General features: G+C 59.2%; 43 protein-coding genes (2 of these 43 running past the window's edge). 30 read left to right on the top strand and 13 right to left on the bottom strand.

Annotation, left to right across the window (positions count from 1 at the left end):
• A protein-coding gene (locus tag KQI84_02340; protein ID MCB2153700.1) for a linear amide C-N hydrolase crosses the window boundary here: on the top strand, window positions 1-8 show its 3' end. It extends 1,168 nt beyond the left edge of the window; 8 of the gene's 1,176 nt are visible here — the last part of the coding sequence; its start codon lies beyond the left edge, outside the window; the stop codon is at window positions 6-8.
• A gap of 126 nt (window positions 9-134) precedes the next feature.
• Here the strand turns inward: KQI84_02340 and KQI84_02335 are convergent, their stop codons facing one another.
• Together KQI84_02335 and KQI84_02330 are read right to left on the bottom strand one after the other, a co-directional pair.
• On the bottom strand, window positions 135-2,072 hold the full coding sequence (locus KQI84_02335) for a tail fiber domain-containing protein (GenBank protein MCB2153699.1): 1,938 nt from the start codon (window positions 2,070-2,072) through the stop codon (window positions 135-137).
• 173 nt (window positions 2,073-2,245) lie between these two features.
• Window positions 2,246-3,310 (bottom strand): hemolysin family protein, encoded by a 1,065-nt coding sequence (locus tag KQI84_02330; protein ID MCB2153698.1) that lies wholly within the window; start codon window positions 3,308-3,310, stop codon window positions 2,246-2,248.
• 70 nt (window positions 3,311-3,380) lie between these two features.
• Here KQI84_02330 and KQI84_02325 point away from each other — a divergent pair, with 70 nt between their 5' ends.
• The 3 genes from KQI84_02325 (at window position 3,381) to KQI84_02315 (ending at window position 8,158) form a co-directional block, all read left to right on the top strand.
• Window positions 3,381-4,952 (top strand): hypothetical protein, encoded by a 1,572-nt coding sequence (locus KQI84_02325; protein ID MCB2153697.1) that lies wholly within the window; start codon window positions 3,381-3,383, stop codon window positions 4,950-4,952.
• Window positions 4,953-5,132: 180 nt separating this feature from the next.
• Window positions 5,133-6,878, top strand: a complete 1,746-nt coding sequence (gene pilB / locus KQI84_02320; GenBank protein ID MCB2153696.1) for a type IV-A pilus assembly ATPase PilB — start codon at window positions 5,133-5,135, stop codon at window positions 6,876-6,878.
• Between the two features lie 62 nt (window positions 6,879-6,940).
• On the top strand, window positions 6,941-8,158 hold the full coding sequence (locus KQI84_02315) for a type II secretion system F family protein (GenBank protein MCB2153695.1): 1,218 nt from the start codon (window positions 6,941-6,943) through the stop codon (window positions 8,156-8,158).
• Window positions 8,159-8,236: 78 nt separating this feature from the next.
• On the opposite strand, the gene moaA is transcribed toward KQI84_02315, so the two are convergent.
• Together moaA and KQI84_02305 are read right to left on the bottom strand one after the other, a co-directional pair.
• Window positions 8,237-9,274, bottom strand: a complete 1,038-nt coding sequence (moaA, locus tag KQI84_02310; protein ID MCB2153694.1) for a GTP 3',8-cyclase MoaA — start codon at window positions 9,272-9,274, stop codon at window positions 8,237-8,239.
• 132 nt (window positions 9,275-9,406) lie between these two features.
• A complete protein-coding gene (locus KQI84_02305) occupies window positions 9,407-10,609 on the bottom strand; it encodes an MFS transporter (GenBank protein MCB2153693.1) in 1,203 nt (400 codons plus the stop codon).
• A 306-nt stretch (window positions 10,610-10,915) separates the two neighbouring features.
• Between KQI84_02305 and KQI84_02300 the strand changes: the two genes are divergently transcribed.
• The 14 genes from KQI84_02300 to KQI84_02235 all read left to right on the top strand — a co-directional run bounded on the left by KQI84_02300 (window position 10,916) and on the right by KQI84_02235 (window position 26,203).
• Complete coding sequence (locus tag KQI84_02300) at window positions 10,916-11,698, top strand: cytochrome c family protein (GenBank protein MCB2153692.1); 783 nt, start codon at window positions 10,916-10,918, stop codon at window positions 11,696-11,698.
• Window positions 11,695-15,078, top strand: coding sequence for a 4Fe-4S dicluster domain-containing protein (locus KQI84_02295; GenBank protein ID MCB2153691.1), 3,384 nt, complete (start codon window positions 11,695-11,697; stop codon window positions 15,076-15,078). Before KQI84_02300 ends, KQI84_02295 begins: the two co-directional genes overlap by 4 nt.
• 86 nt (window positions 15,079-15,164) lie before the next feature.
• The gene (gene nrfD, locus KQI84_02290; protein MCB2153690.1) at window positions 15,165-16,580 is read left to right on the top strand and encodes a polysulfide reductase NrfD; all 1,416 of its coding nucleotides are present in this window, start codon (window positions 15,165-15,167) and stop codon (window positions 16,578-16,580) included.
• Between the two features lie 2 nt (window positions 16,581-16,582).
• Entirely contained in the window at window positions 16,583-17,104 is a 522-nt protein-coding gene (locus KQI84_02285) for a DUF3341 domain-containing protein (GenBank protein ID MCB2153689.1), read from the top strand.
• Window positions 17,082-17,732 (top strand): cytochrome c, encoded by a 651-nt coding sequence (locus tag KQI84_02280; GenBank protein MCB2153688.1) that lies wholly within the window; start codon window positions 17,082-17,084, stop codon window positions 17,730-17,732. The genes KQI84_02285 and KQI84_02280 overlap by 23 nt, the downstream gene beginning before the upstream one ends.
• 23 nt (window positions 17,733-17,755) lie before the next feature.
• Window positions 17,756-18,955, top strand: a complete 1,200-nt coding sequence (locus KQI84_02275; protein ID MCB2153687.1) for a hypothetical protein — start codon at window positions 17,756-17,758, stop codon at window positions 18,953-18,955.
• Window positions 18,955-19,911, top strand: a complete 957-nt coding sequence (locus KQI84_02270) for a c-type cytochrome (protein ID MCB2153686.1) — start codon at window positions 18,955-18,957, stop codon at window positions 19,909-19,911. Before KQI84_02275 ends, KQI84_02270 begins: the two co-directional genes overlap by 1 nt.
• A 22-nt stretch (window positions 19,912-19,933) precedes the next feature.
• The gene (gene coxB, locus KQI84_02265) at window positions 19,934-20,698 is read left to right on the top strand and encodes a cytochrome c oxidase subunit II (protein ID MCB2153685.1); all 765 of its coding nucleotides are present in this window, start codon (window positions 19,934-19,936) and stop codon (window positions 20,696-20,698) included.
• Between the two features lie 57 nt (window positions 20,699-20,755).
• Window positions 20,756-22,396: a cytochrome c oxidase subunit I gene (gene ctaD, locus KQI84_02260; protein ID MCB2153684.1), complete on the top strand. Its 1,641-nt coding sequence runs from the start codon at window positions 20,756-20,758 to the stop codon at window positions 22,394-22,396.
• A gap of 1 nt (window position 22,397) precedes the next feature.
• Window positions 22,398-23,582: a COX15/CtaA family protein gene (locus tag KQI84_02255; protein MCB2153683.1), complete on the top strand. Its 1,185-nt coding sequence runs from the start codon at window positions 22,398-22,400 to the stop codon at window positions 23,580-23,582.
• Window positions 23,566-24,447, top strand: a complete 882-nt coding sequence (locus KQI84_02250) for a heme o synthase (GenBank protein MCB2153682.1) — start codon at window positions 23,566-23,568, stop codon at window positions 24,445-24,447. Before KQI84_02255 ends, KQI84_02250 begins: the two co-directional genes overlap by 17 nt.
• A gap of 9 nt (window positions 24,448-24,456) precedes the next feature.
• Window positions 24,457-25,080, top strand: coding sequence for a cytochrome c oxidase assembly protein (locus tag KQI84_02245; GenBank protein ID MCB2153681.1), 624 nt, complete (start codon window positions 24,457-24,459; stop codon window positions 25,078-25,080).
• Window positions 25,077-25,277: a hypothetical protein gene (locus KQI84_02240; protein ID MCB2153680.1), complete on the top strand. Its 201-nt coding sequence runs from the start codon at window positions 25,077-25,079 to the stop codon at window positions 25,275-25,277. Before KQI84_02245 ends, KQI84_02240 begins: the two co-directional genes overlap by 4 nt.
• Window positions 25,278-25,309: 32 nt before the next feature.
• Entirely contained in the window at window positions 25,310-26,203 is an 894-nt protein-coding gene (locus KQI84_02235; protein MCB2153679.1) for a cytochrome c oxidase subunit 3, read from the top strand.
• A gap of 38 nt (window positions 26,204-26,241) precedes the next feature.
• Here KQI84_02235 and KQI84_02230 read toward each other — a convergent pair whose 3' ends face one another.
• Window positions 26,242-27,672, bottom strand: coding sequence for an RtcB family protein (locus KQI84_02230; protein ID MCB2153678.1), 1,431 nt, complete (start codon window positions 27,670-27,672; stop codon window positions 26,242-26,244).
• A 169-nt stretch (window positions 27,673-27,841) separates the two neighbouring features.
• On the opposite strand from KQI84_02230, the gene KQI84_02225 reads away from it, so the two are divergent.
• From KQI84_02225 to KQI84_02210, 4 genes are all read left to right on the top strand, one after another.
• Entirely contained in the window at window positions 27,842-28,909 is a 1,068-nt protein-coding gene (locus KQI84_02225) for an FAD-dependent oxidoreductase (GenBank protein MCB2153677.1), read from the top strand.
• A 105-nt stretch (window positions 28,910-29,014) separates the two neighbouring features.
• Entirely contained in the window at window positions 29,015-30,142 is a 1,128-nt protein-coding gene (gene carA / locus KQI84_02220) for a glutamine-hydrolyzing carbamoyl-phosphate synthase small subunit (protein MCB2153676.1), read from the top strand.
• A gap of 127 nt (window positions 30,143-30,269) precedes the next feature.
• Window positions 30,270-30,821, top strand: a complete 552-nt coding sequence (locus KQI84_02215; GenBank protein MCB2153675.1) for an HAD family hydrolase — start codon at window positions 30,270-30,272, stop codon at window positions 30,819-30,821.
• Between the two features lie 143 nt (window positions 30,822-30,964).
• Window positions 30,965-31,459, top strand: a complete 495-nt coding sequence (locus tag KQI84_02210; protein MCB2153674.1) for an NUDIX domain-containing protein — start codon at window positions 30,965-30,967, stop codon at window positions 31,457-31,459.
• Between the two features lie 40 nt (window positions 31,460-31,499).
• On the opposite strand, the gene KQI84_02205 is transcribed toward KQI84_02210, so the two are convergent.
• From KQI84_02205 to KQI84_02170, 8 genes are all read right to left on the bottom strand, one after another.
• The gene (locus KQI84_02205; GenBank protein ID MCB2153673.1) at window positions 31,500-31,841 is read right to left on the bottom strand and encodes a hypothetical protein; all 342 of its coding nucleotides are present in this window, start codon (window positions 31,839-31,841) and stop codon (window positions 31,500-31,502) included.
• A 603-nt stretch (window positions 31,842-32,444) separates the two neighbouring features.
• Window positions 32,445-33,563, bottom strand: a complete 1,119-nt coding sequence (locus tag KQI84_02200; protein ID MCB2153672.1) for a hypothetical protein — start codon at window positions 33,561-33,563, stop codon at window positions 32,445-32,447.
• A 25-nt stretch (window positions 33,564-33,588) separates the two neighbouring features.
• Window positions 33,589-34,467, bottom strand: coding sequence for a DNA repair protein RadC (radC, locus tag KQI84_02195; protein MCB2153671.1), 879 nt, complete (start codon window positions 34,465-34,467; stop codon window positions 33,589-33,591).
• Window positions 34,468-35,119: 652 nt separating this feature from the next.
• Window positions 35,120-37,354, bottom strand: a complete 2,235-nt coding sequence (locus KQI84_02190) for a hypothetical protein (protein MCB2153670.1) — start codon at window positions 37,352-37,354, stop codon at window positions 35,120-35,122.
• Window positions 37,355-37,485: 131 nt separating this feature from the next.
• Window positions 37,486-37,803 (bottom strand): hypothetical protein, encoded by a 318-nt coding sequence (locus KQI84_02185; protein MCB2153669.1) that lies wholly within the window; start codon window positions 37,801-37,803, stop codon window positions 37,486-37,488.
• On the bottom strand, window positions 37,784-38,455 hold the full coding sequence (locus tag KQI84_02180; GenBank protein ID MCB2153668.1) for a bifunctional precorrin-2 dehydrogenase/sirohydrochlorin ferrochelatase: 672 nt from the start codon (window positions 38,453-38,455) through the stop codon (window positions 37,784-37,786). Before KQI84_02180 ends, KQI84_02185 begins: the two co-directional genes overlap by 20 nt.
• Before the next feature lie 18 nt (window positions 38,456-38,473).
• Window positions 38,474-39,277: a TIGR00266 family protein gene (locus KQI84_02175; protein MCB2153667.1), complete on the bottom strand. Its 804-nt coding sequence runs from the start codon at window positions 39,275-39,277 to the stop codon at window positions 38,474-38,476.
• Window positions 39,278-39,360: 83 nt separating this feature from the next.
• Window positions 39,361-40,590, bottom strand: a complete 1,230-nt coding sequence (locus KQI84_02170; GenBank protein ID MCB2153666.1) for an acetate kinase — start codon at window positions 40,588-40,590, stop codon at window positions 39,361-39,363.
• A gap of 442 nt (window positions 40,591-41,032) precedes the next feature.
• Between KQI84_02170 and KQI84_02165 the strand changes: the two genes are divergently transcribed.
• From KQI84_02165 to KQI84_02130, 8 genes are all read left to right on the top strand, one after another.
• Window positions 41,033-41,671 carry a type II secretion system GspH family protein gene (locus tag KQI84_02165; protein MCB2153665.1) on the top strand — a complete coding sequence of 213 codons (639 nt, stop codon included), beginning with the start codon at window positions 41,033-41,035 and terminating at the stop codon, window positions 41,669-41,671.
• 105 nt (window positions 41,672-41,776) lie between these two features.
• Window positions 41,777-42,637 carry a hypothetical protein gene (locus KQI84_02160; protein MCB2153664.1) on the top strand — a complete coding sequence of 287 codons (861 nt, stop codon included), beginning with the start codon at window positions 41,777-41,779 and terminating at the stop codon, window positions 42,635-42,637.
• 87 nt (window positions 42,638-42,724) lie between these two features.
• A complete protein-coding gene (locus KQI84_02155) occupies window positions 42,725-50,152 on the top strand; it encodes a thrombospondin type 3 repeat-containing protein (protein MCB2153663.1) in 7,428 nt (2,475 codons plus the stop codon).
• Window positions 50,153-50,190: 38 nt separating this feature from the next.
• The gene (locus tag KQI84_02150; GenBank protein ID MCB2153662.1) at window positions 50,191-52,827 is read left to right on the top strand and encodes a S8 family serine peptidase; all 2,637 of its coding nucleotides are present in this window, start codon (window positions 50,191-50,193) and stop codon (window positions 52,825-52,827) included.
• Between the two features lie 119 nt (window positions 52,828-52,946).
• Entirely contained in the window at window positions 52,947-53,708 is a 762-nt protein-coding gene (locus KQI84_02145) for a DNA-protecting protein DprA (GenBank protein MCB2153661.1), read from the top strand.
• A 3-nt stretch (window positions 53,709-53,711) separates the two neighbouring features.
• Window positions 53,712-56,006, top strand: a complete 2,295-nt coding sequence (gene priA, locus KQI84_02140; protein MCB2153660.1) for a primosomal protein N' — start codon at window positions 53,712-53,714, stop codon at window positions 56,004-56,006.
• Between the two features lie 35 nt (window positions 56,007-56,041).
• Entirely contained in the window at window positions 56,042-57,049 is a 1,008-nt protein-coding gene (locus KQI84_02135) for a DUF4230 domain-containing protein (protein ID MCB2153659.1), read from the top strand.
• Window positions 57,039-57,671: the 5' portion of a hypothetical protein gene (locus KQI84_02130; protein ID MCB2153658.1), read on the top strand. The gene runs 630 nt beyond the window's last position; 633 of the gene's 1,263 nt are visible here — the first part of the coding sequence; it begins with the start codon at window positions 57,039-57,041; its stop codon lies off the right edge, out of view. The genes KQI84_02135 and KQI84_02130 overlap by 11 nt, the downstream gene beginning before the upstream one ends.

Raw genomic sequence — 57,671 nt, 5'->3', positions numbered from 1 at the left:
ACGAATAATGTACTGTCCCGATTCCTTCTGCGAGAATCCGCGCCACTGGCGCTGGCGTTATCGAAGCGCGCTCGACTTTGTTCCTCCGGTTCTCAGCCGGTAGTCTTCAGAAATGGGGGCACAGAGCGCTGAGATTACGGCTCCGCAGCATCTTGATTGATTCGTGCTTCCAGTTCTTCGAGTCGACTCTCCAGATCTGAAACCCGGCTGCGCAGCGCTTCGTTTTCCGCTTCCAATTTCGCATTCACCCCCTTGATGGCGGCAAAGGCGACCCCGTCTGCGTCGGTGGTGGAGATCGCCTTGTCGGTATCGCCAAGGCCGAAGGCGGCGTAGAAATCCTCGGCAACAGGACCCAGATGCTCGCCATCGTTGCTGCCGGTGTATTCCCATCGGGTGACGGGAAGGGAGACGAGGCGCTCAAGCACGTCCACCGGGTCAATGGCCACGAAACCTTCTTTCAGTGACCGGCTGGAGGCGTTCGTCCACGTCCCGCCCGCGGTCAAATAGGCACCATTGCCGTTGGTGGAATCGTCGCCGACCTGCAGGGGGCGGTTAGTTTCCAGACGGAAGAGACCGACAGCCTCGGCGCCGGGCTGCAAATACGCGACAGGCTCGGGCGGAGACATGTAGAGACGGAAAAGATAGTCAGTCGATGGTCCTCTGTCAGCCCGTCCATCGGGATAAGGGTTTGTGATGTTCATTCGCCACTTCAGAAGTGAGTCCGCCGTCGTGCGGAGTGTGTAGATGCCCCCCTCGGTGACCGGAACGGGACGGGTGAGTGGAACGGATAACCAAACATCGGCATCAGTTGGACCAGTGTAGGTCGAAGTGTCGAGGAGGTTGCCATTCGTCCCCTCGCCTTCATAGATGCGGAAGGTGAAAGACGCAGTCTCATTCGGAGAGCTGACCCGTGCCTGCAGAGCAGCGATGCTGCCGCCCCGTGGGGCTGTGAAGCTCTGCCAGGCGTTTGTATAAGTAGAGTCCAATCCAGTTTGAATGCTCTCCACGGACGCTTCGAGACGGCAGGCGAATGGGAGCGTGTAATCCCACTCATTGTCCGGATCCGCATCGGCGTCATCGACGCTGATACCACTCAGACCAGTTCCATCGCCGACAAAGGCGTCTGCCGTCACCGTTCCTCCTGCTTCGATGTCGTCGGCGACCCACAGGTCTGCCTCGACGTCTCTCCCGAAGTCGAGTCCAGACGTTGGATCGATGCTTGACAGTTGCGTGTTTCCTTCTGCTCCGACAGCAAGGCTGTCGTAGAACTGGCTGCCGTATCCATCCTCCCCATGCACTACAGAGAACCGATTTGCATCCATTCTGCTCTGCACGCTGAAGAGTTGGTAACTGCCTTCGATGTCGGGATTGTCTTGAGCCTGCACGACAAGCGCCTGGGTTGCCGATGCATTATTGCCAGTCTCGTCCGGGCTGGTGAAGACCTGGTAGTTCCCGATCGCGATGTTTCCATAACTCGCTTCTGGGTTCGTGGTGCTATTCAGGCCGGAGTCGACGCCAACTTGCAGGCCAGTGTTGGCCTGGCTGGAATCGAAATCGCCAGACAGGCTTGGGCCGGCGATCGCAACTCTCTCAAAGCCAAGTGCACTCTGACCGTTCGCGTCGGAGCCCTCGGCGAGAACATCCGCGAGAGTCTGGAGTTCGTTGCTCGGATCCCGATCCAAGTCATCGAGGGCTGTTGAAGCAGCCGCGGCATATGGCACGGGAAGAAGCTGTACACGCGGCGATAGCGTTTCGAACGCGTCGGTCCCTCCATCGCTGTCGACTTCGATCTCCAGCCACAGAGCTGTGCCATCGAATACCGAACCGAAGTCCAACTCCTGGACAATCATCCCATCGGCGGAGTGGGTGTTTTCCCGAGTTAATGGCCCGGCCACTAGCGTACCGGTCGTGTCTTGGTCGTACAGTGAGAACTTCAGGCTGACGGTGCCGTCGACGGGCGTGGCATTGTCGATGAGGCGGCCCTGGTAAGTAAAAGCTGTTCCGGGATCGGCACTCAGTGCTGCCGCCAGGCACAAGAATCCTACAATTGGCAAATAGGCATAGACGCGCATCAAAACTCTCCCTCCACGAGCGAAATATCACTCGATAGATGGATACGGAGATACCATTGATCGATGACAGGCGCAACCAATTGTGCGGAGAGATTCCCAGAACTCCTCGGTTCCTTGGGAAAAGCAAGGTCCGGATACTTGCCGTTTTCGCGTTGGATGTGCTCTGGCTCTTCCTACTTCCGTCGCCCTTCCTGCCGCTTCTTTGCAAGTTCCTTTGCGTAAACCTGCAAGTCTTCGTGCTGATCGTAGGCGTCCATGATTTCAGCGCCCAGGAAGAACTCCAAGACGTCCTCCAATGTAATCAGCCCCTCCATGCCACCGAATTCATCGATGACGATGAAGAGATGATTGTGCGTTTCAAGGAATCGCCGGAGGACTTCGTAGACATCGATATTCTCGGGGATCATCGTGACGTCGCGTTTGAATTCCGCAAGCGTGCGTTGTTCCCAATCCGAATCCTGATGCTCGATGATCTCATCGAAGACATCGCGCCGGCGCACAATCCCGACAATGTTTTCGGGGCTGTCCTGCCAGATAGGGACGCGGCTCTTCGTCCAATTGGTTCGATTGCGAGCGACCTCTCCCAATGTCGTCGCGGCATCGAAGCTCTCGACGACGATCCGCGGCGTCATCAGATCGTGTGCGGTGACGGAATGCAGCAGAAGCGCGTTCTGACTCCAGATCAGTTCGTCTTTGCGTAGGTGCCCGGCCTCTGCGGCCAGTCGCGCCATGGCATGCAGATCGGCGCGCGTCGGGCCGGATTCCTTGTCGCCGAAGCGGGCGGTGAGGATTTTCGTAAGTCCCTGGCTGGTCTTCACGAGCGGCCAGAGCATCCAGATCGTGATCTGAATTGGAAATGCAAAGAGCGGCGCCAGTTTCTCCGCCATTACAACACCAAGGGTCTTCGGGATGATCTCCGTCACGATCAGGATATGGATCGAGAATGAAATCGAGAAGAGCGTCAGTGCGAACGGATACTGAGCGCCGAAGCGCCCTTCGACCAGCGCACCAGCTACCGTGGCGCCAATGGTGTGCGCCAAAGTGTTCAGCGTGAGAATGGCGGCGATCGGTTCATCGATATTCTCGCGCAGCCGCGCCAGGCGCCTTGCTCCACTGGAGCCTGCCTCGCGCAGTGCCTCGATTCGGCTTTGCGGGATCGAATACAGAGCCGCCTCCCACAGCGAACAGAGGAAGCTGACAATCGTCACAAACCCAACGGCGAGAAGAATCCCGAGCATGCGAGGATCAGAAGGGTCGTCCGGGAGTGCGTCAAGACCAGTGCAGACACCCGGCTCACAGGAAAAGGCAATGACAACGGCCGTCTACTCGTTCTACGTTCTTCAAGAGAACTTAGGGAACACAAGGCAGGAGAAGACGATGTTGGTTCGGTTGAAAGTCGCCATACTCATCGCAGTTTTGACGGCAAGTATCGCCTTCGGGCAGACGCTGGAGCCCGTCCGCGTTGTCGCCTTCGGTTCGCCCAGCGTAGACATCGTGAACGAACTGGCTTATTCGCCGACGACCGACGAGTTGTATGTCGGTGGGACGATCAGCGGACCCGTTACTTTGCCCGCGGCCGGTGCCACGACGATCTCCGTCGGGCACGACGGTGACTACGATGCGCTGGTCGGCGTCTTCGATCCGAACAAGTCGGTGTTCTCGGATCACCTGCGGATCGGTGGGATTCTCGACCAGTACCTGAGCATTCTCCTTCCGCGCGACAATGGCGACCTGATGATCGGCGGCGCCTACAAAGAGCTGACCGATTTCGACGCGGACGGCACGGACGGATTCACATCTGCGTCCCTCGAGGCTTCGTTCGATCCATACCTGATGCTGACAAGCAGCACGCTCGAGCAGCGCTGGATCAAGCTGCCGTTCGGAGAGCTTTCCGACTACGCGCACAGCCTTCAGCCGATGCCGGACGGCGGCACATTGTACTCCGGGATGTTCCGCATCAGTCTTACCTGGGAAATCGGCGAGCCGGACGAGACACGGCTGGAATCCTACGACATCCGATTCGACACGGCCGTCGTGCGTTTCGATTCGAACGGCGATATTGTCTGGAGCAAGGTCCTGGGGCGCACCGAGGACGATGCGTACACATTCTCGACTCTGCTGCCGGACAACAGCGTAGTGCTGTGCGGGTTCTTCGAGGAAACGACTCTCGTTCCCGGCGGGACCGCACCGGATGCGGAATTCAGCGCCGCCGGCGATCGCGACATCGTGGCGTGCAGGTTGGACGCCGATGGAAACCTGATCTGGGCGCGTGGATTTGGTGGCCCGGGGCAAGATGAAGCATTCGACGTCCTGGAGCACCAATCCGGCGCGTTGCTGATGGGCGGAGTCTACTCCGACGATGCTGTGTTCGACCTGGCGATGGGGGGGACGCAGACGCTGACTTCGGCCGGCGGCCTGGACTGCTTCATCGCGTCGCTGGACCCCGCGACGGGACTCGTATTCTGGGTCGGAGGGTTCGGGGGGACTGCGGATGATACACTCTACGAGATGGCTGAATACTCAGATGGAGCAATCCTGGGTGGCGGATTCTTCGGAAATGGCGGGGATTTGCCGGGGCTGAACGGTCTGATCACGGGGCGCGGTGGACGCGACGGCTACATCGGTCTATTCTCACCCTACACAGGCGAGTTTTATGCCTTTCAATTGATTGGCGGAGCAGCGCGGGACGAGGTCATCTCAGTCGAGGTGGGCCCGGCCGGACGGATTTATGCCGGCGGCGTCTACTCCGGCAGTTGCTTCTTCGGGAATTCGGCCTCTGCGCCAATCGCCACAAGTTCCGGGGTCGAAGACGCCTATGTCCTTGAATTGCAGGCGGATCTGCCCGCCGATGCCTGGGGGTCATGGCACGCCTACTGGTAGCCGAAAGCGGGCCTAAGAGCGTGACTTCCGCGCCACAAACCCCTGTCGCGTTTCAGGTTGACTTACTCGGGAGCCGAGCCGAGACTCGGATGAATCAAAGGATTGGGTTGAGAGCTGGTCTGGTGTAGTTGCCCTCGACCACATTTGCTTTGGTGCGAGTCCACCTGGGGGAATGTGCGCATGGCGTCCGCAATGGAGCGCAAACTCGGCGAGATGCTCGTTAAAGACAACGTCATCTCGGCGGAAGACCTGGAAGCCGCGCTTCAGCGGCAAGAGGATTCCGGGGACAGTCTTGGCCGTGTTCTGGTGGAGATGGGCTTCGCGTCGGAGTGGGAAATGGCCGCCGCGCTGGGCAAGCAGCTCAACGTCCCATTTATCACACTATCGCACTATGATATCGACCGCGGCGTGTTGGAGTGCATTCCCTCCAGCATCGTCCGCAAGTACAAGATTGTGCCGGTCGACAAGACCGGCGATACGTTGACGATTGCCCTTTCCGATCCCTCCAACATTTATCTGCTGGACGAACTCCGGATCCTGACCAAGAGCCAGATTATCCCCGTGATTTCCTTCGAGTCGGACATCAACGAGGCGATTTCCCGGTACTACCCCGAGGAAGTCGACGCGGGGAATATCGACGAGGCCCTGAAGGAGATCACCGACGACGATATTCGCGCCGTCCGAGACGATCTCGAGTCCGAGTCCATGGAGATGATGGATGACGACGAGGAACAGGGGGATGACGACGACGATTCGGAAATCAACGACGCGCCCGTTATCCAGCTCGTGAATACGATCGTTACCGAAGCCATCAAGTCGGAAGCCTCCGATATTCACATCGAGCCCTATGAGAAGGTCTTGAGGCTCCGGTACCGCATCGACGGTGTGCTGCACGAAATGTCGCCGCCGCCCAAGAAATTCCAGAACGCGATCATCTCCCGCATCAAGATTCTCTCCGACCTCGACATCGCGGAGAAACGCCTTCCCCAGGACGGGCGTTTCCGCATCAAGATGAAGAACCGCGCGATTGACTTCCGTGTTTCGACCTGCCCGATGATTCACGGAGAGAAGGTCGTTATTCGTATTCTCGACCAGGGCAGCCTGATGCTGAACCTGGCGGATCTCGGCTTCGATCCAGAGGAATTGGACAAGCTCGAGGAAGCCATCCACAAGCCCTGGGGCATGGCACTAATCACTGGCCCGACGGGTTCCGGTAAATCCACGACGCTGTACTCGGCTCTCTCGACCATCAATGATCCGAGAAAAAACATCTCCACGATCGAGGACCCGGTCGAATACAACCTGAAGGGCATCAACCAGGTTGCCGCGAAACAGGACATCGGGCTGACGTTCGCCGCTGGGCTGAAGTCCTTCCTTCGCCAGGACCCCGACATCATCATGATTGGTGAGATTCGTGACCTGGAGACGGGCGAGATTGCCATTAAGGCCGCTCTCACGGGTCACTTGGTGCTTTCCACGATCCATACGAACGACGCTCCGAGTACCCCCCAGCGTATGATCAACATGGGCGTCGAACCCTTCCTCGTCAGCGCGTCTCTCGTGCTGATCGAGGCGCAGCGCCTCGTGCGCCGCGTATGCAAGAACTGCAAGGAAGAGTACAAGCCGGAAGCGGATATCGTGGCAGCCCTCGGGATCGACGATGAGGATGTCATGTTCGCCAAGGGCCGGGGATGCGACACATGTCGCGGGATTGGAACAAAGGGACGTGTCGGCCTCTATGAGATTATGTCCGTAGACGATGATCTGCGCGATGCAATCACATCGGAATTGCCGACCAACAAGTTGAAGAAACTCGCCGTCGAACACGGCATGCGGACACTTCGCATGGCCGGCGTCCGCAAGGCCATCCAGGGCACTGCTCCCATCGAGGAAGTCCTTGCGGCCACGATGGCGGACGAGGATTGAGGTAACAGTACCTCCGGCAGTGCATGACGAGACGCCTTAACAATTGAGGAGTTTGCTTAGCGATGCCGATTTATCAGTATGTTGCGCGAGCATCCGACGGTCGAACCGTCAGCGGAACCGCAGAAGCCAGCGACCAGAATACCGTCGTTCGGATGCTGCGCGAAAAGGGGCTGATGCCCACTCAGATCAAGGTGGGTGCTGCGGCTGCAGCGCGGACCAAGAAGCGGAAAGGCAAACGCGGGCGGACGAAGCTGGACGACCTCGTTGTGCTTTCCCAGCAGATGGCCGTTATGATCCGCGCCGGTCTGCCGCTGATCGAGGTGCTCGATATTCTTGCCGAACAGACCGAGCGCATCTCGCTCGCGAACGTCGTCCGCCAGGTCGAGCGGGACGTTGAAGCCGGCGAGTCCCTGACCGAGGCCATGGTCAAACACGCCAACATCTTCAATATGTTCTTCCTCTCCATGATCCGAGCCGGTGAGGCCTCCGGTATGCTCGACTCGATCCTGGAGCAGGTGGCGGTTTACCTGGAACGTACGGCCAGCCTGCAGCGCAAGATCAAGACTGCTATTATGTACCCGGCCACCGTGTCGATCGTCGCGACCGGTATTACGATCTTCCTGTTGGTAAAGGTCGTCCCCGTGTTCGCCAACATCTTCTCCGACCTGGGCGGTCAGCTTCCGTTACCCACCCGAATAACCGTGGCCCTTTCGAACTTAATTAAGGACAAGTGGTGGTTGATCATCATTCTGCTGATCGGCCTGTGGATATTCGTCTGGCAGTACGGCAAGACGAAGTCCGGCCGATACAACCTCGACTCGCTGAAACTCAAGATACCCATCTTCGGTCCGCTTCTGTTGAAATCGGCGGTCGCGAAGTTCACTCGAACTCTCGGTACGCTGATCCGATCCGGTGTGAACATTTTGTATGCGCTGGACATCGTGGCCAAGACGGCCGGCAATGCGAAGATCGAGCGAGCCGTCTACAAGACGAGAGCCAGCATCCAGAGCGGTGAATCGCTCACGAAGCCTCTCGTCGAAGCGGACGTGTTCCCGCCGATGGTGACTCGTATGATCGACGTCGGCGAGCGCACCGGTGCGCTGGAAAGCATGCTGACGAAGATCGCCGACTTCTACGAGGACCAGGTCAGCACGGCGGTCGCCGGACTGACATCCCTGATCGAGCCCTTGCTGATCATCTTCCTCGGTGTCGTCGTCGGTTTCATCGTCATCTCGATGTTCCTGCCGATGTTCAAGATGATCGACCTGATCTCGCACTGAGATCGCCGACAAACGAAACAAACATGGCGCCGTCCGATTGGGCGGCGCCTCTTCATTTGGTGGACTGTCAGGGGGAAGTCAGCCGCCGATCGCCTGCATACTGCGGCCGACGTTGCCGTTCAGAGCCTCGATCGCATCGTAGCGTTCGGCACGCTTCAGGAACTGATACCGCATTGCCGCCGCAACGGCTCCGCGATCGCGACGATGGATCAGCGGCACAAGGTCGATTTCTTCGGGCATCAGGAGGCAGGGCTTGAGGGCACCATCGCTCGTCAGGCGGAGCTTGTTACACTTCAGACATTTGGTGTTCGACATCTGCGAGATGAATCCCAGCCGCGCACGCGTCCCTTCGACGCGATACGTTGTGGCTGGTCCGTAGCCGGATCGATTGCCGGCTGCGGGTCCGTCGCCTTCCGGAGTCAGCACAAATCCGAGCCCGCGCAAGTGCGCTTTCAGATCCTCGACGCTGATGAAGTTGTGGTGGAAGAAATCCTTCTCGTCGAAGATCGGCATCAGCTCGATGAAGCGAACCTCCAGGCCGCTTTCATCCGAGAATCGGACGAAACGATCCATCTCCTTGAAGACAATATCCTTCATGGCTACGGAGTTGATCTTTACCTGTCGGAAGAGGCCTCGGGCCGTTTCAATTCCCCGCAAGACACGCTTAAGCGAACCGCCGCGTGTGAGTTCACGGAATCGATCCGAATCGAACGTATCCAGTGACACGTTCACGCGATCGAGACCCGCATCGGCCAGGTCTTCACCCAGGCGGTCCAGCATCACGCCATTGGTTGTCATGGCGATGTCGACGAGATCCTCGTTTCGGCGAATCCCGCGGATCCAATCCACGATTCCCGGCCGCAGCAAGGGCTCTCCGCCAGTGATACGGATGGCCTCTGCGCCCAGGTCGTTCACCGAGACATCGACCAGGAAATCGAGATCTTCCCAGCTCAGCTTGTGCTTGTGCGTCAAAGCACAGCCCTGGACCGGGTTGCAGTACGTACACGAGAGATTGCAGAGGTCCGTGACGCTGACACGCACGTATCGAAACTGCCGGCCATACTGGTCGACAACTCGGGGAACGACGATGGGATTCAGGTCTGTGAGGGCTGCCATGAGGTGCGGGCCAAGCGGTGGATTCGAGCGTTATGTTCCGCCAGACATAACGTTAGCAGAATCCATGTCAGCGGCTCGCTGTCAACGATGGAAATCCGGGATCGCAAATGCCGAAGACGGGCCAACGGGAGCCTAGATCGCTGGCTCTCCAGCAGTTGCGGCCGGCGTGGGCTTCAGCTTCAGCGCTGCCAGCAAGAGACACCCACCGGCCAGACAAGTAGCAGCGACGGTGAAAGGCACCCAATGAGCCACCCGAACGAACAGGACGCTGCCGATTACGAAGCCGGCCGAGCGCCCGATTCCCATCAGTGCCTGGTTCATTCCCAGGATCGTTCCCTGGTCCCCTGAACTGCCGGTTCGCGAAAGCAGGCCGGTAATCGACGGCGTGGCAAGACCGCCACCCAATCCGATCAGAATGGATGAGATCCAAAAGCCTCCCAAGCCTGGGCCGGCTGCCATCCAGACGTACCCCGCGGCGACGAGCATCAGGCCTCCGATTGCGACGGCGCGTTCGCCGATGCGCTTGACCAGCGGGCGGATCAAGCCACCTTGCGCGATCGCTCCGACCAGACCCAGCACGGCAAACACCTTTCCGACAGCCATGACATCGTAGTCGAACCACTCGCCGGCGGCCAGAGGCATCGCCGTAAAGAACTCGCTGTAGCCGAGCGTGGCGATGACGCTGGCGCCGAGCAAACCGGCGACGGCCGATTGGCCCAGGACGCTTCGCCAGACCTCGCCGGAGAGGATGGGGATTCGAATCCGGGCGTGCTCCTCGCGGCGGGGAAGAGTCTCCGGGAGGGCGAAGATGATCAGAAGCAAAGCGATTCCCTGCAACCCCGCCATGATGTAGCCGAGCGCGTGGAAACTCCAGTATTTCGCAATCAAGGCTCCACCCAGCGGGCCGATCGTGAAACCGACGCTAAAGACGGCCCCGAGCAGACCCATCCCGGCCGCGCGTTTGTCTTCGGGCGTGGCGTCGGCCACAACCGCATGGGCAAGCGCCGCCTGAGAGGAGAGAAGTCCGATCGCAAGTCGGCCGGCGAGAACGATTCCGACATGACGGCCAATGCCCCACATGAGAGACCCGAGGATCGTTCCGATGGTTCCGATCACCAGGACGGGTCTGCGTCCCCAGCGATCGGAGAGGCTCGCCCAGAGCGGGGTAGAGATTGCTTTCGGCCCGGATGTCGCCGCCCAAAGCAGTCCCAGCATGAGCGCCGTGCCGCCGAGGAAGTCCGAATACTCCTCGATGGTACTGACGGTTGCGCCCAGGCAGAGGATTTCCAGGAAGACGATGAGACTGATGACAATCAGAACGCGTTTTGTGGGCATAGTTGACCGATTGGTACAAATTCGTCGGGCGATCCAGGCGGATGCAATTCTTCGGCCTGCTGTTAAATCACTGTCGGTACGGCGCTTGCATCCAGGCGTGCGTTGTGCGTGGAATGGTCGAGATACACCCATACGCCACCTTGTGATTTTTTTCACGAAAGTGGACTTGAGCTGTCCACTTTCGGGTGTCCGGAGCGGTCTCGTTGGGGAGGTTGAGCAGGCTTCCTCGCGTGACGTTGCCTCCGGGCTGCAGAGTGTTGAAAAAAGGGGCTTTGCCTCTCTTCTCTTGAACGGAGTTCTGACCGAATGAAAGCCATGACCCAGGCGATCCTGGCCCGTTGGAGGATCCTGTTCCTCGTGCTGGTCCTGGCCATCGCGGGAGCAATTCAGGCACTGACCCTTCGCAACAACAAGGGCTATGAGCCCACACAGCCGATCGCTTTCAGCCACAAGCTGCATGCCGGCAAGTTGGGCATGGACTGTCTGTATTGCCATTCGAATGCCGATAAATCCGCGCACGCCACAATTCCGGCGGTGGACGCCTGCATGGGTTGCCACTCGGTCGTCCGCACCGATCGTCCCGAAATCCAGAAACTGACCAAGTACTTCGAAGACGGCAAGCCGGTCCCCTGGGATCGGATCCACCGAGTTCCCGATCACGTCCACTTCTCTCACAAGGCTCACGTCGCGGCCGGCGTCGCTTGCCAGACTTGCCACGGCCCTGTGGAGACGATGGAAACCCTTCGCCAATTCGCTCCGCTCAACATGGGCTGGTGCGTTTCCTGTCACCGCAACGATGACTACCTTCGAACCGGCGCCAAGCAGGATGCATGGGAAGCCGAGGGACTTGAGATCGCCGGAGAAGAAACGGAATTCAAGAGTCTGAAGTCCAACATGTGGGATGGCCGCGAGTTGGATCAGTTGGCTTCCAAGGCCAAGACGGATGAGGAGGCAGCGGCGGAACTGAAGACGCAGATTCTCGCGGCTCTCGGTTACGACAGCCTCGCCCCGCAGGCAGGCCCCGGCGCGATCGACCATGTGAAGGCCTTCCAGAACGCTTCGATCGACTGCAACACGTGCCACCAATGAGCGAATTCGAACCCGAGCAGGAGACGTTGATGGGCGAAAATACGAAACCGCCGGCCATGTGGTCCACCCTCGATGAGTACGAGGGCGATCCGGACGTACTGGCCCGGAAGGGCGGCGGCGATTGGAACACAAAGCCGAAAGGTTTTGCTGATCGGCTGGAGAATCTGAGTGTGCCGGAGTGGAATCTTCGCCGACGCGACTTCCTGAAGCTCAGTGGATTCGCCGCAGTGCTGGCGGCGGTCGGCTGCGGCGAACGTCCGGCCCAGAAGATTCTCCCTTACGTCACTGCTCCCGAAGAAATCACGCCCGGCGTCGCGAACTACTACGCCTCGACCTGCAAGGGCTGTGAAGCCGGGTGCGGTCTGCTGGTCAAGACCCGTGAGGCACGCCCGATCAAGCTCGAAGGCAACCCCGAACACCCCCTCAACAAGGGAGCGCTTTGCTCGCGCGGCCAGGTCCAGGTTGTTGGGCTCTACGATCCCGATCGTTTGCGCCACCCGATTGCCGTTGTTTCTGCCTCGCCCGATTCGAAGGGCGATACTAAGGCCGATTGGGACAAGAGCTATGATCGCGTCGCGAAGGCCTTGCGTGCCGCGGGTAGAAAAGCAGTGCTGCTGACCGGAACGATCCACGGACCGGCGCGACGTGCTCTTCTGGACGATTTTAAGAAGTCGTTCCCCAGCCTTCGTCACGTAACGTACGACGCGTTCGCGGACGAGGCTCGTCGCGAGGCCGCTGTGCTGGCGTATGGCCAGCCGGTCGTGCCGCGGTATCACTTCGACAAGTCTGAAGTCACTGTGCTTCTCGGCGCGGACCCGATGTCGGAGAGCCATTCACCTGTCGAGCACATGGCCGGCATCGGGGCCTCCCGCCGAGTGACCGGCGAGGACGGCCACAAGAGGATGGGTCGCCTGTATGCGTTCGAGCCTGTGATGTCGATGAGCGGCATGAATGCCGACTATCGCTTCTCGGTACGGCCCCAACACTTCGCTTCGCTGGCATTGGCCATTGCAGCGCAACTTGCCGCCGATGGGCACACGGAGATTTCCGGCCTGTCCTTCGGGAATGTGAAGCCGAGCGTGTTGGAGAAGGCCGTCGGCCTTCCCTCCGGCACCGTGAAGCGCGTGGCCGACGACCTTTGGGCGGCCCGCGGCAAGAGCCTCGTTTACGCCGGCGGCATGATGAGCAGCACCGAATCGCTCACCGATCTGCACCTGACGGTCAATTTGCTGAATTCGATGCTCGGCAATGAAGGTCACACGGTCGATGCGTCCCGTCCCAGCAACCAGTCGCAGGGTTCCACGAAAGAGATGACCCAACTCGTCGCCGACATGAAGAATGGCGACGTGGATGTACTTCTGATCGAAGGCACGAACCCGGCGCACACGTTGCCCGTGGCTGCGGGCTTCGATGACGCGATGAAGCGCGTCGGCCTGAAGGTTTCCTTCGGAACTCACAAGGATGAAACGGGCGCACTGTGCGATCTGATTCTGCCCGGGCTCCACTTCCTGGAAGGATGGGGCGATGCGGAGCCGTACGAAGGACTTCTCAGCATCCAGCAGCCCACGATTCGTCCGATCTGGGAGAATCGTTCGTTTGAAGACTCGCTCATCGCACTGGCTTCACGCCAGGATGGGCGCCGTTTCCTGAAGCCCATCACCGAAGAGGAGTCGGAAACGCAGACCCTCTCCTGGTACGAGTATCTGATGCGGCACTGGGAGACCGAGGTGTTTGCAAAAGGCAAGTACCCCGGCTCGTTCGAAGACTTCTGGTTCGCAACGCTTCGGCGCGGCGTTCTGGAGACGCAGCCGAAGACCAAGTCCACGGGTCGTCGTTTCCAGGCAGATGCCGCCTATCGCGTGCTGCGTCGCGCAGAGGCGAAGTCGGCCACGGGTTACACGCTGGCCGTATTCACATCGGCGAATACGTACGACGGTCGGGATCAGAACAATCCCTTCCTCCTCGAACTTCCCGATCCTGTTGCGAAGGTCAGTTGGGACAACTTCGTTGCCGTGGCTCCGCAAACGGCTCGTAAGATGAAGCTGAAAGACGGCGATATCGTTCGTTTGAAGGCAAACAACGCAATCGTCGAAGGTCCGGTTCGCATTCACCCCGGCGCTCATCCGGAAGTGCTTTCCATCGGCGGTGGATGGGGACGCACTCACGCCGGCGCAGTCGGAAGCAACGAGGGCTTCAATGCCTTCCGCCTCGGTTCCGTTGGCGACTTCGGCGCGGCCTACTCCGGCGCTTCAGTGACGATCGAGAAGACCGGCGATCGCATCAAGCTCGCGGATGTCCAGGGCCACAACTACATGGAAGATCGGCCCATCGTTCAGGAGACGAACCTCGAGTACCTGAACAAGGACCCGAAGGCCCCGCAGCCGCCGCATCACGTTCCCGAATGGGAGCCTGGCCAGCCGCTGCATGACATCTGGAAAGCCGATCACAAGTACAAGCAACACAAGTGGGTTATGTCGATCGACCTGAACTCCTGCACGGGATGCAACGCGTGCATGGTCGCCTGCCAGATGGAGAACAACGTTCCCATCGTCGGCAAGCGCGAGATTCTCGTCGGCCGCGAGATGCACTGGATTCGTATCGACCGCTACTACAAGGGAGATCCGGACAATCCGGAAGTCGTGAAGCAGCCGATGCTCTGCCAGCATTGCGACAACGCGCCCTGCGAAACCGTCTGTCCGGTGCTTGCCACGGTGCATAGCCATGAAGGGCTCAACCAGCAGGTTTACAATCGCTGCGTCGGCACGCGTTACTGCGCAAACAACTGCCCGTACAAGGTCCGGCGCTTCAATTTCTACGAGTACTCGAAGTTCCGCAAGGGGCCGCACAACCCGGATCAGAAGGTTCCCGAGACGCCTCTCGAGTTGCACCTGAATCCGGATATCACCGTACGCACCAAGGGCATTATGGAGAAGTGCTCCTTCTGTTCGCAGCGCATTCGCACGGCAAAGGAAGAAGCTCGCGAGAAGGGTCGCGACATCCCCCCCGGTTCGCTCCTGACGGCATGTCAGCAGACGTGCCCCACCAAGGCGATTACATTCGGCGATGCACTGAACCCGGATCACGAAGTGAATCAGGTGCGCGACGAAAATGGCGGCAAGCGCGGCTATGGCGTTCTCCACGACTTCAATGTTCAGCCAAACATCATGTACCTGGCCAGTGTGCGCAATCGCGAGCCACGCGAATACGATGTGCAGCAGGCGGCCGGCCATCACGGCGGCGGTCATGGTGAGGAACACGGTGCCGATCACGGCGAGGACCACGGAGGCGGTCACGAGGAAGCTCCCGCTATCGAGCAGCACGGCGGGGGAGAAGAGCAACACAGCAGCCTGATCGATTCCGCTAGAGGAGTGATCTCTTGAGCCAGTTGGAAACAGCCCCTCGCGAAGAGCCGATCCTGGTCCCCAGCCAGCACGATCACGGCGGCCACGAGCACTCGCACGGCGGCATGACGCCGGATGGCACGGCGCCGCTTGTCGATCCGAAGTACTCCATGCGCGACGTCACAAAGGACGTTCTCGCGCCGATGTTCAAATTCCCGCCGCTTGGGTGGCACCTTGCCTTTGGTTTTGCCCAGATGGTCTTCATGATCGGCCTCATCGTCGTCGTTATTCAGATGCGGCGAGGCCTTGGTATTCTCGGCATCAATAACCCCGTCGGTTGGGGTATCTACATCACCGACTTCGTTTTCTGGGTCGGTATCGGTCACGCCGGAACGCTAATCTCGGCGATTCTGTTCCTGTTCCGCCAGAAGTGGCGTACGGCGATCAACCGTTCCGCCGAAGCCATGACGATTTTTGCGGTCATGTGCGCGGGCCTCTTTCCACTCCTGCACGTCGGCCGTACGTGGAAGGCCTTCTGGCTGATCCCGTATCCGAACGAACGTCTGCTCTGGGTAAACTTCCGGTCACCGCTTGTCTGGGACGTGTTCGCGGTTTCGACTTACGCGACGATTTCGATGCTGTTCTGGTACACGGGATTGATTCCCGATCTGGCGACGGCTCGCGATCAGGCGAAGAACAAAATCCAAAAGGTGCTCTACGGCACGTTCGCGATGGGATGGACGGGTTCGACACGCGACTGGGCGCACTATGAACGCGCCTATGCACAGTTCGCGTGGTTGGCGACGCCGCTGGTGCTCTCGGTGCACTCGGTCGTTTCGTTCGACTTCGCGACCTCGATGATTCCCGGCTGGCACACGACGATTTTCCCACCGTACTTCGTTGCGGGCGCGATCTTCTCCGGTTTCGGCATGGTGATCACGCTGCTGGTCCCGATGCGCAAGCTCCTCAAACTGGAGCACTACATCACAATGAACCACCTGGATATCTGTAACAAGGTCATCCTGACAACCAGTTGCCTCGTCGGGTATGCCTATATCAGCGAGTTCTTCATCGCATGGTATTCGGAAAACCCCTACGAGCAGGCCCAGTTCCTGTACCGAGCCTTTGGAGCCCACGCCTGGGCGTTCTGGATCATGTTCAGCTGCAATGTCTTCATTCCACAGCTCTTCTGGTCGAGGCGAATTCGACGGAGTCTGGTGGCCATGTTCATCATCTCGATTTTCGTAAACGTCGGGATGTGGTTCGAACGTTTCAATATCTTCATCCTTTCGCTCGAGAAGGACTTCCTGCCGGTCAGTTGGGCCTACTTCAAGCCGACGATGTTCGACATCGGCATGACGCTTGGCTCCTTTGGCTTGTTCTTCACGCTCTTCCTGGCCTTCAGCCGCACGTTGCCGACTCTGGCGATGGCCGAGTTGAAGACCGTTCTTCATAAACCGAATGCAGGCGGTGCCGACCGACGCTTCCAGGTTCTGTCCTGGCCGCGACGCACCGAGCCGGGCAACAAGGAGGGCAGTTGATCATGGCAAAGCTGGTCCTTCCCGCAATTGTTGGATTCTTCGACGATCCGGACAGCCTGATGGAGGCGGCGGCCGAGTGCTCTGGCAACGGCTGGCGCAACCTGGATGCCTACACGCCGTACCCGGTGCATGGACTCGAAGAAGTCATGGGCATTCGTCGCTCGTGGATTCCGAAGGTGGCGCTGGGGGCGTTGTTCACTGGCGCAACGCTGGGTTTCCTGCTGCAGTACTGGACCCATTCGATCGATTGGCCGATCAATGTTGGCGGCAAGCCCTACAACGCCTGGCCCGCATACGTGCCTGTGACCTTTGAAAGTGCCGTGCTCGTGGCCGGCCTGACAACCTTTGCGTGTATCTTCATCTCGTGCCGTCTTTTTCCGAATCCCTTTGTGAAGACGCTTTGCGAAGAGATCACCAACGACCGGTTTGCGCTGGTCGTACCAACGAAGAAAATCGCAAACGACGATGAAGTCGTCAAACTCCTGCAGAGAATGGGTGCCGATGAAATTCGGAAACTACATTAATGGGCTGGCGCTGGCCGCGCTTGTGTTGCTGGTCGTCGGTTGCGACGGACGTCGGGAGACCCGCGAGGTTCTCTTCACGCCCGACATGCATTTCTCGCCCGCGATGAAGGCGCAGGAAGCGGATCCCTTCTCGCCGACCGGCAGTTCCATGCGGATGCCGCCGGAAGGCACTGTGCCCCAGGGCTTCGAGCCCTACACGATCACTGACGCAGAGGCCGATGAACTTGCTTCGAAGTTGCAGAATCCGCTGCCGCGCACATGGGAAGTCATGAAGGCCGGCGAGAAGTACTTCAACATCTACTGCACGCCCTGCCACGGCGAAACGGGCGACGGCATGGGCACCGTGATTACGGCCCAGGCCGGCATGCCAATGCCGCCGTCGCTGTTCAGCGATAAGCTCGTCGACGAGTGGACCGATGGCCGCATCTTCCACGTGATTACGCGCGGACAGGGCAACATGCCTCCGTACGCGTCGCGACTCTCTGCGGATCGCCGATGGGCAGTGATTCACTATGTGCGGGCTCTGCAGCGTGCGGCCCATCCGACGGAAGAAGATCTGGCCCAGGCGGAAGCCCTTGAACCGAAAGAGCCGGCGGGCGGCACCGAGCCGGCCGCGGCAGCTCACTGAGTAAGGATACAGCGAAACGACCCATGCAAGCACACAGTCGCTACATCGCACACGTTGAAGATCCGGGCCCGGTCGGGTTGCCGGCAGGGCTTCGTATGGGGCTCCTGGTGGTTTCGATTCTTGGTGCGCTCGGATGGCTGGCTTCGGCCGCCTCGAACGCGTCGCAGGCCTGGCAGGCGCTTCTTCTCAATTACCTTTTCTTCCTGATGCTTGGCCTCGGCGGGATTGTCTTCACGGCGATTCAATACGTTGCCAGCGCCCGCTGGTCCGTGGCGGTCCGTCGCATCGCGGAGGGAATGTCAGTCTTCGTTCCGGTCGCCTTCGCGTTCTTCCTGATCATCGTACTGTTCGGTTGGGGCGACTTGTACGGCGGCATGCGCGAGGGCGTTCACCTCAGCGCCGCCAAGGCCGTTTACATCAGCCAAGGTGGCGTGATCGTGAAGGGACTGCTCTTCTTCGCCGCTTGGTGCGTGTTCATTTATGTGATTATGAAGAACTCGCTGACGCAGGACAAGAATCGCGATGCAGAGCTCTCCCAGAAGAACATCCGCCTCTCGATCCTCTTCCTGATCGTCTTCGCAGCCTCATTCTCGCTGCACGTCGTTGATCTGCTGATGGCGCTGGAGCCGAAGTGGTTCTCGACCATGTTCGGTGTCTACTGCTTCGCTGGCCTGTTCCTGTCGACCATGTGCGTGATTACGCTGATCACGTTGGCCATGCGTCGGCGCGATACGGTCCGAGGCGCGATCCAATCCCGCCAGCTCTACGACCTTGGCACCTGGATCATGGCGTTCTCCTGTTTCATGGTCTACATCGGCTTTTCGCAGTACATGCTGATCTGGTACGCAAACCTGCCGGAAGAAACCTTCTACATGATCGCCCGCACGCAGAACGGCTGGGAGTTCGTGACGATTCTCCTGCCGCTGCTGAAGTGGATCATCCCTTTCCTCGTTCTGATGCCCCAGCCCTTCCGCGGCAATCCGGTCGTGCTGACGCTCGTCTGCATTGCTGTCCTGGTGGGCCAGTGGATCGACATCTACTGGATGATCTACCCGGTGTTCTCGCGTGAGTCGCCCGTGATTCCGGGCGTCGCCGAGATCGGAGCCTTCCTGGCGATCCTGGGCGTATTCGGCTGGAGCATCGACTGGTTCTATCGCCGCCACTCGGTGCTGCCGATTGGCGATCCGAATCTCGTCTCCAGCGTCAATGGGAGTTACCTGTAATGGCTCACGGAAACGGCAAGCCTGAGAAAACAAATCCCTTTGCCTATTGGCCGGTTCTGCTGATCGGCGTCTTCCTGGTCGCTTACATCTTTGTCTCCGGTCTGATGCGTGGCAGCTACTCCGCCAAGACGACGGACCTCGTCAAAGAAGCCGAGCCGGTGGAGAAGGAAGCCGTCAACGTTCAGGCGTTGGCCGAGCCGACAAAGGAACTGATCGCAATCGGTCGCCAGAAGTTCCAGGTCAACTGCGCCTCCTGCCACGGCGCCGAAGGTCTCGGCGATGGCGACAAGGGCAAGAGCCTGAACCCGCCGCCACGGAACTTCCATGATGCCGACGGTTGGACGAACGGCAAGTCGGTTCTGGATATGTGGCACACGCTCGAGAAGGGCGTACCCGGTACGTCGATGTCCTCATACCAGCTTCTTCCCGCCGAAGATCGGATGGCGATGATCCACTACGTCTCTCAGTGGGTGCCCGATCAGCCGGAGATGACCCCTGAGATGATCGCCGAGCTCCCTGGTGGGAACTCCGGTGGAGGCGGCGGCACGATCCAGCCCGTCCAGACGGCCGACTCCGGGAATCGCATTCCGATTGAACTGGCCATGCGCCAGCTCGTCCAGCCCCCGGCACCTCGCGTCGAGAGCGTCTCAGCGCACGCCGCTGAGAGCAAATCCGCCGGTGCCGAGATTTTTGCAGCAAATTGCGCTTCATGCCATGGAGTGCATGGAGAAGGCGGCAAAGCTGTCGAAGTTCTCACCACCGCGCCGTTTGTTCGCCTGGATGCCCCCGCAATTGCCGGATCAGACGCCTCCTGGACTGAAAATGCGCAGGAATTCGAGGAAATCGTGACGAATGCCGAGCCCGGGAACGTCTGGCACGGTTTCGGTACTCTTTCCGACGAGGATATCGAAATGTTGCACGATTTTTGCCGAAAGATGACTGACGGGAGCTGGTGAGGAGCTTATGAAGAACCGATCCGTGAAAATCTTGTTGGCCGTGGCGCTCATGGCGCTGGCCGGGGGAGCCTACGCCGAGATCAGCGGCGACAATCCCCCGATCACGAACTGGATGACGAATCCGGCCACACCGCTTGCCCGAGAGATCCGCGGCAACGCGCTCTACATCCTCGGGATGACGCTCCCGTATCTCCTGCTTCCGCAGATTCTGTTGGTCTACGCGATCGTGAAGTTCCGCGCTCGCCCGGGCCGGCAGCCGGCGACTTTCCACGACAATGTGAAGCTGGAGGTCTTCTGGACGGTCGTCCCGGCGCTGACGCTCGTGGCGCTGGCGATTCCCTCGTATAAAGTTATCAAGAACATCGAGAATCCGCCCCCTGCTGATCTTCGGATTGAGATCATCGGCCACCAATTCTTCTGGGAGTACCGATATCCCGAGTATGGCGTCGTGATCTCCGACGAGCCGCTGTACGTCCCGGCCGGCAAGAACATTACCGCAGACGTGACCAGCGTGGACGTGAACCACGCGTGGTGGGTCCCGGCTTTTGGCGTGAAGATCGACGCCGTTCCGGGGCGCCTGACCCAGCTCTGGTTCCACATCGATGAGCCGGGCTGGTACGAAGGCCAGTGTGCTGAGCTTTGCGGGTCGTTGCACTCGCAGATGCTGATCGATGTTGAGGCCGTTTCCGAGAAAGAGTTCAACTTCTGGTTGGGTGAGAAGATGAAGGAACTGGAAATCCCGGCGGACGATGAGGCCGAGGAGGCTGAAGTCGCATCCGCCGAGTGAGTGCAGGAGTTACTGAGGAGTTCAAGAGGGTGAGATGAGCAAGGAGCCAGTGCGCGAATGAGCGTAACGATCGATTCACCGCAACAAAACGAAGAGCGCAAACCGACTCGTCATTTCCCCGATGAGCCGCAGCTTCCCGTCACGCGGCCGACCGGGATCCTGAACGTCCTTGGTTCCACGGATCACAAAGTGATCGGCATGATGTATCTGATTCTCGCTCTGGCTTCCGCCTTCATCGGTGGGTCCTTTGCCGGGGCGATTCGCGCGCAGCTCTCCGCCGCGAATCTTGAACTCCTCAAGCCAGAGCTCTTCAATCAGCTCATCACGATGCACGGCTCCGTGATGATCTTCTTCGTGATCATTCCGGCTCTGGCCGGTTTTGGCAATTACCTGGTTCCAATTATGATCGGCGCCCGCGATATGGCTTTCCCGCGACTGAATGCGTTCAGTTTCTGGGTTCTGATTCCTGCGGCTGTTTTGATGTTCACCAGCTTCGCCGTCGACGGCGGAGCCAACGCCGCGGGCTGGACGGCCTATCCGCCGCTCTCGCTGAAGGAATACTCCGGCACGGCCGGCGTCGACATGTGGATCCTCGGCGTGCACCTGGCAGGTCTTTCGTCCATCACCGGTGCGATCAACTTCATCGTGACGATCCTGAACATGCGCGCCCCCGGCATGAACATGATGAAGATGCCACTGTTCTGCTGGGCCTGGCTGGTAAACGCGTGGCTGATCCTGGTCGGTACGCCGGTTCTCTCCGGTGCTGTGACCATGGTTCTGACCGATCGCGCTTTCGGAACGGGATTCTTCAAGCCCGGTCTTGAGGGCGATCCCGTTCTCTACCAGCACCTCTTCTGGTTCTATTCGCACCCCGCCGTGTACATCATGGTTCTGCCCGGCTTCGGCATTATCAGCCATGTGCTGGCGAGTTTCTCTCGCAAGCAGATCTTTGGCTACACCGGCATGGTCTGGGCGCTTGGCGCGATCGGGATCATCGGTTTCCTGGTCTGGGGACATCACATGTTCACGGCCGGCATCTCTCCCGAGATCCGTTTGTACTTCTCCTTCATGACGATGCTGATCGCGTTACCCACAGGCGTGAAGATCTGGTCCTGGCTGGCGACTATCTGGGGCGGAACCATCCGGTTCACGACCGCGATGAAGTTCGCCCTCGGGTTCATCAGTCTCTTCGTGATTGGCGGTATCAGCGGTGTCTTCCTCGCCAACGTTCCGTTCGACGTTCAGGTGCACGACACCTACTTCGTCGTCGCGCACTTCCATTACGTCCTGGTCGGCGGAGCCACGATGGCCCTGTTCGCCGGGTCGTACTTCTGGTTCCCGAAGATGAGCGGTCGCATGCTGAGTGAGAAACTCGGCACGGCCATCTTCTGGCTGTTCTTCTTCGGCATGAACATCACGTTCCTGCCTCTTCACCTGGTTGGTTTGCAGGGCATGGCACGCCGCATCTGGCAGTACCGCCCCGAATTCGAGACGATCAACATGATCTCCTCCATGGGCTACTTGCTGATGCTGGCGGCGGGCATGCTTTTCCTATATTCCATCTTCGAAGCGCTGCGCCGGCCGCGCGACTGCTCGAACGATCCCTGGAACATCAACGACATTCAGAAGTCGCTGGTGTGGGATATCGAGAGTCCGCCGCCTCCGTATAACTTCGCGAAGATTCCCGAGGTACACTGAAGTGACAAACGAAGCACCCCTCAACAGCACCAAATCTCAGGCCTCTCCCGATGGAGGGGCCTCAGGCGTTCCCTCGAAAGCGGAGCGGCGCCTGACCTATGCTTTGTGGGGGCTTCTTGCCTTGCTCTTCCTGTTGGTCCTGGCCGGCGGCACCGTTCGCCTGACCGGCTCCGGACTGTCCATCCCCGAATGGCCGATTATCTACTACGGTGAGAACAAGACGGACGGCAGCGTCTTACCGCCGCATAGCGACGCTGCCTGGCAGACCGCCTACGAGACGTACCATCACGAGGTCATTCACAAGCACCGCCCCGGGGAATGGATCTCCATGGGGCAGTTCAAGCGTGAGTTCTGGACCGAGTACACGCATCGCGCCATCGCCGCGTTCTTTGGATTCCTGTTCCTGGGCACGTTGATCTGGACGTTTACCAATCCAACGCTGCGCCATCGAGTGGGTGGTTTGTTCATCGGGGCGATTGTCGTGCTGATCCTCCAGATCATTCTCGGCGGGACCGTCGTGAGGACGCACACGCCGGCGCTAATGGTGGCGTTCCACCTCAGCACGGCATTTGTCTTTGTGGCCTTGATCCTTTGGGCACAGCTTCGTCTGCACTTGGCGCCGGGGGAGAAGAAACCCGCCGTGGCGCCACGACTGACCAAACTGGCGTGGATCGTCCTTGCACTTGCCTTCCTGCAGATATTCTCCGGCGGCATCGTTGCGAAGACTCATGCCGGAAAGCACTACAACACGTGGCCTATGATGGGTGAGCAGCTTGTGCCGGTGCACGCACTGTGGGACACGGAATTCGATCAACCCATCCGAAATCTCACCGAGAACATCGTCCTCATTCAGTTTTTCCACCGCTGGTTCGCATTCCTGGTGCTTATCGGTGTGGCTGTGCTCGTAACGAAGTCGCTTGGCCAGCCGCTGACTAGAAGCGGCCGATGGGTCACCAGGGCTCTCGCGACGGTCACCGTACTGCAGATCTTGATCGGAATCTTCACTTTGTTGGAGGCCGTTCCCTATAGGCTCGGCATCCTTCATTTAGGGACCGGACTGGTACTCTTCCTGCTCCTTGTAGTCATGGTCTTCGAAATTCGGCACAACCACGCCATTCTGGCGTTTGAAACGGAGAAGGCTCAGGAGACCGGGAAGGCAGGAGTAAACATTGAGCAGCCTGCGTGATTATCTGAAGCTGACCAAGCCCACGATTGTGCTCTTGGTTCTGATCACCGGCGCGACGGGTCTGGTGATGGAGGGTTCCCTCGTCTCTCAGCCCATCCCGTTCCTGATCGTCATGGTGGCGTTGTTCGCAACAGCGGGCTGCGCCAACGCCTTGAACCAGTACTTCGAGCGCGAGATCGACGCGCAGATGCCGCGGACCGCAAAGAAGCGCCCGCTGCCATCGGGACGACTGAAACCCGGCCAGGCGCTGGCCTTCGCCGTTGGCATTGGCATCCTGGGCGTGGCGCTCTTCGCGATTTTCTTCAACTGGCTCAGCGCCGCCCTCGCCCTGGCGACGATCCTTTTCTACGGCCTCTTCTACACGCTCTACCTCAAGCCTCGCACGCACTTGAACATCGTTATCGGCGGAGCCGCCGGAGCCATGGGGCCCGTGATTGCATGGGCCGCCGCGACGGATGGACTGCACCTGACACCCTGGCTTCTGTTCCTCGTGATCTTCTTCTGGACACCGCCGCATTTCTGGGCGCTGGCCTATTGCCTGAAGGAAGAGTACACTAAGGTCCAGTACCCAATGTTGCCGAACGTGAAAGGCGACACGGAGACTCTTCGTCAAATCTTCATCTACACCGTTCTGATGATTGGGATCACGCTGCTGCTGTGGTTCAGCGGCGTTGGTTTGCTCTACATCGGCGCAGCGATTGTACTCGGCGGCTTCTTCCTGTGGAAGGCAGTCCGGGTGATGCGCCGCCGCGAGCGTCGCGAAGCCTGGGGCCTGTTCGGCTACTCGATCGTCTATCTGCTGCTGCTGTTTGTGGTCATGATGGTCGATGCCGCGTGGACCGTTCGCCCGTGGATGAATCAGTAGGAGACTGCGATGAGCGTTCATGACAGATCAGAAGAGCGCGTCGAATCCTACAACTGGGATGAGGCCGAAGCGCGCGCTGAACGCATGCGTTCGATGAGCAATGGCAAGATGTTGCTCATTCTGGCCGTACTGGGCATTGGAATGTTCGGATTCGCCTTCGCGAATATCCCGCTGTTCGGATTGGTTTGCGAGAAACTGGGATTCTCGCAGAACCCCAACTCGGCGGCCGTCGGAATGGAAGAAGGCACCTCGGACCGCGACGTTCAAGTGCTCTTCATGGGGAATGTGATGGGGACGTTGCCAGTGACTTTCCGCCCGGACAGCCGAACCATGAAGGTCCAACTGGGCGAGCAGAGTCTGAACGATTATTACTTCACCAACATGGCGGACCGCACGGTATACTTCCGCCCGGTTCACAGCATTCGACCTACCGAGGCCGCGGTGAAGTTCAGCCTGAGCAAGTGCTTCTGCTTCGACGATCAGAAGCTGGAACCGCGGCAGCGAGTTTCGCTGCCGGTAGTCTTCAAGCTTTCGACTGAACTGCCGGAGGACGTCGACACAGTGACGCTGAATTACACGCTCTTCGAGATCGACGAGAAGGACTACAACCCCGGCGGGGGGAGTAAAGAATGACTTACCTGGAGGGAGAAAAGGGAAACGCGCCGGAGCAGGATCGGCGCACGGCGGAAATCGAGGAGCGCCAGCGCAGGCGCAACCGGATCTTCTTGATCGGTCTTGTTGTGCTCGTGCTGGTCCTGGCGATTTCTTCTTACTGGCTGATGAACAACTATTACGATCCCTACCTTGCGTCGCGCTCGCGCGTACATTGAGCAGGGACGGAGCAAACACGATCCAGGACTGAATGATGACGATTGATACCGCACATGCCCCGGTTATCGGCGATGTTCCGAAGAATGAGAAGCTGACCCCGAGCGAACTGCATCACGTCGAGGCTCACCACGACGTGCCACCGGAAGCGCACTCGCCGGCTCCCAGCTACTGGCCGATCTTCCTGGCTCTTGCGATGGGACTCCTGCCGGGCAGTGCCGTCCTTTTCCTGTGGGGCGGTCCGGGAACGCAGATGATCGCCTGGGCGATGTTGATCGGCGGTCTGGCGTTGGCGGGCGTCCCGCTGATGGGATGGTGCCACGCCGTGATTCGCGACAAGTGGCACGGTCACTTCATCCAGGAGGCGCAGTTCGCCGATCTGGCAACGGGTACGCTGCTCTTCTTCATTTCGGAGCTCGCGATCTTCGGGTCCATCTTCGCCTACTATTTCACCTATCGCCTCCAGGTCGCCAAGGAATGGCCGCTCCCTGGGACGCCTGACATCAAGCACCACCTTGCGTTGCCCGCGATCGCGACTTTGATCCTGATGACCAGTTCCATCACGGCAGAGTTCGCGCACAAGTCCCTCATCCGCGGACGCCGCGGCCTCTCGAAGAGTTGGTTCCTCCTCACCCTCGGCCTGGGCGTTGTCTTCCTTGGCATGCAAGGCTACGAGTGGGGCTGGATGATCAACTTCGACGGCTTCACCGTCTCGACGAACACCTTTGGCACGATCTTCTACATCCTGACCGGCTTCCACGCGATGCACGTTATGGTCGGCATCGTGATGCTGTTGCTCGTCTATGCGCGGCTGGAGATGGGACACTACTCGAAGAAACGCCACTTCTCCATCAACGCGGCGTCGTGGTACTGGCACCTCGTCGACGTCGTGTGGGTGTTCCTGTTCTTCACTGTTTATTTGATCTGATTTCCGGGGACTGCAGGTGAGACGAAAGCGCGTCTCGCCTAATCCTCCGCCTTGCCGCCCTTTGCCATCAGGACGATCCTCGGCTGGAACTTCGCCACGATCTCCACGAGATCCTTCTGTGCAGCCATGACTTCGTCGATCGACTTGTAGGCCTGTGGCGATTCGTCGATCCCTGCAGCCATCAGCTCCACTCCCCGATCGGCGAGGTATCGCCGCATGTCCGCGCCGCTGATGCTGTTCTTCGCGGCCTTCCGACTCATCCGACGCCCAGCACCATGCGCGGCCGAATTCAGGCTCTTCGCGTTTCCGCGACCCCGCACTACATAGCCCGCATCCGCCATCGATCCCGGAATCACGCCCAGCACACCCGCGCCCGCCGGCGTCGCGCCCTTTCGATGCACGACCAGCGATTCGCCGCGATGTTCCTCAAGCCACGCGAAGTTGTGGTGGTTTTCGATCTGCACGATAGGCTTCAGCCCCGCGGCCTGCAGCACGAACCGATGGATCAGGTCGTGATTTGCCGACGCGTACTTGCCGGCCAACTCCATGCACTTCCAGTACTCTTCGCCCGCAGGCGAACGCAGCGCCAGCCACGCCAGGTGCTTCGCTTCCTTTGGCAGCGGGCACTTCTCCATCGCGATCCGCGTGTAGTTGCGTGCGATCTCTGCTCCGAACCCGCGCGAACCGGAGTGCGACAGCAGCGCCAGGTAACGCCCGGCCTCAAGACCCAGATCGGAATGGTCGAGGCTCAATTCGCCCCACTCGACGAAGTGATTGCCCGAGCCGGATGTGCCGAGTTGCTCCCACGCCTTGTCCTTCATCGCGCGAATGAATGGCGGAACGTTCTTCCAATCATCTTCATCCATCACCGCATGGTTGCGCCGGTCATCCCGACGGAACGCAGCGCCGATTCCGAAACGCGTTTCCGCAGAGAGTGCCCGCTTCAGCTTTTCGCGCCAGCCACCGATGCGATCGGACGAAACATCCACGACCGATAGCTTCATGCGGCACGCAATGTCCACCCCGACGGCGTATGGAATTACAGCGCCACGCGTCGCAAGGACTCCGCCGATCGGCAGACCATAGCCCACATGCCCGTCCGGCATCTGCGCGCCGGCCACAGCGACGGGCAAACGGCACGCCCGGTTCATCTGCTGCAACGTCTGGTCGTCCAGCCCACTGCGTCCCCAATAAGCACACGGCACCGGATCGACAAGTTGATGCCCGCCCGCGAGCGCCGCCGATTCCTCCGCCTCTTCCGCCATTTGCAGAAAGATGTCCGCCAACTCGCCGTAGATCGGATCGCCCTGCCACGATTGCGGATCGCTGCGCACGGACTGCAGCGCCGTCAGGATGCGGCTCTTCGGAAAGCCCTCCTGCTTCGCCGCCCCCGCCGCCTTCAGCGCCGCACTGAACGCCGGTCCGGGCTCCCAACCCAGTCGTTTGATATCTTTGCCCTTTACTGCCATTTCACTTACCGAATGCTGGAATCTTTGTCCTGTTTGGGACGGCAGGGACAGTAGTCGAAGTGGAATCCGTTTGTCACGAAGGAATCGCGCCCCCGACACGAATGGGCTTTTCCATTGAAGCCCGTCGGGCCCGCGGGCAAGGAGTTGGCCGGTTGATCGGAGGAGCATCGTGACGTCGAAACCCATTGCGATTATTGGCGCCGGCATTGCCGGACTGGCGGCGGCTGTGGAGTTGGGCCGCGCGGGTCTGCGCGCCCTCATGATCGATCGCGATCGCGTGCCCGGCGGGCGCATGACGAGTTACAGGGGCGACGGTTGGACGGTCGATACCGGCTGTCCGTTCTTTCGGCTCAGCGACCACACGCTGCTTCAGATCATCCGACGTATTGGCATGGGGACGGAGACGTTGGCGCTGCAGGATGCCGTCGGTCGCTTGACCGCGGAGGGCAAGATCGAGCGCTCTGCAGAGGGCTTCGGCGGGAACCGCGTCGCACTGCGGGACGGCATGATCAGCCTCTTCCGCCGCTGGGAGCGCGAAGTCCCGTTCATCGGCGGCGTCGACGTCGGAGCCATTCGCTGGTCCACGTCGAGCCACGCGTTCTTGCTCCGCGACGTGCGCACCGGGCGCGTCGTGCGCGAGCCAAAGACCTTCGAGCGACTGGAAGCGGGCGGCGTTGTTCTGGCCGTGCCCGGGCCCGAAGCGCGCCGCATTTCCGAAAACAGTCGCGTGTTGGCGCCGCTGGCTCCGTATCTCGAACATGTCCGATACATGCGCGCGCTGTCGGCGATCTTCCGCATTCCGCGCATCGATCCAGGGTTCTACGCGTTAGCGGGGGAGGAAGGCGCCCCGTTGGCCTGGATGGCGTTCGAGGAGCGCAAAGTCGGCGGCCGTACCATGGGCGATTCCTCCGTTCTGCTCGCGCGCCCCGGCCAGAAACTGCTCGAAGATGTTTTTGCAGCGAGCGACACCGACGCTTTGGAGCGCATCTACGCCACCTGCCGCCGGATTCTTCCCGATCTTGCCGCGCAGCCGTTGGAGAGCATCTTGGTGCGCTGGAATCACGCCGTGCCCGTGAAGGATGCCGACGTTCGTATTGGTCGCGGCGGCATTCCGACGGAGCCCCTTGGGCTGCCGATTGCCCTGGCGGGCGACTTCACAGCCGGTCCGCGCGCTGAATTCGCCGCCCAGTCCGGCGTAGCCGCCGCGCGGGAAATCCTTCGCCGGCTGAAGGCCTGACGCCTCTCCCACGGTTTTTCCTGTCATCCCCGCTCCTCTCCTTGCCTGACCGCAGGCGGATTCCCACAATCCGCCCGACTTGACGAATGGGGGTACGACCGCATCGTGATTGCACGCCAGCCCGCACTTCTCGTCCTCGAGGATGGAACCGTCTTCAACGCCCGCAGCGTCACCGGCGACATCGACGCCTGCGCCGAGTTCGTCTTCAACACCGCCATGACCGGCTACCAGGAAATCCTGACCGATCCGTCGTACTACGGTCAGGCGGTTGTGATGACCTATCCGTTGATCGGCAACACGGGCGTGAACCGCGAGGACATCGAGAGCTCGGCCGCACGGCCGTGGGTATCGGGATTCGTGATGCGCGAACTCACCCCGCTGGCGTCCAACTGGCGCATGAACCAATCGCTGGACGCGTACCTCCGGGAAGCCGGCATTCCCGCCATTGACGGAGTCGATACGCGGGCACTCGTCTTTCATCTGCGCGAGCATGGTGCGCTGCGCGGATGCATTTCCACGACGTGCAAGGACACCGAAGAGCTGCAGCGCCGCGCGCAGGCACATCCCTCGATCGATGGCACGGACCTGACGCAATTGGTCACGCGTTCCGCGGTGGCCGAGTACGAACCGGAGCCCGACGATGCTAATCGCGACCGTCCTGTTCGACACGTTGCAGCGATCGACTTCGGCATGAAGGAGAACATCCGCCGAATGCTGCAGCGCCAGAATTTCAAGGTCACAGTGCTACCCGCGACGGCGACGGCCGCGGATGTGATGGCGACGAAGCCCGACGGCTTGTTCGTTTCAAACGGTCCCGGCGATCCGGCCGCCGTGACGGGCGGAATCGCCACCGTGCGTGAGCTCGCCGTGGAGCAGAAGCTCCCTACCTTCGGCATCTGCCTCGGTCACCAGATTCTCGGTCTCGCGCTCGGAGGACGCAGCGAACGGCTGCGCTTCGGCCATCACGGCGCGAATCATCCCGTGAAAGACATGCGAACCGGCGCGATCGAGATCACTTCGCAGAACCACAACTACGTTGTCGATCCAAAGAGCCTCGACGAAAGCGACATCGAGATCACGCACGTGAACCTGAATGACGATTCGCTCGAAGGCTTCGCACACCGCCGTCTGCCGATCTTCGCGATCCAGTACCACCCCGAAGCCGCCCCCGGCCCGCACGACAGTTGGTATTTGTTCGAGCGCTTCCGGGAGAAGCTAGTGGCTAGTGGCTAGTGGCAAGTGGCGAGTGGCGGGTGGCGAGTGGCGAGTAGTACGTAGCACAAGGAATCTTCTCCCTCCTGATTGACGCTCTGCCTTTCGGCGTGGCTTACTCCTCGCGATTCTCGACGGAGGTTGCGCCATGACGCCCGAAGAAGCCCGCCAGTTGATGCACGAATGGACCGAAAGCGAAGCCCTTCGCGTTCACATGGAGAGCGTCGCCGCCTGCATGGCTGCCTACGCCAATCGCATGAACCCCGAGGAGCGCGATCGCTGGATCGTCTGCGGACTGCTGCACGATTTCGACTACGAAAAACACCCGACCGCCGCGGAACATCCCTTCGTCGGCGTCAAGCACCTCGAATCGATCGGGATGGATCGCGAAACGCTCGATGCCATCCTGGGGCATGCAGAATACACCGGTGTGCAGCGCGAATCGCTGATGGCCCAGTCGCTTTACGCCGTCGATGAACTCGCCGGCTTCATCGTGGCCTGCTGCAAAGTCCGCCCCGACGGCATCGAATCGCTCGCGCCAAAGAGCGTGAAGAAGAAGCTGAAGGACAAGAGCTTCGCCGCTGCCGTCGACCGCGCCTCGATCCAGCACGGCGCCGAAGCCCTCGGCGTCGACATCACCGAACACATCCAGACCTGCATCGACGCCATGCGCGCCGAGAAGGAACGACTAGGCCTCTAGCCCGGGAGCGCCGGCGTCTCGCCGGCACTGCTTCCCTATAAGCCGATTGGATTTGCAGATGAAGGAAGTTGTGGTGACGCATTTGATTATGAGGCCTAGTAAGGGCCTGTCGTTGGTATGCAATTGAAAGGCAGGGTGCAAGAGTGGAACAGGTTGACTTGACCTTCAAAACAGGAAAAGGAAATCTCAATATTAGGGTTGGAGCAATTATAATTGATGACGGCAAGTTGCTCATGGTTAAGGATACTTCACCATACTTCTATTCTGTTGGTGGACGAGTCAGGATAAATGAAACATCGGAAGAGGCAGTAGTTAGAGAGGTTCTTGAAGAGACAGGTCTCGAACTGGAGATTGATAGGCTTGGGTTTATCCATGAGAATCTCTTCAAGGAAGATCTTACTGAAGAACAATTTCATGAGATTACCTTCTTCTACTACATGAAAAACAGAGGTGATGTGAAACCCAAATTCACATCATTTGCGGAAGCAGGAGTGGAAGTTAGTCTGCATTGGATTCCTCTGGAAGAAGTCTCAGGTACATACTTGTATCCGGAATTCTTCAAAACCATGCTGGATTCCAAATCCGACAAAATCGAGCATGTTATAACAAAACAAGTAGCAGCGCATCCATTTGAATAGCTGATGCTGGAATGCCCCAGGGGAAGCAGTTGTCTCTCACTCAGCCATCTCCCGTCCGCACCTCAGCCACGCCGCCCTCGTCGTCGAGCGCCACAAAGATGAAGTAGGACAGACTCCCCATCAATGCCTCGTCTTCGTCCTTCGGGCGCATGGCGAAGATCAGTACTCCATCTTCCTCCGAGACTTCGCTGAAGACCGCAACTTGATTGCGGGCAACCTCCTTGGTCATGCCAACACGGATCCTCTCTGCCTGAGCAAGAAACTCAGCAGGTGGAATCGGAAACGCTGCCTGGTGCGTATGGCGCACCCATAAGAATGCGATCGCAAAGAGGAGCGAGAGGAGGAGCACGGCCACTGCAATGCGGAGTCTTGTCCGTCTCATTTACGTTTCTCCAGATTCGTGCGGTTGCGTCTTAGTTAACTTGCAGAGTTGGCGGAAGATCGAAGACAACGTGTCCCATCGAAATGCAGCAATCAAGAGCCCGATCCAGATAAGTACAAAGATGCTCCAGAAGTGCCAGGCGGGTGCATCCGGGATCGACAAGAAAACCTCTGGGATCGTTAATGTAAACTCTCCTCCCGGAATCCCTCGGACCTGCAGTAGGAAAGGCAGAAACAAGGTATAGCCGGCCGCACTGATCAGAATGGCAGCACTCTCCCATGCTCGACGGTGAAGAGTATCCTGAAGGAGGAGCGCCAGCAGAGCCACCATCTCGATGACTATGAAGATGACGGTGGCAGGAAAGCGAACTTGGCCGTCAGGGTAAGAGAGTCTTGAACTCCCAAATGGATTGCCAGGCCCCAGGCTGAGCAATAGACGAGGGCAGCAAAGAACGAGAGCGAAGTCAGCAAGTGAAGCGCCTTGCGCTTTGCAGTCTTGATTCCTAAGCGATCTGTCATCTGCTCAGGCTCCTGTGCGGAAGTTCACACCACGGTGAATGTACTTCGCTGGAAGACTACCTATTCATCCTCCTGGCTCTTGCGCTCATCGTGGGGCCGACTCTCGTTCTTCTGGTGCAGGCCGCCACAGATCAAGAAGTGGCTCAAGAGTGGGCGTCGTACAACCATCCTTCATTGGCGTAGTATGCAGAAGAAGGATGAAGGGCGCATTGCCCGACTGCTCCGCAATGCCGGTGTTCAGGATGGCCGTACGTTCTTCGATAGGCTCCTCGAAGCGATCGATGATCCATGTTATTCCGGCGTGCGAGTACTTTCCGATTATTCCTTCCGGGGCATCTGCCTCCTCACGATCAAGCATTCCGACACTGAGAAACTGGCAATCATTAGCGAAGCTGATATACCCCTTGGCGCCGCTGAGGCTTACTTGCCACTCGTCTCCTGGCCACTCATACGACCAGCCTTCGGTGACCGAACGGTAGAAGACGCGGCTGCCTTCGACTTCGCGAATGATCTCGTGCGTCCAAATCAATTCAGCGGGCGCATTACCAGGCTCGATAGACTGCAGGAACCTGTCCCACTCGGCACCTGGAAACTGTGGATCGGCGATGCGCTCCATCGACACGAGCGAGGAGAGCACAAGATCACTTTCGTGGCGAAAAGCCATGAAGGCCTGGAAATCGACGTTCAGGTTGCCTGGAGCGGAGAGCATGACCTCGACGCAATCCTCGCCACCCAATGTGCCGAAACGGATGCGCTCAACAGTGTTCTCTTCTACTAACTTCAATTGCCCATCTAATAGTTCAGACGGAGTGTCCTCAGTGTCTGGCTCTACTGAAACAAGGATCGAGACTCTCTTCGCAGGCGAGTCACCGGAAGCTCCCCAATGCAGTGAGCCGGCCATAACGGTTCCGAGTTTGCTATTCGGCGTTTGCGTGTATGGGGCAGAAAATCCCCAGTCCGCGCTGGGACGGCTGAAGGAGATGTCGAACTTCTTGGCGTAGTACTTGTTCCCAGAGATCTTGTGGATCGGAGACTCCAGATCGTCGAATTCCTGCACTGCGACACGGAAATTCCAGTAGATGGGAAGACCCACGCCAAGTGAAAGCACGATGAGCACGATGAGCGAGATGACCGTGATCAGAAGTAGGAAGGACTTCGATGGGCCGCTCCTATTCGGGGGCTCTGCCTGTTGTTTGTTTGTCAATTCCGCCTCCACTGTTTTTGAGAGACTACTCCCGCAACTTTCCTTCGTCTGCGAACGAATAGTACGTTTCTGCTCCGATCACGATGTGGTCGAGAACGCGGACGCCGACGATGTCGCCGGCTTTGACGAGGCGATTCGTGACGGCGAAGTCGTCGCGGCTGGGGGTTGGATCGCCGCTCGGGTGGTTGTGCGCGAATATGACGGCGTGGGCCGTGTCGCGGACGGCTTCGGTGAAGGCTTCGCGTGGGTGTACGAGGCTCTGATTCAATGTCCCCTTCGAGATCGGGACAATGCGCGTGATTTCATTCTTGGTGTTCAGCAGGAGCGCCAGGAACTCCTCCTTCTTCGCGCCGACAAAGCGGGGACGGAGTCGCGCAAACACGTCGGCGGCACTGCGAATCGCGCCGTCTTCTGCGCCGGAGGTTTCGCGCAGACGGCGAGCCAATTCCAGCGCGGCCTTAATCGTAATGGCCTTCACGCGGCCGAGCCCGTGGATGCGCGAGATCTCTGCAATCGACATGGCGGCAAGGCGATCGAGCGTTCCCGCTTCGCGCAGAAGTCGCGCCGCCAAGTCGACGGCGTTCTCGCGACCCGAGCCGGTACGCAGCAAGATCGCCAGCAATTCCGCCTCGCCGAGCGCATCGCCGCCTTCGCGTTCAAACTTCTCGCGCGGACGATCTTCCTTGCGCGTCGTGGCGATCAAATTTCGGGATTCGCCATTCTGGTCCTTGGCGGTATATCGGAAATACGCGCAGTGCGAATTCACGGGACATTGCTGGCAGCGCGGTTTCACGGCGCAAACTTCAGCATCGCGCGCGGCCTCGGGGTCGGCCCCCGTGAATGCACCCAGCACGGTGTTGATTTCAGGAAGGGGCGTTTCGACGGCGCGTGCCAATTCCTCCATCGCCGCCAGCGCACGACTCCGCCCCTCTTTGGTCTGGCGAGTTTGCTCCAGCCATCCCATGCGCATCAGAAAGCGTTGGCGAGCCTGATCCGGAACGGCCATCGGATACCCGACGTGTGCCAACCAGCGATGCGCACGCAGCCCATCCAGCGCTTTCGCGTTGCGCGCCGCGTAAGCCGCGGCGGCTTGTGGCCCGGAGATTCGCGATAGCCATTCGATGGGCGGGTCATTGCGAATCCACTCGAACGTCGCGGCCAGCTTCGCTCGCTGCTTCCCGTCCAATTCCACCATGGGCTCGGGCGATGTTTCGCGAATGGAGGAAGCGTTTTCATCCGGTGGGGGAGGGGCGATTTCACGCACGAGACGTCGAGCTTTGCGGCGCGCCGGGGAACTGTGCGGATCCCAATCCAGGTACGCCATCAGCGCCAGAACTTGCGCCTCAAGCACTTCAATCGACTGCCAGGAGGGGCAGCGCGCTTCATCGATCAGCGGCGCGAGACCCGGCGCGCGGTCCACCGCAAAGGCCTTCAACGTTTCCCAGATGTCGACTTGCTTGTATGGAATCATTATTCCCCTTCCTCTCTTTCTTCTATGAGGAAGAGAGGAAGGGGGAAAGCAGGATTTCGATATTGTGGGCGATTCGGTTCGAGGGCTACCTCAGCAGCCAGCCTCCCAGAGGAGTGCTCGGGCCGGGCTGATCGAGTTCCAGCCGGATGGATTGACTGGGCGCCCCCGAGGCGGCGGTCGTCGCGAAGTGAGCCGATTCAGAGGCGGCCGTCACGGCGATCTTCCCGGAGGCCTGATCATCGACTTTCAGACTGTAAGTTCCAGGCGCCAGATCCGCCACAAGGTGATCCATCGCCGTCGAAGGATTGGCGACTGAGTAGGTCGCCAGCGTGCGGGTTGTTTCATCCGAGGCAAAAACGACGCACCACGAGCCAATTCGAGCGCCACTGTTACCGTTTCCTGTGAGATGTTCGATTGTGTCGAAATCCGTCATTGCCGCCGGGCCCATCTGAATGACGTTCAGATAGTCTACGCTCGCCGAATCAGCAGGACGTACCTCCACCTGCCATTTGCGCTCATCGAGCGCCACCTCCCAGTCCTCGTACACGCCATTCCATTCCGCCGTCTCATCAACGACGCTCAGCGTTGCAATGCTCGGTTCCATCGTCCGGTGCAGAAGACGCTGATTCCCACTGGGGCTCAGTGCCGTGAAGTCCTTACCGTTCACCTGGGGCTGCGTGAGCGTGCGCAGTCGATAGGAACTCCACCCGGCATCCGATGTGCGCAATCGATCGAAGACAACAACATAGTCGCCTGCCCAGAAGAAGTGACGGCGATAGGTCTGGACGCGACTGACGGCCTCCCAGACGTCCGGGTGCTGGTTCCACTGTCCGTCCGCCTGCATTCGTGCATAGGCAAACGGCGTCGCGCCGGACCCGATCAGCGTGCGATCGATCGCAGCCGGTGCCGCTCGATCGCCCCAGGCCGCCGTGCCGTTCGGGCTCGCATTTTGAATCGAGAGGTTGCTGAAGAAGATCCCGGCCTGGTAGGGGAGACCAATGTAAGCGCGCGCATCTTTGGTCAGGTACTCGCCGTCTCGCCACAGCGTGAAGTGCCCATGGTCAGGCGATTGGTGGTCGACCGGCAGATTCCCATCTCCTGCGAACATTCCCCATGTCGCGCTCGTACTCCAATCGGATCGGAAGAAAAGCCAATCCGGCCCGTTGCAGAATTGGATCGGATTCAAATTCAGATCGGTCGGTGATTTCGCGACGACAGCAACTGGATTGGAGAGGAAGAACTCGATGAACGTCGAGTAGTGGTCGCTTGTGATCGTATCGTAGTACCATTGTGCGAGGGAGGCCATGTTCGAATTGCCGGCATCGAGCGAAAGGTACTGCGCAAACGCCGCCAGTTGATACATCCAGGGCAACACAGCAAGCGTTGGCGGGTCCTCCCAATCGCCCGTATGATGGATGAGGTCCATCGGAGGATTCGTCGCATCAACCATTGTGCGAGCCACCCCGGGCCAGAATCCGGCGAGATCAGGTTCCTGCACATTGATGTCGTAGTCGCACGCAGTCTTCATCGTCAGCCAATACTCCGACAAACCAACGGCATCTGTGCCGCTGAAGTACGAGTAGCCGGTTGGGAAATGGCCCCCGCTCGTCTCGCGAACCCAGTCACGAATCGATTGTGGCCCCGCGCCCGGTTCTGCTTCGTCTGCGCCCTGGCCTCGCGACCATAACCACCATGCGCGATCCAGCAGAACCAACGAGGCGCTCGATTCCCCATCCATCGCGCATCCCATCATTAAGTGCACGGCACCCGTCATGATCACATGATCCGTGTCGGCAGCATTTCCGCCGAGGCCGCTCTCATTATCTGTGGCCCAGACATGATCGCTCCACTGAACCATCTTCGATGCGAGCGCATCGCGTGTTTCGGTTGTGAGAAGAGGATCGTCATGCAGCCAATCGTATGTCATGGCGATCGCATGGTATCCACCGTGGGCCGGATCGTTGCCTTCGAGCGGAATGGTTCGCGTTGCCAGCGTGTAGTCGATGGCCTTCTGCCCGTAGGCTGCGTTTCCTGTCAGTTTGTAGATCAGCAGGAGGTGGGGCACGGCGTATTGCGGGCCATTCCACGGCTCCTCCACCATGTAGGTGTCGCAGTCTGCCTGGAAACGCTGCCACTCCGGAGTATCGGCCGTGCGTGCTGCCTGGAGAGTCGCGAGACGCTCTGCGGTCAGCCACAGCCGCGGATGCGGCCCGTCCGGGCGATGGTCACGGGGGAAAGGCTCCGCGGGTGCGCCGGCCAAGGAACCGGCCAGGATCAGGGTGCACAGCACCATGAAGGGACTACTAGGACGAAACCACATCGACCCCCTCCCACTCCGGCCGCTGCGCTCGGGTCGGAGGCAAGTGGCCTATCAGATTATTCCAATGCGCGCATATGGCTGGGAATTTTGGCAGGATGCAAGGGGAATCCCCGTCAATCGCCGCGATAACGTCAATTACCGGAGGATGGGAGCTCGTCTCGCACGGGAGCGGAATCTGATTCCTTGCGAATTTCCTGGAGCATTTTCGCCTGGGCACGGTAGCTGGCGACCGTGGCGTCGTAGCAGTTCGCCGCGGCATCCAGCAGGACTCCGACGATGAAACTCACGATGGCAAGGAGAAGACAGGTCTGAAACATGCCCCACTTGTGGGAAACTGCGAACACGATGGCGACGAAGACAAACAATGCGGCGAAAAAGAGGCCATTCGCCCCATCGGGGCGCCGAATGTGCCGGAATGGATAGTCTCGATCACTCGCGGGAATCTTCACTCTTGTTCTCCTTTGCATGCTCTCGAATGCGTCGAACCGCCTCGGCCTTGGCCTCATCTTCGCCGGCGTTTGCAAGGACTTCGACGAGATCGCTTTCGGCGAGACTGCGCAATAACTCAAACTTCTGCTCGTCGGTCAGTCCTTTTCCGAGCGGACCTTTGAGCTCTTCGCGTGCGGCTGCGATGACGTGCAGCATTTGCTCCGCGCCTTGCGGGAAGCAGCACAACTCCATGCGCTTGCGTTGGAATTTCGAGTAGGCCGGGCACGTACCGTCGGTCGAGATCGTGATCATCAGTTCGCCGCGTCGGATGATTGACGGCACGATGAAGCTGCACAAGTCAGGCACGTCCACAATGTTGCAGAGGATGCCGCGCTTGTCGCATTCGTGTTTGATGCGATGATGAAGGGCGGGATCGTTCGTCGCGGCAAAGACGATCGTTGTATGATCGAGATGATCGAGACGAAATGCGGATTCAATCAGTTCAACGCCGGGAACTTGCGAGGCTTCGTCACAGAAGTCCAGCGCCACCATACGAACGCGCGCACCGTATTCGGCCAGACCGCGCGCTTTACGAACGGCAATCGGCCCGCCACCGACAACCAGGGCGGGCCGATCTTCGATATTCAACATCACGGGGTAGTACTTCGGCATGAGTCCGTCCCCGGTTTCTTACAGGCCGTCACCATCCAGCAGATTGCCAAGGCCGCCGAGGATCGAGCCTTCGCCCTGGCGCCGGCCGCCGGTCTGTGGCGCAGCGCGATAGATGCGGCTGGCCAGACGACTGAACGGCAGCGATTGCAGGTAAACACGGCCAGGGCCCGTCATGTAGGCGTAGACCATTCCTTCGCCTCCGAAGAGCGCCGTCTTGACGTTCTTGACGAACCGAATGTCGTAGGTGACCTGCTCCTGGAATGCGACCAGGCAGCCCGTATCGACGCGAAGTTCTTCGCCCGGCCCCAGGTCCATCCAGTGAATCGTTCCGCCGGCGTGACAGAATGCAAGCCCATCGCCGGAAAGCTTCTGCAGGATGAAACCTTCACCGCCGAACAGACCCGCACCGAATCGCTTGTTGAAGGCCACATTCACATCCACGCCCAGCGCAGAGCACAGGTAGCTGTCCTTCTGGCAGAGCATCGTCCCGTGCTCTTCCAGGTTCAGAGCGATGATCTTTCCGGGATACGGTGCGGCGAACGCGACGGAACTCTTCCCCTGGCCTTCATTCGTGAAGGTCGTCAGGAAAAGGCTTTCGCCAGTGATCATTCGTTTGCCCGCGGACATCAGCTTGCCCATGAAACCGCCGCTGTCGTCGCCGCTGGCCGATCCAAACCGCGTATCCATATCGATTCCAGTGCGCATGAACATCATCGCGCCGGCTTCGGAGACGACGGTTTCGTTGGGATCCAGAATGATCTCCACGAACTGCATATCGTCGCCGATGATCTGATATTCGATTTCGTGTGCTTTCTTCGCCATGAAAGAAATCTCCGTCGTAAGTGGCTCTTGCGTATGTTCTCGCCTTGTACGGGTTCTGCTGGCTTGCGCCAAGCCGAATCGGTCTACAGAACGCCTTCGATAGCCCGGATGGTGTCCCGTGCGATCACAAGTTCCTCATTTGTCGGAATCGCATAGACCGGCGTGCGCGACTTCTCCGAGGAAATCATGCACTCCCGACCGATGCACTCGCCGTTCAACTCATCGTCCAGGAAAATCCCGAGGACATTCAACTGCTCGATGATGCGCTTCCGGATTTCGGGGCTGTTCTCGCCGATCCCGCCGGTGAACGTGATCGCCTGGATCTTCGGTCCGACGACGGGCAGGTACGAGGCGATGTACTTCGCCGCCCGGTAGCAGAACATCTTGATCGCGAGCGACGCGCGCTCGTTGCCCTGATACTCGTGCCGCAGCAGCTCGCGCATGTCGTTGGAAACGCCCGAGACACCAATCAGGCCGCTGTGTTTGTTCAGCAGCGTGTTGACCTCGTGCAGGGCCATTTCCTCGCGGCCCATCATATAGAAGATCGCGCTCGGGTCCAAATCGCCCGTGCGGGTTCCCATCATCAGGCCTTCCAGAGGGGTGAAGCCCATGCTCGTGTCCAGGCTGCGGCCCTCGCTGATCGCCGTGATGCTGCAGCCGTTGCCCAGGTGGCAACTGATGCAATGCACCCCGAACCGCGGAACGTTGTAGATTTTGTGCAGCCGGAAGGCCATGAATCGGTGGCTGGTGCCATGGAAGCCGTAGCGGCGAATGCCGTGCTTGGTGTATTGGCTGTACGGCAGGCCATACATGAACGCGTGTGGGGGCATGGACTGGTGGAATGAGGTGTCGAACACGGCGCAGTGGGGGATCTCCGGCAGCAACTGCTTCGCCATCCGGTAGCCGCGCAGGTTTGCCGGATTATGCAGCGGCGCCAGGTCGATACACTCCTCGATGCCGGCCTCAACCTCATCGTCAACGACCATACTTCGGGCGAAACGTTCCCCGCCGTGGACGACTCGGTGTCCCACGGCGCCAATTTCCGACAGGTCCCCGATGATAGCGTACTCGCTCTTCGTCAGGATCTTCAGGATTTCTTCGATCGCCTGGCGATGATCGGTCAGGTGTCCGCCCTGTCGGATGACCTTGCCGCCCTTTGGCTCGAAGCGCAGCAACGTGTCGCCCAGGCCAATCCGCTCAACCAGCCCGCGGCCGAGGCACTCCTCGCCCCCAGCATCGATTTTCTTCAGAGAAGTATCGATCACCTGGAATTTTACAGATGACGACCCGCAGTTCAGCACAAGAACATTCATTGGAATCCGCTCCTCCCCAGGAGTGTCTTGATCACAGTGCCCAGGTCGATAACTGACCCCGAATCCCGGGGGCTCCCGGACACGTGGAAACATTCCGACAACGGAACTCCCGGCGCAAGCATCATACAAGGCGGACGCCTGTTATCCCGCTCCATTTCGGATGGACGAGCCGTCCAAGTGGTTTTTGGCCCGGATTTCTGTGACAATCGAGGGCAAAATGAACCATGTTCAGACACGGATTATCAGCATCATCCATTGACACCAATTCAGGTCTCAAGGAGGCTTAGAAACCAGGTCGGCAGGGCAGAGACGCCAATTGCACTTGACCTCAACGGTCAGGGGTCAAAGCATCGCCCAACCGAACTACACCAGACACCACGAAAAACGACGCACTGAGGAACAGATGGCTGGAGAACAACTGGGACGGCGGGACTTACGCGAAATGGGTTGGCTTTTGAGGCGGCGGGTTTCCTGGTCTTCGAGACCGGGCAGACGAGGATTTACACTCATTGAACTCCTCATCGTCGTCGCGATTATCTCGATTCTGGCCTCCATCGCTGTTCCGAACTTCCTCGAGGCTCAAACGCGGGCCAAAGTGGCCCGGATCAAGGCGGACTCGCGAAGTCTCGCGACCGCGATCGAATCCTACCGGGTCGACCACAATCAATACCCACCCAGGCAGCGATATCCCTCTGCGGCGAACCAGGCCGGAATCGGCGATGCGAACACCCGCATCGAGGACATGTCACGCTTCACGACGCCCATCTCTTATATCGGGCGGATTCCCAACGACATCTTCGAAAACACCCTTGCGCCCCCTAATAATGTTATCGATTACTGGGACGGGGATATCCTGGAGTCCCTCCCCACGGATACGGAGCCGGCCTGGACGCTGGTTTCGGTAGGGCCGGATAGCACCATGGGGCACCAGGGAAACATGGGCCATCTGCCGACGATGTCCGCGACAGATGCGGCCTTTGGAACATACCGGATGGATTACGACCCGACGAATGGAACGATCAGTCTGGGCAACGTTTACCGTTTCCAGACGCAGCAGCAGGCAAGTGAGGTCTTTAGATAAGGACGTGTCGATGAACCGCCGGAAACGGCGGCATTTCGACTTGCGAAATCACCCTCGGCGAGATCCGTCCCGAAACTGCGATCTCGCCTCGGCAGGAGAAGGCAAGTGACTGAAAAAGAATTGCATGTTCGCGTGCAGAGCGGCCGCCGGCTGGCGGGCGCATTCCTCTGTGTGGCGATGCTGGCTTTGGCTGTCCTCGTCCCCGGTCGCGCTTCGGCCGCCCTCACCGTCCCCTTGACGGTCGAGGAGATGGCAGCGGTCTCCGACCAGGTCGTCCATGCGAAGGTGGCTGACAGCCAGACCGAATGGTATCACGGCAAGCTGATCACTCGTCATCGCCTGACCGTCATCGAGTCCCTGAAAGGCGACAAGAGCGCCAATCAGGAGATGGAACTAGTGACGTTGGGTGGAAAGGGCGAGTTGATCTCGTCGATTTCCCCGGGCATGCCGACGTTGGAGCCGAAGGAAGAGGTCGTTCTCTTCCTCTCCGACCCTCCGACGGAGAAGGAAGCCCGCGCGATCAATCCGAACATCAATATGGAATCGCCCCTCGTGCAGTCGCCACAGATCATTGGTGGCTTGCAGGGCAAATTCAACGTTGTCCGCACCACCAAGACCGAAATGGTCGCTGAGAAAGAGATGACATGGGAAGATGTGCGGATCGTGCGTCATGGCGTTCGCACCGGCTCGAAGGATCAGCCGCCGACGCTGGAGCGCTTCCGGTCGCAACTGACAACGGTCTTGACGAACGCGAAGACGCTCAAGCGTTCGACGCGCTCGATTCCGACCGTCGGAACGTTCGAAGCGGTCAAGGAGCAGAAGGCCTTCGACGCGTTGCGCGCCTTCGATCCTTTCCCGCGTCGTGCCCAGGAAATGCAGAAGAACCTCCCACGCACGGCAGTCCCAACCAAGAAGATCAAAGCCGTCGATGATGAGACCCAGGCCAAGGTCCAGACGGAAGAGTAAACCGTCCACTGGACGGAGGAGAGCGGTACCCGGCGGTGGCATGCCGGCTGTTCTGAACGAGAGAATCAAATAAGGAAGCGGTTTCCGATGCGAGTGTCCCAACTTCGTAAACTTCTGTGGACTTCGTTGTTCTCGACTCTGGCTTCGGCGGTCTTCGCCGGGGCTGTTGTGCATGTTGAGACCTTAGTCCCATTGGACCCCACAGACAGCAGCGACGACACAATTGTGACTCAGCCCCTGCAATGGTCCGAGGACGACTTCCCTGTGCCCCTCTACGTCTACTCGCCCTTCGGCGGGATGGGGGATTTCAGCATTCTGCCTCGCGCTGTGAACACGAATGAGGTCCGAGACCAGGATATCATGAGCGGCCTCCAGCGCGTCATCAGTGGTTGGAATGACGCCTCGCTCTCGAAATTCGAGTTCTCCACCGCTCCGTATCTGTCCACCCAGGCGCCGATCTACGATCCGATCCAGCTTCCATTCGGCCCGCAGGATGTGCGCCTCGATCGCTATAACCTGATCACATTCCAGGATCCGGATATCATCCCGGGCGATGGTGTTTTGTACATTCCTCACGTCTTCTACTTCGGACGTGATTTCGACCCGACGGAAGACGGTCTGAACGCCGCCGATCTCTACATGACCGAGCTTGAGACAGGCGACATTGGCTTGGACCTGAATCGCGACTCCATCATCGACGTTTCGCTGCCGTGGCGCGAGTACCACGCCGGCGAAGTGATCGACTCCGATATTTCAATGAACGGCGCGGAGCCCCTGTGGTTCCAGTATCCGGAAGACGAGGATGACCTCGCCCAGATGGATCCGCCGCTCTCGCCCGAGGATACGCTCGGAACGCTGGACATTGAGTCCGCGTTCGCGCGCGGTGTCGGCGAAATGGTCGGCCTCGGTACTTCGCACCTCTACAATGCAACGATGCGCGAGTTCTACATCGTGCCCGAAGACGACAACGACATTTTCCTGGTCAACCCCTATGAGATGCGCGACCTGGATCTTGATGACGAACTGACAATCGCACAGAATTATCCCGACGGTTATTTCGGTGCTCCCGGCTTCGGTGGTAATCTCTTCAATGGCGCAGCGTTCGACTATTCCCAGGATGACATTTTCGCAGGCGAAACGGAAGCGTCGCTTCCGCAACAGATCATCTTCTTCGGTCGCGAACTGCCCGATGGCGCTGCAATCGATCTCGATACGGTCTACTTCCTGAATGGCCGATTCAACAACGCGACAGAGACGGACGTCGGTCCGATTCAACTGATCGCCCACACCGTTTCGGGTCGCATTCAGGCCCTTGCCTTGGCAGCCGGTGGAGACACTGGCGATCCAGCCATCAATTCGCCGGCGCTGACTCTTCCGCTGAACGGCGAGTACGAGATGCACGGCCTGCCGACTGGCGAGCCGCTCTTCATCTTCATCGGTCCCCAGGAGTTCAGTTGGGACGGCGTTTCAGAAGACTATACAGACGCCCAGTTTACCGGTTTCCCCTATGAGTTCTTCGGTGGCGTCGAGGCCCCGCTTCCGCGTTTTGGCCAGGGCGTCATCGACGAAGACGACGGATTCCTCAACACCATCGGCAATAGCTTCGCATACATTGGGCTCGATGGGGCCCTGGTGGATCTGAATGCGGATGGATTCAACGATGAATTCCGCGCGACGGGCGCCTTCACGGCGGCGGTCATTGACGGACCGCGCTACCTGTCCGCTCCCGCCCGAAACTACGCGGTTATGCGGCTGGAACTGGCAGATGGTCGCGTGCTCGACTTCGATAACCGCTCCGGCGGTTTCGGCGGCAATTATGGCGTGCTGACAATCGACGATACATTCGATACAATCAAGATCCGTTTCGACATCGAGGATCGCCTCGGCAATCTGATTGGCGTTTTGACACAGAACATCGACCTCGTCTCGTATCCGACGATCAGTGGCGCAGAGCGTCGTGGCTTTGAAGTCTCGTGGGAATTCGAGAATCGGCTGGATGAGCCGATCGGTTTCGGAATCGCCCAGTTGTACGACTCGACTGTCGGACTTCTTCCCGCCCAGGATTCGACCAGCATCGCGCGCACGAATCCTGAGCTGTATGTCAATGGCGAGCGCATGACGCACTCGACGCTCTTCACCGGGGCAGATGTCCCGATGTCAGTCGATTGGTACGACAATGCGCAGGGACCGCAGATTCAGTTCTCGATCTTTGGCGATCTTCCGGGTCTGACGACTCCGGATGAGATTCTGACGGTCGATACAGACCGTGCCCGCCTGCGGACCAACAGCCTTTGGACGATGCAGCCCGGGCAGAGTCTGGAAGCGATTCCAGGATTCGCTCAGTTCGCAGTCGACACCGGCTTCATCAGCCGCTGGCTGCCGCGGACCGTGGCGGCTGGAGACACCGCGACCATCGTCAACGGCGGAACCTATATTATGGATCCGGGCATCGCCGATCCGCGCATCATCGACCTGCGCGATCGTGAGAATGGACTGCCCAAGAACGATCCGGCCGAGATTATGGCCGACGATGCGAGCATCGCCTATCCGATCACCCTCGGGGCAGGAGACTTCCTGGCCCCGGTTGACATAATCACGAACACCGGCACGCGCCAGCGCGTGGCTGGCGATGACTACGATCTGGACGGTGTCGTCAACGACATCGACAACTGCCCCTATACTCCGAACGCAGATCAGGCCGATGAAGATCAGGATGGCATCGGCGACGTCTGTGAAGGCGACATTGACGGCGACGGCGTGAACGACGCGCTCGATAATTGCCCCTATGTTCCCAATGAAGAGCAGTCCGATATTGACGGCGACCTGATTGGCGACGTCTGCGATGATGACATCGATGGCGACGGCATCGAGGATTCGCTCGACAATTGCCCGTACTACTACAACCCGGACCAGACCGACCTGGATGGTGACGGTGTTGGCGACATCTGCGAGCAGGATATCGATGGCGACGGCATTCCGAACGAGAACGACAACTGCCCGACGACGCCCAACCCGTCGCAGAGCGACATCGATGCTGATGGCACCGGCGACGCCTGCGATACGGATCGCGATGGCGATGGCATCGACAACGTCGAGGATAATTGCCCCGACGCGATCAACGAAGATCAGGCCGACTCCGATGGCGACGGCATCGGTGATGTCTGCGAGACGCAGCGTTCGGTGCTGCGCGACACGTCCCCGGCATCCGTGGTGACCGAGGATGCGCAGATTCCTGAAGAAGACCTCTTTGTGGAAGGCGCAAGTGCCGGCGATCTGAATGGCGATGGCTACCCGGACCTCGTGCTGGCAGTTTCGGCTCTCGGCGAGAACCCCGGTGCCGGTCTCGCAAATCGCATCTACATCAACGATGCACGCGCAGGTCGCCCCGGATTCTTCGTGGATTCGACCTTCGGCGCCGACGGCATCCTGAACAGCGATGACGATCGCTTGCCTCCCGACCAGCGCGCGACCTCCTATCCACTCCTTTTCGACTATGATCTGGACGGCGATCTGGACATCTATTTCTGTAATCTCGATGGTCCGAATCAGCTCTTCCTGAATGTCGACATCAACGACAAGGACATCAATCCGTTCCCCGATGATGATGAATTCGGCGACGGCTTCTTCCAGGATGTTACGGATTCCGCCCTGCCCGGCATCTTGAATACGAAGGGCAGCGGACTCACTCGGAGTATTCCAGACATCACGACACGCAGCAAGGCCGCCGACGTTGATGGCGATGGCGATTTGGACATCATCGTCAGCAATTACGACGTCGGTCCGGACTTGGATGTAACGCTGCAAGAGGACTTCGCCATCGATGTTGGCGAGACGGCCCCTGTCTATCACGGTCCTTCCGGCCTGGTTAATTCCTTCGTCCCCTTTAGTGAACGAATCCTGATCAATCGCCGAAACGATCTGATTGATCCGACTACCTTGAGGCCCGTTCCCCGAGGGACTCCGGACGCCTTCATTGCGTTCCAGGCCAACCCTGCCTCCTGGGTGGAGCAAGTCTTCCCCCCGAATGCTCCTGTGGGTGAGCAGATCAATGTCAACGGCTTCTGGTTCCGGGACGAGACACTTGGTCAGGACGGCCTCTTCCTGTCCGAAGACGGTTCGCCGGAGACCTTCGATCGTCTGCCGCCACTGCACATGGATCTCCTGGAAGATACTCCAGTACAGACGATCATGCAGGAAGACAATTCAATGACCATGGAGGTCGCCCTCGGCCGTTTCATGAACGCGGGCATGGGCCCGGACTTCTCGACGGCAGACCTCATCCTTCCCCCCAATAGCCTGAACTGGACTGTTGACGGCGATGACAAGGTCTACGTGAACATGGACATCGACGGAGATTTGATACCGGATGGCTACTACGGCGTGATGAACTACGGTATCGATACGATCAGCCTGCCGCGCACCGGCGATCCGTGGGCTCCCATCGGTGCTGGATACGACTTGTTCGGTGTGATTCGTATCGGCACCATTGATGGCACCGATGATGTCTACAATGGCTCAAATCCCCCCGATAACGACGATCTCAATGTCCGAATCACGTCCAGCATGGGAATCGCCGCCGCTGATATCTCGGCCCAGGGTTACGCAACGTTCGTTACCGAATCCGATCAATCGGCGGGAAGTCCGACGAACTTCCGCATGCGGTACTTCCAGGATGCACCGTATTATGCGGGACCCGGGCGCTCTCAGAACAACGGAAACTCGATCGGCGGATCGACTTCGGGGATGTTCAATGACTCCGATATGTGGGCTATCAACGGACCACTGCTGACGATCTCCGCTCCAGTGTCAACGTTTGCGCAAGATTTCCAGCCGTACGGGAGCGATCATCGCTATCGTTCGGTGACTACCTCAGATATTGATCGAAATGGTGCGCCGGATGTTCTGAGTGCTGCCGATGCCAGTTCGACCGCCTACTACGTTGAAACAGATGAACGTGGACGATCGGATGTGTATTTCAACCTCGATTCGTTCGGTGTCTTCGCCACGGGGACCGACGCAGCCGGTTCCTGGCTGCGCGGCGGTCTGTCGGCCATGCGGCCCAATCCGCCGCTGGAAGGCGCCCATGTCTGCGTTCTCGATGCAGATCTCGACGGCGACGATGATGTCTTTGTCTCAGTCGCAGGCGGCCAGTCCCGCCTGTATATTAACGGCATCTATTCGACCGAGCGTCCGCCCGAGCCATTCAGTGCCAACGACTCCCCGATGTACTTCGACCGGACTCGTGAGTTCACGGAGGACATGCTGTCCACTGGTATTGCCCGTCCAGGCTATACTGGTACAGGTGGAGCGGGCGCCACAAACGCAGTGATCTCTGGCGATATCGATCGCGATGGAGATATCGACGTCGCAGTCCTGAATGGTGGTTCCTACACGGACACGGGCGACTACAGCCTCGTGCTGTCGAATCGCGGGAAAGCACCGATTGCCGGAACGGCGACGCTGACTCCCGCTAATACCGCCTATCCGGCGGGCAGGACAATTTCGCCGGGATTCGGGGAATTGACCCCGTTCTTGGATCTCACCGCTCGCCCGACGACCGATGGCAAGTTCATCGACTTCGATAACGATGGAGATCTGGACCTCTTTATCGCGAACTACGGAATCAGGAATCGTCTGTACGCAAACCGTGATGCGGATGCGTCGGATCTGTTTGAAGACGATGCCGTTCTCTCCGGGATTACATTCAATCCCGAATGGGTGAATTCGTTGACCGCCTACGATCTCGATCCGCGCGACAGCACTTTCGATCCGGCAATCGTCGCTGCTGAAGGCCTTGGCGACGGAATCCTCGAGGATCAGACCGCCCGGATTCCGGAACTTGCTCAGGATCAGCACGAATTCGCCTGGGCCGTTGCCGATGGCGACTTCGACAACGATGGAATGATCGATCTGTTCCTCGCCAACGCAGTGGCTGACTTCGGCGTTCCGAATGTCTTGATGCGGAACGATACGGATGGTTCCGGCAAGTTCGTGGATGAATCGTCCCTTCGTCTTCCAAAGGTCCCGCTGCTCGGCACTTCCGCCGACGGCATCCGAAACGACGATTCAAGAGACGCCGCGTTCCTGGATGTGGATGGAGACGGCGATCAGGACATCATCGTGGCGAACCGCCAGGTCAGCTCTCTGACCGGCACATCCGTGAATCCCAACTTCGCGGAATCTTGCCAGTTGCTGATCAACCAGGGCGGCGCTCAGGGTGGCGCTCTGGGTCACTTCCTCGCTGCCTCGACCGATCAATTCCCCTCACTCGAAATCGCGGGCGAGGCCGTGGCTGTGGCGAACTTCGATCCGTTGGAAGGCAGCACCAACCGCGCCGACTGGAGCGACGTTACAGAAGATCTGGATGGCAACGGTATCGTGACCGACACCGAGATCCTGAACTTCAACAACTTCCTCCAGGCACTTGAGGAGCGTCGTGACGAGCTGTTCGGTGGGGCCGAGGTCCCCGTCGCAGACATCGTACAGGGCGTTGATTTCAGCTACGTGCGCCCGGTCACGGTCCTGCAGCGCGATCCGAATGACATTCACACGACAGTCCTGACAAACCGCGCCCCGCGCTATGTCGACATGAATGGAAACGGCCAAGTCGACTTGTCGCTGGATATTGTCATCGCGACATCTTCCGGCATCGATGTTTACCTGGCGAACGATGGTTCCGGTAATTACACGGACATGAGCGAGTTCATCTTCCCGGACCCGGCCTTCAATCCACATACCAGCGTGGTGGCCGGCGACATCGACATGGACGGCTACATGGATCTCATCTTCGCCGCCTCGTTGTCTCGCGGTGAAGAAGACGCACCTGTGGACGTGGCCGTCAGTCGCTCATTCGAGAGCTATCGAGTGTTCGAGATTGTGACCAACGAAGTGCCCCTGGCGTTGACGGTTCAATTCCAGGCCGGCACCCAGCAGTCCACGGGCAACGCCCGCGGCGTCGATCTGCTCGATATCGACGGCGATGGCGACCTGGACCTCTACGTTGGCGAACTCGGGCGCACATTCGGAGTTGGTGCGTTCGGCTCTCTGAACCCGGTCTACGAAAATCGGATGGTTGGTTCAGGATTCAATGCCCCGCGCAGCGTCGGCTACGTTCGTGCTCCTGAAGATCTCCTTCCAGATCAGACGGTTCAGACCAATCTCTCCGTCGCGATGGTCTCGCCGAGCTTTGTCCACGTCGGCGAACGGAAGACGATCCGAGTTCTGGGGACTGGATTCAAGGAGGGCGCACTCGTTACCTTCGGCGACGGTGTTGATCTTCTTGCCAACCCGATCATTCGCACTAGCCAGATCATCGACGTGGATGTTCGCGGTCGCGAGGACGCCGTTCCGGGTCCGCGCTACGTCCGAGTGATGAACATCTCCGGCGAGACCGCAACGACCGCCGATTATGCCTTCTCCGTGCTGCCTGCGGCAGAGGGCGGTGAATCGGAAACAACTCCGCCGAGCACCGATCACACAGGATTGGGCTCTCAGTGGATGCTCTACGAAAACTAAACCTTACAGGATACGACTCGAACAGAAGAGGCGCTCCAATGCATCGAATGTTGACCATAGCCGCTGTAGGCCTTCTGGCTGCCGGCACATCCACCGTCCTGGCGGACTCGATGACTCCCTATGGCGAGTCTCACGTGAACTGCGAAGCCCTGGCTCGGATGAGTCAAATGCCGGCTCATCCCGTCATTACGGATGACTTGTATTATCTGGTCAATCAATTGAATGCCAAAGGCAGTCGTGCGGCTCGGCAGGATTTCGCGCGCCGAGTCCAGCAGGGCGTGCCTCGCGATGTGATTCGTTTGAAGGGGCCGGAACAAAGCGAGATTCAGATCTACGTTCACCTTCGCACAAAGGCCGAACCGATCATCAAAGAACTGGAGAGCATGGGTCTGGAGGTGGAGGCGGTCTCTCCCGGCCGTCCCATCGTCCAGGGATACGCCGACCTGTCCGTGCTTGAGCTTCTTGCGGCGCACCCCGAAGTTCGCCAGATCTCTCTGCCAAACTACGGCACGGCAACCTCCGGTCCCATTGAATCCGAAGGCGATTCCCAGCAGGGCACCGTCTGGATTCGTAATCAGGAAAACGTCAATGGCGACGGCGTGATCGTCGGCGTTGTCTCGAATGGGCTCTACTGGGATGGAGAGGGGGCGGCCTGCGACTCCCTCTTCCACTATGACGACGAGCTTCCTCTCTCCCCGTGGGACAACTGCGGTCAGATCCCCACTAATGGTTGGTACGGCGGCATTCGCATCTTCCCCAATTCCTGGATCAGTCACGAAGTCGATCCCGACTTCAAGGATATGTCGATGAATCCGTTCCCTGAGGGGTCGGCAATCATGGAAGTCATTCATGATGTTGCCCCAGGGGCCACGATGATTTATGCAGATGGACGGACTGACGTCTACCTGGAGCTGGCGCGACTCTTCATGCAATACAACGACGCCGATATCGTCGTCGAGAACATGGTTTATGCCGGTGCGGGGCGCTACGATGGCTCCAGTTGGATCTCCAGATCCGCGACCGATATTGCTCGCAATACGAACACTCCGTTCATCATCAGCGCGGGCGGCTCCATGCTTCCGACGGAGGATACACCGACGGTTCAGGCCGATCGGTTGCCGATGGTTGTAACCGGTCTGTTCAATCCTGATCCGCGTGACAATCGGCAGAAAGTCCATTCGTGGAATCTTGAGATTGCAGAAGACCGCGACGAGGGCCTGAGCATTCGTTCTTCGTGTTTGAACGAGGAGTATGGCGAGTGCGGCCGCTTTGGTCCCATCATCGCCACGTTGGTGTGGGATGATTTCTGGAGCGACACGGCACCTCGGGCGGATGACGACCTCGATCTCTATCTGGTTCCTCGCGACTCTCTGAACATTGGCGAAGCAGTCGCCTCTTCCCGTCGTTTGCAGAATGGCGACGGCGCCAATCCGGTCGAGCGTCTGGTTTTCGAAGCAGTCGACGATACGCCCTACGCTCTTGTGATTCTCCGCAAGAACTCCCATAGTAACGCACGGACTTTCTTCACGCTCGTGATCGAATCGGGCATGGTAGAAGAACCGGCCTACCTGACGCATGGCGTGGCCTTGAACAATGCCGATGCGCTTCCTCCAGTTATCACGGTTGGGCACATCAATCAGGATGAGAAGCTCGGTCTTGGCATCATGCCGTCCCCCGATGGCCCCGGGCCGCTTCTGGAGAGCACTGGCAGATTCCTCACCTGGTTCAGCGGCCAGCGCTTCCTGGATATCGTGGGTTACAGCAGCGTCAGCACCGCATCCTCCGATTACTATACGCCGAATTATCGAGCGTTCGTTGGCCCCTCGGCCGCCGTTTCGCATATCGCCGGCTTCGCGGCACTCCTGCGCCAGCGCTATCCCGAGATGCCTCCGCAGCAGATGCGCCACATCTTCATGGATACCAGTGGCGTTGGGATTGGCGGAGTGACGGTCTTCCCGATGTCTGTTGATATCACTCCAGATGCCTACTTCAACCAGGACGGATCCGAGAAGTTCGAGAATGCTCCAACGTTCCTGAAGCCTGAACCGATCAACATCTACGCAAACCTGAGCGACGAATTGATCAGCGCCTACTCAAGCGTCCCGTCCGAGCGCAATGTACCTCTGGCCGAGCAGTCCGAGTCTGGTCTACTCACCACCGCTTGGACCTCCGGGCCGGGCGAGCCGCTCCTCGATCTGCAAGTGCCTGAGTTCCGCGTCAGCGAGATGGGCCTGGAATTGAAGCCTTCCGCCGGCAAGAGCTGGGGCTACTGGTACAGCCCGCTCCTGGAGGTGCAGACCGAATTTGAGGATCAGCCCCGCACGACCCTTCGGACGGACCGTCTGTATGTGGCCGAGGTTCGTGTCGGTACGGACGAGACCGATCCGACGGCCGTCCCCGACTTCCGTCTGCGTCTGACCACCGACACTGGCGAAGAGTCCGCCTCGCTCGTCGTGGCCGGCCTTTCTCCGGATTCCGAGCAGGCTCCGACGACGATTGGCGGAAAGACCTATCGACTCTACTATCGTCCCTCCAATGATGCGGTCGCCCAGCAGGGCGTACACCTTGCCTTCGAGGTCCTGAACATCGATCCGAGCGACAACCAGGATGCAACGATTGTGCTCCGTGATGTGAAGTTCAGCGAACTCTACACAGACGGGATCGGCGTGGAGTAACCCTCCCGCCGCCACTGCGAAGTTCAGAAAGGGCCCGCCGAACGCGGGCCTTTTCCTTTGAGCTTCACCGCTATCTTGACCAGGATTCGTCCGAGCAGCCACCCGGAGAGTAGCCCCTGATGGAAGTCTACATTGCCGACCAGGATACGCTTTCGTCGGACCAGTGGCGACTTCTGGCAGAGGCCCAATCCTCGGCCGGTCTCAAGGGGACTCTGTTCGCCGCCGGCAATCCGAAGCTGCTGACGCAGCCGCTTGTCGGGATTGCCGGCAGTCGGAGTGCGGAAGGCTGGGCTCTGACTGCTCTTGAGGCCCTTGCGGGAAACCTCGCACACGAGGGGCTCGCAGTCGTCAGTGGCGGGGCAAAGGGAACCGACATCGCCGCGCACCGCGGTGCGCTTCAGGCCGGCGGGTCGACGATTGTTGTGCTGCCCTGCGCGATCGAGGACATCTCCCTGGACTCATGGCGTCCCTCGATGGCGAATCTTTGGGACATGGAACGAACGCTTTTCCTCTCGCCTTTCCCGAAGGGTTTCCGCCCAACGCGCAGCAGCCCAATCATTCGCAACCGCCTGATCGCTTCCCTGGCTCACGTCGCCGTGGCGGGGCAGACGGGGCTGCAGGGAGGAACGAATCACTTCATCTCCGAGGTCCTGTCTTTGGGCACATCACTTCACTTCCTGAAGTCCGAGACCGACGATGGGGCGCTTGTCTCTGCGCTTGCTCAACTCGAACGGAGAGGCGCCCGTCCGTTCACTGCGGAAGCAACGCTCGATAGAGACCTCGCGCACATGATTGCAATCGAGGCACGGGGCCAGATTGAGGAACGCAATCGCGCCCGCGCTCTGCCCGGCGATTTGTTTGACGGGATCGGGGGACACTGATCGATGACCGCATCCCCTGAATTTGTCGACGTTGCAGTCAATCGGCCGCTTGATCCGCTTACTTATCGGGTGCCGGAAGAACTTCGCGATGAGATTTCGCCCGGCTGGCTGGTCGAGGTTCCGCTCGGGACAAAGAATGCGATTGGCTGTGTTGTTTCAGTACGCTCTGAAACCGATGGTCTTGATGCCAGCGCCATCAAGGCTATCATTCGTCGTGCCTCGCCTGAGTATCTCATCGATACTTCACTGATGAAGCTCGCTCGCTTCATTGCGGATTACTACTTCTGCTCCTACGGGGAAGCGCTGGCGGCTGCTTCCATTGTTGGCTTCCACCATGTTGCCAGTTCCTCGTTGCCAGTCTTCCGCCTGCGCGAGGACTGGCGCGCGCATGCTGGTGCTCTGACGAAACGTCAGCTCCAGGTTTGCGAGTCGCTGGATGAGCAGAGTCGGCCGATAGAAACGAAGTCATCCCTCGCGCGATTGGCCGGTTCGACGCCTCCGACGATTGCGAAACTGGAGCAAGCTGGTCTGCTGATTTCCGCCACTCCGAGCATTCCCGAACCCGATCGTAAATTGCCCGAGCCAGACTCGGATCATGTGCTGATCCCAGGCCAGCAGGAGGCCTTCGCCGAAATCTGCCGTTCGCTCGACAAGCAGGAGTTCCGAACGTATCTGCTGCATGGAATCACCGGCAGCGGCAAGACAGAGATTTACCTGCAGGCAATGGCCCGCGTCCTCGATCGCGGCCAATCGGCGCTTTGCCTCGTACCGGAGATTTCGCTGACGCCGCAGACTGTTCATCGATTCGAGAGCCGCTTCCGCACAGAGATCGGCGTGTTCCACAGCCAGATGACGCGCCGCGATAAACTCTTCCTCTATCGAAAAATCGAATCCGGCCGCGTCCGAATTGTGATCGGAGCGCGCTCGGCGATCTTTGCCCCGCTGCCGAACCTCGGCCTCATCGTGGTCGATGAAGAACACGATGGCAGCTACAAGCAGGGGGAAGTGCCGCGCTATCATGCGCGCGACATTGCTATCGTGCGCGGACAACGTCTTGGTATCCCGGTCGTTTTGGGCAGCGCCACGCCGAGCATGGAGTCCTACCAGAATGCCGCCATGGACAAGTACCGGCTGCTGCATCTGCCGGATCGTGCATCGGGTATGGAATTGCCGCCGGTGCGCATTGTTGACCTTGCTCGTGAAGTTGCAGAAGGCCGCGGTGCGGGCAATTTCTCCAACGAGTTGATCGAGGCCATTCGTACACGCCTTGAGCGCGGCGAACAAAGCCTCCTCTTTCTCAATCGGCGCGGATTCTCGAATTTCCTGTTCTGTCCGTCATGTAAGTGGGTCGCACGCTGCGAGCAGGATGACGTCTCATTGACCGTCCATAAGCCACGAGACTCTCGGGCCAAGAAGTCAGATACGGCCAGCGCATTAGATCTCTTTGAGAAACCAATCGCGGAGACTTCCGCCTACCTTCGCTGTCACTTCTGCGGCGAGCGACACAACGCGCCATCCGCGTGCCCCGAATGTGGCAACGAGGATCTGATGACCGTTGGATCGGGGACGCAGCGCATCGAAGAGGAAATCTCGGAGATTTTCCCCGATGCAAACCTTCTCCGACTCGACTACGATACCGCCGGCGGGCGAGAGGGTTTCCTTCGCGCGTGGAAGAAGATGACCTCCGGCGAGGCGGATATCATTCTCGGCACGCAAATGGTTGCGAAGGGACATCATCTCGAGCGGGTCACGCTGGTCGGAGTGATCCTCGCGGACGTCGGGCTCTTCATCCCGGACTTCCGCGCGGAGGAACGCACCTTCACGCTTCTGACCCAGGTAGCTGGCCGAGCAGGGCGTGCCACGAAGGGCGAGGTGATCTTCCAGACCTACATGCCGAATCACACGGCAATCCGCTTTGCGATGGCGCACGACTATGAGGGTTTCTTTGCAGAGGAACTGCGCCGCCGTCGCCAGTTGGGATTCCCGCCGAGCGGTCGCCTCATTGCGCTGACATTCAGCGATCCCGATCGCGAAAAATCCTACAAGGCCTCGCGCATGCTGGCTGGAATTCTCTGGCGTCAGCGCCAGCAGTGGGGGACACGCGACCTGGGTATCACAGGGCCGACCATCGCGCCCCTTGCCCGCCTGGGCGGGCGTTTTCGGTATCGCATTCTACTGATCGGGAAGTCGCCCAAGACCCTCTCAAAGTTCCTGCATGCCGCGCTGGCCGATCGCGAATTCAAGATGCCATCCGGCGTTCGACTCGCCATCGACGTTGATCCGGTCGACCTGCTGTAGTTCACTTGTAGAAACCGGCGGAGATAATCCCCTCGATGCTCGCTCTGAACACTCCAGTCCTGCTCCTCGCCACCACGGCCAATTCCGCTCCGGCATGGAATGCCTCACGCGCGTTGACGTACAGCATCGGCTTCCTTGTCCTGGGTCTCCTGCTGGGCATCGTGGCTGTCTTGCTCTTCCTGTACCTGACCGGAAGGCTCGTTGGCAAATCGGTCGAGAAGGGCATCGGCACAACCGGCGATGTTTCCCAATCGGCGATTGAGACGACCGGCAAGGTTGTCACTGCAACTGTGGAAACTGTCGGCGATGTTGCGGAGAAAGTAACTGAAGCCGTCTCCGAAGGCGTCTCCGCGTTCGGACACGCGATCTCAGAATTCGTGAAGACGCGCGACTCGGAAGTTCTGTACGCCGCAATTGCCGAGATGAAACCGACGCTCGAGATGACGACCTTCAAAATGCGGTCGATCGTCTATCACAAGCTGGAGCGAAAGAAGGCGCTGCGCGGTCGCAGTGTTCTCATCCAGGTTATGCCCGTGCAGGCGAGCTACGGCTACGACCTGAATGGACTCAATGCAGAGGACATTCGCTTCGACGCCGAGGCAAATCGCCTGACCATCGTGCTGCCGCCTCTGCGCGTTCTCGCCTTGGAAAAGGGGGACGCAAAGGAGATCTTCTCGACCTTTGCAGTCTTTGGCGGCGAGCCCAGCCATGAACTGCTTCGCGAATCGCAGCGCTCTCTCGACGAGCGCATGCGCCAGTTCGCCCGCTCGGCCGAGTCGCTCTCAATGGCGGAGGAACTCTCGCGCTCATCCTTCATGCAACTGATCGAGATGATGTTTATCGCCGTGCCGGAGGAAGCCCGTCCGCGCCAGATCGAACTGCTGGCGCGACCGCGTGAGGAGTATTCGATCGAGTTGCCAAAGCCCCTGCAGTTGGAGGCGCATCACGAACCTGACGACGACTTCTCCAGTCAGGTTGATGTTGAAGTGGATGACGAGCCCGTGGAGTTCGATGAGGTGGATGGGGAAATCGATGAGCGATGAGACTGGCAAGCAGGATCCTCTCTTCCAGCGCCGAATGCGAGCTTTGCGCGATCGCCTGATGGGCATTCGGCCAGGCTTCGCCGACGAACGTCGCGTCATTGACGTGGCACGCGATTCAGAGACCCGTTCCATCATCAATTGGGTTCTGCCGGGGCTCTGCGTTCTCCTGTTCCTCATCCTTCTCATCTGGCACAAGCTCGCCTATCGACCGACGCCTGGTGCAGGGATGCCGATGATGATGCTTCGGATTTTCATCTTCGACTATTTGATCTTTCTTCTGGGCGGGCTCTCGGGCTGGAACATGGCGAGAAGGTGGCGGGGGAGTGCCAGCACGGTGGAAGAACTCAGCCTCACTTCTCTGAATCCCGCAGTCATCGGCCATCTCTTCATGGCCGGCCTGCTGTCTGTTTGGATCTGGCTGATGGTCGTTCTGCTGGCTGTCGACATGTTCATGCCGGTGATATTCGTGAAGGAAGTGGCGGAGGGTGGCGCAACGACCTCTGTGTTCATCCTGCCATTCGTGATTCTAGTTCCGATCATCCTGACCTGGTTTCACTACGAGTCTGTTCATCTGGCGCACTGGATGTTCGCGGTTCACTCGTTACCGCGAATCTCCTTGCTG

The sequence above is a fragment of the bacterium genome, from assembly GCA_020444065.1.
Taxonomy (GTDB): Bacteria; Sumerlaeota; Sumerlaeia; order SLMS01; family JAHLLQ01; genus JAHLLQ01.
This window is presented reverse-complemented; position numbering and strand designations above follow the sequence as displayed.

Bases quoted from the DNA above. Each gene is read 5' to 3' on its own strand.
- KQI84_02335 (MCB2153699.1), bottom strand. From the start codon at position 2,072: ATGCGCGTCTATGCCTATTTGCCAATTGTAGGATTCTTGTGCCTGGCG.
- KQI84_02330 (MCB2153698.1), bottom strand. From the start codon at position 3,310: ATGCTCGGGATTCTTCTCGCCGTTGGGTTTGTGACGATTGTCAGCTTC.
- KQI84_02325 (MCB2153697.1), top strand. From the start codon at position 3,381: ATGACAACGGCCGTCTACTCGTTCTACGTTCTTCAAGAGAACTTAGGG.
- pilB (MCB2153696.1), top strand. From the start codon at position 5,133: ATGGCGTCCGCAATGGAGCGCAAACTCGGCGAGATGCTCGTTAAAGAC.
- KQI84_02315 (MCB2153695.1), top strand. From the start codon at position 6,941: ATGCCGATTTATCAGTATGTTGCGCGAGCATCCGACGGTCGAACCGTC.
- moaA (MCB2153694.1), bottom strand. From the start codon at position 9,274: ATGGCAGCCCTCACAGACCTGAATCCCATCGTCGTTCCCCGAGTTGTC.
- KQI84_02305 (MCB2153693.1), bottom strand. From the start codon at position 10,609: ATGCCCACAAAACGCGTTCTGATTGTCATCAGTCTCATCGTCTTCCTG.
- KQI84_02300 (MCB2153692.1), top strand. From the start codon at position 10,916: ATGAAAGCCATGACCCAGGCGATCCTGGCCCGTTGGAGGATCCTGTTC.
- KQI84_02295 (MCB2153691.1), top strand. From the start codon at position 11,695: ATGAGCGAATTCGAACCCGAGCAGGAGACGTTGATGGGCGAAAATACG.
- nrfD (MCB2153690.1), top strand. From the start codon at position 15,165: ATGACGCCGGATGGCACGGCGCCGCTTGTCGATCCGAAGTACTCCATG.
- KQI84_02285 (MCB2153689.1), top strand. From the start codon at position 16,583: ATGGCAAAGCTGGTCCTTCCCGCAATTGTTGGATTCTTCGACGATCCG.
- KQI84_02280 (MCB2153688.1), top strand. From the start codon at position 17,082: ATGAAATTCGGAAACTACATTAATGGGCTGGCGCTGGCCGCGCTTGTG.
- KQI84_02275 (MCB2153687.1), top strand. From the start codon at position 17,756: ATGCAAGCACACAGTCGCTACATCGCACACGTTGAAGATCCGGGCCCG.
- KQI84_02270 (MCB2153686.1), top strand. From the start codon at position 18,955: ATGGCTCACGGAAACGGCAAGCCTGAGAAAACAAATCCCTTTGCCTAT.
- ctaD (MCB2153684.1), top strand. From the start codon at position 20,756: ATGAGCGTAACGATCGATTCACCGCAACAAAACGAAGAGCGCAAACCG.
- KQI84_02245 (MCB2153681.1), top strand. From the start codon at position 24,457: ATGAGCGTTCATGACAGATCAGAAGAGCGCGTCGAATCCTACAACTGG.
- KQI84_02240 (MCB2153680.1), top strand. From the start codon at position 25,077: ATGACTTACCTGGAGGGAGAAAAGGGAAACGCGCCGGAGCAGGATCGG.
- KQI84_02235 (MCB2153679.1), top strand. From the start codon at position 25,310: ATGATGACGATTGATACCGCACATGCCCCGGTTATCGGCGATGTTCCG.
- KQI84_02230 (MCB2153678.1), bottom strand. From the start codon at position 27,672: ATGGCAGTAAAGGGCAAAGATATCAAACGACTGGGTTGGGAGCCCGGA.
- KQI84_02215 (MCB2153675.1), top strand. From the start codon at position 30,270: ATGACGCCCGAAGAAGCCCGCCAGTTGATGCACGAATGGACCGAAAGC.
- KQI84_02205 (MCB2153673.1), bottom strand. From the start codon at position 31,841: ATGAGACGGACAAGACTCCGCATTGCAGTGGCCGTGCTCCTCCTCTCG.
- radC (MCB2153671.1), bottom strand. From the start codon at position 34,467: ATGGAGGAATTGGCACGCGCCGTCGAAACGCCCCTTCCTGAAATCAAC.
- KQI84_02190 (MCB2153670.1), bottom strand. From the start codon at position 37,354: ATGTGGTTTCGTCCTAGTAGTCCCTTCATGGTGCTGTGCACCCTGATC.
- KQI84_02180 (MCB2153668.1), bottom strand. From the start codon at position 38,455: ATGCCGAAGTACTACCCCGTGATGTTGAATATCGAAGATCGGCCCGCC.
- KQI84_02175 (MCB2153667.1), bottom strand. From the start codon at position 39,277: ATGGCGAAGAAAGCACACGAAATCGAATATCAGATCATCGGCGACGAT.
- KQI84_02170 (MCB2153666.1), bottom strand. From the start codon at position 40,590: ATGAATGTTCTTGTGCTGAACTGCGGGTCGTCATCTGTAAAATTCCAG.
- KQI84_02165 (MCB2153665.1), top strand. From the start codon at position 41,033: ATGGGTTGGCTTTTGAGGCGGCGGGTTTCCTGGTCTTCGAGACCGGGC.
- KQI84_02155 (MCB2153663.1), top strand. From the start codon at position 42,725: ATGCGAGTGTCCCAACTTCGTAAACTTCTGTGGACTTCGTTGTTCTCG.
- KQI84_02150 (MCB2153662.1), top strand. From the start codon at position 50,191: ATGCATCGAATGTTGACCATAGCCGCTGTAGGCCTTCTGGCTGCCGGC.
- KQI84_02145 (MCB2153661.1), top strand. From the start codon at position 52,947: ATGGAAGTCTACATTGCCGACCAGGATACGCTTTCGTCGGACCAGTGG.
- priA (MCB2153660.1), top strand. From the start codon at position 53,712: ATGACCGCATCCCCTGAATTTGTCGACGTTGCAGTCAATCGGCCGCTT.
- KQI84_02135 (MCB2153659.1), top strand. From the start codon at position 56,042: ATGCTCGCTCTGAACACTCCAGTCCTGCTCCTCGCCACCACGGCCAAT.